Origin of the sequence: Azorhizobium sp. AG788, from assembly GCF_943371865.1 — a bacterium.
GTDB lineage: Bacteria > Pseudomonadota > Alphaproteobacteria > Rhizobiales > Xanthobacteraceae > Azorhizobium.
In genome coordinates this window covers 53,738-107,591 of sequence record NZ_CALRWL010000016.1, presented here as the reverse complement: position 1 = coordinate 107,591, position 53,854 = coordinate 53,738, and the positions used below count along the sequence as shown (strand labels likewise).

Here is a 53,854-nt window from a genome sequence, read left to right as displayed (position 1 = left end):
GCGCGTGCTCTCCGATTTCACCCTCTCCCGCTTGCGGGGGAGGGCAGGGTGGGGGCCGCGCGGCAGCGCGGAATGTCCGGGCACAACCATAAGGAGCAGGGCCTGACGCCTGGCATTGCCATATAAAGTCATACCCTCTCCCGCATGCGGGGGAGGGTCGTTGCGTTCAAGGACCGCGTTGCACGGGAGGCGCGTTGATGGGCCATGAGGACAAGCCGCGCGCCTCGCCGGAGGCGCTGCTGGCCAAGGCCGAGCGGGAAGGTAAGGGCAAGCTGCGCGTGTTTCTCGGCGCCGCCCCCGGCGTGGGCAAGACCTACGCCATGCTCCAGGCCGCCCAGGCGGCCAAAGCCGGCGGCACCGACGTGGTGGTGGGCATCGTCGAGACCCATGGCCGCCGGGAGACCGAGGCCATGGTGGAGGGGCTGGATGTGCTGCCCCGGCGCCCGATCCATTATCGCGGCCATCTGGTGCCGGAATTCGATCTGGAGGGCGCTTTGGCGCGGCGGCCGAAGCTGCTGCTGGTGGATGAATATGCCCATTCCAACGTGCCCGGCAGCCGCCATCCCAAGCGCTGGCAGGATGTGGAAGACCTGCTGGAGGCCGGCATCGATGTCTGGACCACGCTCAACATCCAGCATCTGGAGAGCCTGAACGAGGTGGTGCAGCGCATCTCCGGCGTGCGGGTGCGCGAGACCGTGCCGGACACCGCCGTGCAGGAGGCGGACGAGGTGGTCATGGTGGACCTGCCGCCGGATGAGCTGCTCAAACGGCTCGCCGAAGGCAAGGTCTATGTGCAGGACACCGCCGCCCGGGCGATCGAGCGCTTCTTCAAGCCCACCAATCTGACCGCCTTGCGCGAACTGGCGCTGCGGCGGGTGGCGGCGCGGGTGGACGACGACCTGGTGGAGCACATGCAAGGCGGCGCCATCGAGGGGCCATGGGCGGCGGGCGAGCGCATCCTGGTCTGCGTCGGGCCGGACGCCTCGGCCCAACGGGTGGTGCGCGAGGCCAAACGGCTGGCGGACATGGCCGATGCGCCATGGTTCGCGGTCACGGTGGAGCGTCCCGGCACGGTGATGGATCTGGCCGCCCGCCAGAAGGTGGATGCGGCGCTGCGCCTGGCCGAGAGCCTCGGCGCCGAGACCCGCTCGCTGGTGGGCAGCGACATCGTCGACGAGGTGCTGCGGGTCGCGAAATTCGAGAATGTGACGCAGATCGTGGTGGCGCGCGCCCGTCCGGCGCGGCTGTCGCGCCCGTTCGTGCGCACCCTGGCGGATGCCTTGGTGCGCGAGGCCAGCGGCATTGCGGTGCATGTGGTGACCTTCGGCAGCGAGACCGACGAGGGGGCGACCACGCGCCGGCTGCCGCCGGTGGGCCATCTGGACGGCTATGTGGCGGCGGTGATGGCGGTGTCCGTCGCCACCCTCCTCGGCGAAGTGCTGACCCAGCATGTGGCCCTGCCCAATGTCTCCATGATCTTCCTGCTGGCGGTGCTGATCCCGGCGCTGCTGTTCGGGGTCTGGCCGGCGGTGTTCGCCTCGCTGCTGTCGGCGGTGGCTTATAATTTCTTCTTCATCGACCCGATCTACACCTTCACCATCGCCCGCCCCCATGAATTGCTGGCGCTGTTTATCTTCCTGGTGATCGCGGTGCTGATCTCGGCGGTGGCCGGGCGGGCGCGGGAGCAGGCCAAGGCCTCCTCCCAGCGGGTGCGGGCGGGGCGACGGCTCTATGAATTCACCCGCAAGCTCTCCTCTCTCGCCGGTCCCGGCGATATTGCCGATGGGGCCGCCTCCGAAATCCACGCCATCCTGGCGCGGGCGGCGGTGGTGCTGGTGGCGCCCAATGGCGAACTGAACCTGGCCGCCGCCTGGCCGCCGGAGGACCGGCTCGACACCGCCTCGCTCAGCGCCGCGCGCTGGGCCTATGAACGCAATGAGCCGGCTGGCGCCCGCACCGGGACGCTGCCCAGCGTGCCGTGGCTGTTTCTGCCGCTGCGGGCGCGGCAGGGCTGCATCGGCGTCATAGGCCTGGAATCCTCAGCCAGCCAGGGCGCGCTCGACCCCGAGGCGCGGGTGCTGCTGGATGCGCTGGCGGACCAGACCGCCTCGGCCCTGGAGCGCGCCGCGCTGTCGGGGGAAATGGCCAATGTGCGCAGTGCGGCGGAAGCGGAGCGGGTGCGCAACATCCTGCTGGCCTCCATCAGCCATGATTTCCGCACCCCCTTGTCCTCCATTCTCGGGGCCGCCAGCAGCCTGATGGAATATGGCGAGCGCATCGATCCCGAGCAGCGGCGGGATCTCCTGTCCCAGATCCGCGAGGAGGCGGACCATCTGGACGGCATGGTGCGCAACCTGCTGTCCATGACCCGCCTGGAGGCGGGCGCCCTGGACCTGCGCCGCGACTGGGTGGATCTGGGCGAGGTGCTCAACCAGGCGGTGGCCGCGGCCCGGCGGCGCGGCGCCATCCAGCATATGGTGGTGACGCTGGAAGACGACCTGCCTTTGGTGCAGGCGGACCAGATCCTGCTCAATCAGGTGCTGGCCAATGTGGTGGGCAATGCGGTGCGCTATGCGGGCGCCGCCGCCAAGATCGAGGTGGCGGCGCATCGCATCCCTGGCGCCATCGAGGTGTCGGTGACCGACACCGGCCCCGGCATTCCCCCCGCTTTGCTGGACCATGTGTTCGAGAAGTTCGTCCGCGCCGCCTCGGATCGGGCCGATGGCGGGGAGGGGGCCGGGCTCGGCCTTGCCATCGCCAAGGGGATCGTGGAAGCCCATGGCGGCACCATCCGCGCCCAGAGCCCGGTTCCGGGGCACGGCACCGGCGTGCGCATTTCCTTCGATCTGCCCGTCAGCTTAGAGCGCGACCCGATCAGATTGACGCGATCCGATCGGGGAATCGCGCTCTAATATATTGAGAGAGAACGCGTTATCCGATCAGCTTGCGGTGCAAGCTGATCGGCGCGTGCTCTAGGAGATATCGCATGATGGATCAACGCATCCTGGTGGTGGACGACGAGCCGGCCATCCATCGCTTTCTCCAGCCGGCGCTGGCGGCGGCGGGCTATGCGGTGGCCAAGGCGGAGGACGGCGCCAGCGCCCTGCGCGAGATCGCCACCTATCCCCCCGATGCGGTGGTGCTGGATCTCGGCCTGCCGGACATGGACGGCAAGGAGGTGATCCGGCGGCTGCGGCAATTCTCCAAGGTGCCGGTCATCGTCCTGTCCGCCCGCGACCGGGAAGCGGAGAAGATCGAGGCGCTGGACCTGGGCGCGGATGATTTCGTCAACAAGCCGTTCGGGGTGGGCGAACTCATGGCCCGCATCCGTGCCGCTCTGCGCCAGCGGGCGCCGGAGAGCAATGTCGAGGCGGTGCTGCGGGTGGGGCCGGTGGAGATCGACCGTCCCCGCCATCGGGTGACGCGGGACGGGGTGGAGGTGAAGCTCACCCCGAAGGAGTTCGACCTCCTGGTCTATCTCGCCCGCCATTCCGGCAAGGTGCTGACCCATCGCCAGATCCTCGGCGCGGTGTGGGGGCCGGCACATCTGCACGACACCCAATATCTGCGGGTCTATGTGGGCCAGCTGCGCCAGCGCCTGGAGGCCGAGCCCACCGCGCCGGCCCTGATCCTGACCGAGGCCGGCATCGGCTATCGCATGGCGGAGTAGGGGGCGGGAGCGGGAAGAGGCGCCTCAATTCCTGCGTGATTATGTGTATAGTCGCGCCATGATCTGCGCTGAATGCCCGCGTTGCCGCCGCCGTTCCATTCTTGGAAAGCCCTCGGCCGAACTCACCATGGAACCGGATGCCGAAGTGACGCCCGCCGCGCGCCTGCGCTGCGATGTCTGCGGCAGCAAGGACGTGCGCATCATCACCTTCACCTCGCCCATCGAAGCGGTGCGGTTCGTGAACCAGCGTCCGGGCTGAACGTCCGGGGCGAGGGGCCGGTATCCGGCTGTCCGTCCGGCGGGAGTGAGGTGGGCGTGTGTCCGTTTGGGCGCCCTGGACCTTTTCTAGCGTGACCTCGGCAACTCAATGACGTTTGTGACGTTGTTCCATCGTGTATCATACGACTGGAACCCCAATGGCTTTGTCCGAGAAATCCTCTTCCGACGTGACCCCTCCGTTCGGCTCCCACGGTGCTGCCCAGCTCCCGGGCGTCGAGGTCACCAGCTATAATCTCGAGGTCAAGGACAAGGACGGCTTCGTCGGCGACAAGGCCAACGGCAAGGCTTTCCGGGCGTCCATCCGCGATTGGCGGGTCCATCTGCGGGACATGGGCAAGGACCCGTTCGAGGAGGATCTCGACGCCCACATCAGCAAGAAGAAGCTCGACAAGTTCCTCGCGGAGGGCGACGCGGATGCGGCGGCGGTGGTGCAAGGTGCCATCGAGGATTTTGCGGGGAACTTCGCGCATGTGGTGAAGACATTTACGTCACAAAAGGCCTGGCGCGAGGTCACCCACATCGTCGTTGGCGGCGGCCTCATGGAGGCGCGGGTGGGTGAACTGGCCATCGCCCGCGCCGGCGCTTTGCTCCGCGCGGCAGATAAAAAGCTGGAAATCCAGCCCCTGCGCCACCACCCCGACGAGGGCGGCCTGATCGGCTGCCTGCATCTGGCGCCGTCCTGGATCTTCTCCGGCTATGACGGCATCATCGCCGTGGACATCGGCGGCTCCAACATCCGCTGCGGCATGGTGCGCCACAACGCCAAGAAAGACGCCAATCTCAAGAAGGCCGATGTCTGCGAGCTCGACCTGTGGCGCCATGCGGATGAAGACCGTCTGGGGCGCGAAGAGGCGGTGGACCGCCTGGTCAAGATGATCCGCGGCCTCATCGCCAAGGCCGAGGCGGACAAGATGGCGGTGGCTCCCTTCATCGGCATCGCCTGTCCCGGCATCATCAATGCCGACGGCAGCATCGAACGGGGCGTGCAAAACCTGCCCGGCAAATGGGACAGCGACCATTTCCACCTGCCCGAGCGCATCCGGGAGGCCATCCCCAGCATCAGCGGCCACGACACCATGGTGGTCATGCACAATGACGCCGTCATTCAGGGCTTGAGCGAGCGGCCGTGGATGGCCGACGTGCCAAACTGGGCGGTGCTGACCATCGGCACCGGCCTGGGCAACGCCAGCTTTCACACCCGAGACTGAAGGCAGACCGAGCGCGGGCATGGTCCCGCGCCGGCTTTCGCGCTAGGAGAGGCCGCCGCTTCCCGCCGGACCGAGGGGGCAGCGGTCTGGCTTTGGCTGCGGGGATCTGCGCGACATGGTGAATATCAACCCGAATGGCCTGCTGCCCAAGCGCATCGCCGTCACCGGCGGCGCCGGCTTCGTCGGCTCGCATCTGTGCGAGGCGCTGCTGGCGCGCGGCCACGAAGTGTTGTGCATCGACAATTTCTACACCGGCGCCCGCAGCAATGTTCAGAATTTGCTGACCCATCCGCGGTTCGAACTGATGCGCCACGACATCACCTTCCCGCTCTACATCGAGGTGGATGAGATCTACAATCTGGCGTGCCCGGCCTCGCCGGTGCATTACCAGTTCGATCCGGTGCAGACGCTGAAGACCAGCGTCATCGGGGCCATCAATACGCTGGGACTGGCCAAACGGTTGCGGGTGCCCATCCTCCAGGCCTCCACCTCCGAGGTCTATGGCGACCCGGAAGTCCATCCGCAGACCGAGGACTATTGGGGCAACGTCAATCCCATCGGCCCGCGCTCCTGCTATGATGAAGGCAAAAGGTGCGCCGAGACGCTGTTTTTCGACTACCATCGCCAACACCAATTAGCGATCAAAGTGGTACGGATTTTCAATACCTACGGCCCTCGGATGCACCCCAATGACGGGCGCGTGGTCTCCAATTTCATTGTCCAGGCGCTGCGGGGCGAGGACATCACCATTTTCGGCGATGGCTCGCAGACCCGGTCGTTCTGCTATGTGGATGACCTTGTGCGCGGCCTGATCGCCATGATGGAAAGCCCGCGCGAGGTGGTGGGGCCCATCAACATCGGCAACCCGTCCGAATTCACCATCCGCCAACTGGCTGAAATGGTGATTGAACTCATTGGCGGATCGTCCCGGATCGTGCAGCGACCTTTGCCGCAGGATGATCCCAAGCAGCGCCAGCCGGACATCACCCAGGCCCGCGACACCCTGGGGTGGCTCCCCACCATCGCTTTGCGCGAGGGGCTGGTGCGGACCATCAGCTATTTCGACACCCTTCTGGGGACGGGAGCCATGCCCATTCCTGCGCCTTCTGCCTAGGCTGGCGGTAAGAATAACCGCTTGATATGAACCGCGCAGGGAGCGGACATGGAGCAACTCGTTCTCGAATGGTCACTGCCCATTGGCTTCGGGCTGTTCGGGCTGTTTTTCCTGTATCTGCAACGGATCGGCATCGAGGCCGGCCACTGGGGCGCGGCCTTCATTCTGCTGGGAATCGGCTACGGCATCACCATCTGCCGTATCGAGAACCTGTCGGTGATCAAGCCGGTGGTCGAAGATAGCTTCCTCCTGCTCGGCACCTATGTCATGGCCAGCGGTGTCGCCCGCCATTTTCACGCGCCGGGGCATCGCAGGCTGCGTGCCGCGATCGTCGGCGCGGGGGTCGTGGCCGCGGCCGTCTCGGTGGGTATCTTCGCGAGCGTGCGCGTGGAGACGACGCTGGTGCAAGCCGCTTGCGGTTTGCAATTGGTGGTGGCCCTTGGCGCCTCCTACGGTCGCTGGCGACATGCCGGCGATCGTCTGCTCTATGGCGCCTTCCTCACCGTGGCCGCTGCGCTTTTGATCCAGAGCGGGATCTTCTTCGTCTTCAGCATTGAGGGGGGAGCGCCCAACGAATGGCAAGAATCGATCTGGGGCTTCATCTTCAAGGTGACCGGGGCGGCGCTCGGAGTCCTTCTCAGCTTCGCCATCCTGCTTGCCGTGTGCATGAACATCATTGAACGGCTAAGGTCGGTGTCGCACCTCGACCCGCTCACGGGCGTCCTCAACCGGCGCGGCTTCGACGAAGCCTGCGCCCGCCTCGTTGCTCAGATGCCCACCCATGGAATGGCGACCGTCACCATTGTCGACATCGATCACTTCAAGACAGTGAACGACAATTTCGGCCATCAGTTCGGCGATGAGGTGCTGCAAGCGATTGCACGTGCGCTGCTTGCGCAGTGCGGTGTGACAAGCTGCGTCGGCCGATTGGGTGGCGATGAATTCGCGTTTTTTTCCGCCACCCGCAATGTGGCTGCCGCAACGTCCATGGCCGAGGCGGTCCGCGGCGCTTTCCAGGAAACGGTCGCCCATATGGTGGCTGGGCTGGATGGCGCCGACGCGGGGCAGCGGGTCAAGATCGCGCCACTGCCGACCGCGAGCCTTGGCATTGCCACGATCGTGCCGGGTCAGGCGATCGCCTCGGCCATCGCCCAGGCGGACCGGCTATTGTACGACGCCAAGCGCGAGGGGCGCGACCGCGTCGTCGCCACACCGGCGCGAGCGGCCGGTCACGATCTGCCATCGCGCAGGGAACCGCGTTCCGAGCGTCACAATTGATGGCGCGTTTCCCGGCGACTCACGCTGCGCGGAAACGATTGAACTTCTGAGTTTGTGTCATTCCAATCGCGCAAACCGCTTGGCAGCGCGCGCGAAGATCCGTTGTACCCGCGCACATGCGTTGATAACCGCCCGCGAGAAGTCCTGGGGCGGATGCCAACGGCCACTCACCGCCGCACGGAACCCGCGGGTTCCTACAGCCGTTCAAGGCGACACCGATCAATGTCGGGAGCGAAGTTGTCAGGCTGCGAAATGGGCCAGCTTGGTGTTCATCACCGGGACCATCTGCGGGGGCACCACCATCCCGTGGCTCACCAACGGGAAATCGCCCAGCAGCAGGCCGTCTTCATCCAAGGCATAAACCGCAAGACCCGCAGCGTAATGTTGATCGCAGTCGGCGATCTCCATCGCAAGGTCAAGATCGAAGCAAACGGTATCTGGCTCAGCAATGACGGCGCCGGATGAGGTGCGCAAGTAAGCCTTTACCAGGTAAGCATGGGCAGCGTAACCAAGAGGCATGGTACTGTTCCCTGACCTGGGACGTCGCGTTCCCCCGAACGCAAGAGACAACCCAGGATTTCGAAACCATAGCCGCGGTGGAACGATTGGGCTACTGCGGATCCATATCAGAACGGATGCAAATCGCGCCTCGAAAGGGACCGGATGGGTAATGTCTTCCTCTCCGACCTGATCCTGCTGGTCGGGTCCGCCCTTGTCCTGCTGGGTACGGTTTCAAGTCTGCTCGCGGCGCGGTTCGGCGCGCCGATCCTGCTGGTGTTCCTGCTCGTCGGCGTGCTCGCGGGCGAATCGGGGCCAGGGCAGATCCACTTCGCCGATTATTGGGCCACGTATCTGGTCGGGTCGGCGGCCCTCTCCGTCATCCTGTTCGACGGCGGCCTGCGCATGCGGGCCTCGACCATGCGCGGCGCCCTGGCGCCGGCGGTTCTTCTGTCCACCGTGGGGGTGATCTTCACCGCCGGTCTGGTCGCGCTGGCAGCGGTGCCGCTGCTGGGACTGGGAGTGTGGGAAAGTCTTCTGGTGGGCTCGATCGTCGCTTCTACCGACGCGGCGGCGGTGCTGTTTTTGGTGCGCGCGCAAGGGTTGCGGCTCGGGCGCAGGATGGGTGCGGTCATCGAGATCGAGTCGGCGACCAATGATCCGGCTGCCGTCTTCCTGACCGTGACGTTGGTGGAACTGATCGCCTCGGGGGCGGGAAGTCCCGGCTGGGCACTTTCTGCGGGAATGCTGCAGCAGGTCGTGCTTGGCGCAGCCATGGGCGTTGCCGGCGGTTTCGCCATTGCGTTCGTGCTGAACCGGCTCGATCTGCCCAGTGGGCTGCACCCCGCCATGGTGGTGGCATCGGCGATCCTGATCTACGCCGCAACCGCGCTGGTGCACGGGTCCGGTTTCCTGGCGGTCTATCTCGCCGGGCTGGTGCTGGGAAACCGTCCTGTGCGGGCCATTGCGGCCATTACCAGCTTTCATGACACCGTGACGTGGCTGTGCCAGATCGTGATGTTCGTGATGCTGGGGCTGCTGGTATCGCCTGCGCACATGGTGCAATTTCTCCCGCCCGCGCTGGGCATCGCGGCCTTCCTGATGCTGGTGGCGCGTCCCGCGGCGGTCTTCCTCTGCCTATGGCCTTTCAGCTTTTCCTGGCGGGAGAAGACCTTCGTGTCCTGGGCGGGGCTGCGCGGGGCGGTCTCCATCTTCCTCGCCACAATTCCCATGCTGGCGCAACTGCCGGGCGCGGAGGTTTATTTCAACGTGGCCTTCGTCGTCGTGCTGGTGTCCTTAATCCTGCACGGCTGGAGCCTCGTGTTCGCCGCCCGCAAGCTTGATGTGGCCTTGGCCGAGCCGCTGCGCGAGACGCGGCGCTTTGAAATCGATCTGCCGGGCCAGAGCGAGCACGAACTGGTCGCCTATCCGGTGACCGGCGACACCCTGGCGATCAGCTCCGGCCTGCTCCCACCCTGGGCACGCCTGGTGCTGGTGGTACGCAAGGGGCAGGTGCTGACGCCGGAGGAAGCGGGCGTGCTGCACAATGGCGACTATGCCTATCTGCTGGCGCCACCCCAGCGGGTGCATCGCCTCGACCCGCTGTTCATGGTGGAGGAGCGTACCCGGAGCGACATTGTCGCCGGCTTCCCGTTTGGCGGGGACGTGCGGGTGGGCGATGTCGCCGAACTCTATGGCCTGGCGGTGCGGGACGAGGATCGTCTGCTGACCATTGCGGACGCCTTCGCCGACCGCACCGACGAACGGCCGCTGCCGGGCATGCGCTTTCCCCTTGGGAATGCGGCCATGGAGGCGCTGACGGTGACCGAAGGGCGGGTCAGCCACGCGGCGCTGCGGTTCGAGACCGTCGGCGGCACGCGGGCGCAGGGGTGGGTGCGCCGCATGCGCCGGAAACTGCGCCGCCTCCCGCACGAGGAGGGGGAGGACGGCGGGCCCGCGGTATGACCTTCGGGTTTTGCCGCCGTGCTGACGTTTTCCCGGTGTGGCATACGCGCCGGTTTTGAATCGGTGCTGTGACGTCTCCGGCAGCCGAGGGAAAGAGGAAGGACGGACTTCATGGTGCGCCTGTTCATGCGCAGCCGCGGTGCCGGGGCTGGTCCCGAGCAGCGGGACGCCACCCGCGCCCTTGCCGAAATGACGCGCCGCCTCCTCGACTTGGAGGAGGAGGCCACCGTCTCGGTGAGCGAGATCGCATGCGGGGATCCGGCCTGCGGTGGCGCGGAGACGGTGGTGCTGGTGATGCGGCCGGGACAGCGAACCCAGGCCGCGAAGGTGCTGATGCCAGTTGCGAACGTGACCGAAGCGGATCTCCTGGCGGCCCTGAAGCCGCTGGTGGAACTGGCGCGCGGAGAGCTGTAGCGCTGGAATCTTCGCTGCGCGGCATCGGCTTTTGCATGCGGGGACTTCACCTGCGGCGCAACTTGATCTAGTCGATAGCCGCATGTCTGCGACCCTTGCTTCCCTGGCGGCGGCACCCGCTGCCCGCCCGCTGAATTCCATCTATGCGGCCCTGCCCACCACCATCTTCGAGGTGATGTCGGGGCTGGCGCGTGCGCACGATGCGGTCAATCTCGGCCAAGGCTTCCCTGACGACCCAGGCCCGCTGGACGTGCGGCAACGGGCCGCCGACGCAGTGATCACCGGCTGGAACCAGTATCCGCCGATGATGGGCCTTGCCGATCTGCGCACGGCCGCGGCAGCGCATTACCATCACTGGCAAGGGCTGGACCTGGACCCCGAGCAGGAAGTCATGGTCACCTCCGGCGCGACCGAAGCACTGGCGGGGGCGCTGCTGGCGCTGATCGAGCCAGGCGACGAGGTGGTGCTGTTCCAGCCCCTGTATGACGCGTATCTGCCCCTGGTCCGGCGGGCCGGGGGTATTCCCCGCCTGGTGCGCCTGGAGCCGCCAAGCTGGTCGATCACCGCGGAGAAGCTCGCGGCTGTGTTCTCGCCCCGCACCAAGCTGGTGTTGTTCAACAATCCGCAGAACCCGACCGGCGTCGTGCATTCCCGGGCCGAGATGCAATTGGTGGCGGACTTCTGCCTGCGCTTCGACGCCATCGCCCTGTGCGACGAGGTGTGGGAGCATGTGATGTTCGATGGCCGGCGCCACCTGTCGATGATGGCTCTGCCCGGCATGCGTGAGCGCACGGTGAAAATCTCGTCCGCCGGCAAGATCTTCGGCATGACCGGTTGGAAGGTGGGGCTGGTGTTCGCGCCCCCCGAACTGATGCGGGTTCTGGGCAAGGCACACCAATTCCTGACCTTCACCACGCCGCCGAACCTGCAGGTGGCGGTTGCCTACGGACTGGGGAAGGACGACGCCTATTTCGAGGCGATGCGGGCCGGTCTCGAACGGTCGCGCGATCGGTTGGCCAAGGGCCTGTCGGACCTTGGCTTTCCCGTGCTGCCAAGCGCAGGCACCTATTTTCTGTCGGTGGATCTGGCCGCCATCGACCCGAGCCTGGATGACGAGGCCTTTTGTCTCGACCTTGTGAAGACCCATGGCGTGGCTGCGATTCCAGTGTCGGCTTTCTATGCGGAGGATGCGGTCCGCTCAGTGGTGCGCTTTTGTTTCGCAAAGCATGATGCGACCTTGGATTGCGCCCTTGAACGGCTCGCCCGGGCGTTACCTAACGGCATTTAAGCGGCTACCGTTAAATAGAGGCGATTTGCCTAACGAGTGGGCGTTTTTGTGCCCCACATGGCGCTAAAAACCACCGCTAACCATATAAAACCTGTTCGCGACACGCCTAGGCAAGGTGTAGCCTCGCCGATGTGACGTAGGGTGCGAACAGCGCGCCTTGGGGCGGTGCTGTCGGGCGAGGTACTTCATGGCCGAAGTGAGGCGCACAGGGCGCTGGCGGATCTTTGCGATGTTCTTCGTCCTGGCGGTGATCGTCGGGGCAGGGTGGACGTGGACCCAAGGCCTGTGGGGCGCGCGCGCTGGCAGCGCTGCCAATGCTCGGGTCGCGCAGGAACGCCGTTCCCCGGTGATGGTGGCCACCGTTCAGGAAAAGCCGATGCCCCTGCGGGTGGAGGCCCTGGGCACCGTGGAGCCCATGGTCACGGTCACCATCCGCTCGCGTGTGGCCAGCCAAGTGGTCAAAGTGGCCTTCGAAGACGGTTCGCCGGTGAACAAGGGCGACGTCCTGTTCGTCCTGGATGCCCGCGAGGTGGACGCACAGATCCTCCAGGCCCAGGCTACGCTGGCCAAGGACAAGACCCAGCTTGAGAAGGCCGTGCGGGACATGGACCGCTATATCGGTCTTGCGTCACGCAATGCGGTCTCGCAGGTGCAGGTAGACGATGCTCGCACCACCGTGGATGCGCAAAAGGCCACCGTCGAGCAGGACGAAGCCAATGTGCAGGCGCTGAAGGTTCAGCGCAGCCATTATGAGATCCGCTCTCCGGTCAGTGGCCGGATCGGCGTCGCTGCGGTGCGTCCGGGCGCTGTCATTCGCATGGACGACACGCTGGCCACGGTGCGCCAGATCAAGCCCATTTATGTCGCCTTCGGGGTGCCCGAGCACTATCTGACCGAGGTCCGCGCCGCAGAGGCCGGCGCGCAGGTCCAGATCACCCTCCAGGGCCGCAATGAGACCATCACCGGCGGCAAGATCGCGGTGATCGACAACACCATCGACCCCCAGACCGGCACCTTGATGGTACGGGCGCTGTTCGACAATGCGGACGAACGCTTGTGGCCGGGCACCTTGGGCAGCGTCTCGGTGACGTTGCGCATGGAGAGCGGGGTTGCCTCCGTTCCCGCCGAAGCGGTCCAGAGCGGGCAGAACGGGACGTTCGTGTTCGTGGTCGACAAGGATGTGGTTCACGTTCGCCCGGTCACCGTAGCCCGCAACGTGGACGGAATGGCGGTCATTACCGCTGGGCTGAAGGGCGGCGAGGTTGTGGTCACTGACGGTCAGCTGTCCCTGCGTGATAACGGGAAGGTCAATATCAAGGGCAATGCCCCCACCGCCGCCGCCGGGAGTTGAGCCATGTTCCCGGAGCTGTGCATCCGCCGACCGGTCATGACCACGCTGATGATGCTGTCGCTCATCATTGGCGGGTTGTTTGCGTACCGGCTGCTGCCGGTGGCGGCGCTGCCCCGGGTGGATTTTCCCACCATCAACATCAGCGCCAGCCTGCCGGGCGCCAGTCCCGAGACCATGGCGACGGCGGTGGCGACCCCCATTGAGCGGCAGTTGGCGACCATTTCCGGCATCACCTCGCTGACGTCGTCGAGCACCCAGGGCTCCACCTCCATCACCATCCAGTTCGATCTGTCGCGCAACATCGACGATGCGGCCCTGGACGTGCAGTCGGCGCTGTCGGTGGCCCAGCGGCAGTTGCCGGACGAGATGACCACGCCGCCCAGCTTCCGTAAGGTCAATCCCGCCGATGCGCCGGTGATCCTGCTGGCGGTGTCGTCGGCCACCTTGCCGCTGTCCACGGTCAATGAGTATGCGGACACCATCATCGGCCAGCAGATCTCGCAATTGCCCGGCGTCGCCCAGGTGCAGATCTATGGCACGCAGAAATATGCGGTGCGCATCCGGGTCGACCCCGCCGCCGCCGCCGCCCGCAACATTTCAGCGGCGGATATCCAGACCGCCATCCAGGCGCGGGCCTCAAACACGCCCATCGGTCAATTGTCCGGACCCAAGCAGAGCCTGACCATCGACATGGGCATCGCCAAGGCCGATGCGGATGTCTATCGCCGCATGGTGATCGCCTTCCGCAACGGCGCGCCGGTGCGGCTGGACGAGATCGCCAGCGTGACCAATGGCGTGGAGAATGAGCGCGTCGCCTCCTGGTTCAACGACGAGCGCTCCATCGTGCTCGCGGTGGTGCGTCAGCCCGATGCCAATACGGTGGCGGTGGTGGATCAGGTGCGCGCCCACCTGCCGCAATATCGCGCCCAGGTGCCCGGTTCGGTCAATATCGAAGTGCTCAACGATCGCTCCTTCTCCATTAGGGAAGCGGTGGGCGATGTCCAGAAGACCTTGATGGAAGCCATCGTGCTGGTGGTGCTGGTGATCTTCCTGTTCCTCCGCAACGTGCGGGCCACCATCATTCCCTCGCTGGCGCTGCCCATTTCGATCATCGCCACCTTCGGCGTCATGTGGGTGCTGAATTTCTCCATCAACAATATGACGCTGCTGGCCCTCACCTTGTGCGTGGGCTTCGTGGTGGACGATGCCATCGTGGTGCTGGAGAATATCTACCGGCACATCGAACTGGGCGAAAAGCCCTTCGCGGCAGCCATCCGCGGCTCGCGCGAAATCGGCTTCACCATCATTTCCATGACGCTATCGCTGGTGGCGGTGTTCATCCCGGTTCTGTTCATGGGCGGCGTGGTGGGGCGGGTGTTCCGCGAATTCGCGGTGACCATTTCCATCGCCATCCTGGTGTCCGGCTTCGTGTCGCTGACGCTGACCCCCATGCTGTGCGCCCGCGTGCTGAAGGAGGTCGACCACAGCAAGCGGCCGAACATCGTGTTCCGCTTCACCGAGCGGATGTTCGAGGCCTGGCTGGCCGGCTACCGGCACTCGCTGGATTTCGTGCTGCGTCACCGCTTCATGATGCTGGTGGTCACGCTGGCCACCGTGGTGATTTCCGGCGCCCTCTATGTGGTGATCCCGAAGGGGTTCTTCCCGGTGGAGGATACCGGCTTCATCACCGCGACAGTGGAGGCAGCCACCGACACCTCCTTCGACGCCATGGTGGATCGCCAGAAGCTGGCCACCGACGCCGTGCGCGGCGACCCGAACGTCGCCTATCTGATCTCCACCGCCGGGGCGACCGGCGTCAGCCGCACCACCAACACCGGGCGCATGTTCATTGCCCTGAAGCCGCGCGGCGATCGCCAGCTCAGCGCCTTCCAGGTGATCCAGCAACTGCGCCGCCGCACCGCCCAGATCCCCGGCGTGAACGTGTTCTTCCAGCCGGTGCAGAACATCAATATCGGCGGCGTGTCGTCCAAGAGCCAATATCAGTACACGCTGCAAAGCTCCGACACGGCAGCGCTCTATGCCGCCGCGCCCGATATGGAGCGGCGCATCGCCGAACTGCCGGGCCTGCGCGACGTGACCTCGGACCTGCAGATCTCCAATCCGCAGCTGACCATCGATGTGCAGAAGGACAAGGCGGCGGCGCTCGGCATCACCGAGGAGCAGATCCGCAACGCCCTCTATACCCAGTTCGGCACCCGTCAGGTGGCGACGCTCTACACCAGCTCCAACCAGTATGCGATCATCGCCGAGGCGCAGTCGCGGTTCCAGAAGGAAGCCTCGGACCTCAGCCGGGTCTATCTGCGCACCACCAGCGGTACGGTCGTTCCGTTGGAGACGGTGGCCACCATCCGCCGCACGGTGGGCCCGCTTCAGGTGGCGCACCAGCAACAGCAGCCGGCGGTGACCATCTCCTTCAACCTGGCGCCGGGCACGTCGCTGGGCCAGGCGGTGGAACAGATCTATGCCGCCGAACGGGCGGCGAGCCTGCCGGCAACGGTCACCACCGGCTTCCAGGGCACCGCCCAGGTGTTCCAGGATTCGCTGAGCAACCAGCCGCTGCTGATCGTGGCGGCGGTGCTGGTGATCTATATCGTGCTGGGTGTGCTCTATGAGAGCTTCATCCATCCCGTCACCATCCTGTCCGGCCTGCCGTCCGCGGGCATCGGCGCCCTGCTGACGCTGATGGCGTTCGACATCGAACTGTCGGTGATCGCGCTGATCGGCATCGTCATGCTGGTGGGCATCGTGAAGAAGAACGCGATCATGATGATCGACGTGGCCCTGGAGCGCCGTCGCCAGGGCGTGGAGGCGCTGGATGCCATCCGCGAGGCGGCCTTGCTGCGTTTCCGCCCGATCATGATGACCACTTTGGCCGCCATCTTCGGCGTGTTGCCCATCGCCATCGGCGCTGGCGCCGGATCGGAACTGCGCCAGCCGCTGGGTGTGGCGGTGGTGGGCGGACTGCTGCTGTCGCAACTGCTCACGCTCTACATTACCCCGGTGATCTACCTGTATCTGGATCGCCTCGACCGCATCGTCAGCGGAGCCATCGCCGGCGACGAGACGCCCGCCACGCCGCACGAGCGTCCCGCGCCCGCGGAATAAGCGCGGCGCGGCGTCGCGCCGGCCGACCCCCCATCCCCTTTGTCCATGCCGGAGGCCGGCGGCGTCCGCATGCGTTGCGTGCCCGTGTCACTTGCACGGACGCGCTTCGCATTGATTTGTCGAATTGCATGTATTACTCAGAATATAATGAGGGAAGTTCAGTATTGAATCGCTCTAAAGTGAGGGCGGAGCTTGAGTATCGTGTGAAGTCGCACGATGATGATTTGGAGTCGTTCAAATGACCAAGCATGACCATGACTCTACCGCTTGGGAGCCTGAGCAGAAGACGCGGGCGGTCCCGGTTCTGGACGAGAAGATGGACAGTCGGGATCTGTTTTCGGACACCCGCGTCATCACCATCGCGCACGGATCGCAGACCTACCAATTGCGGCTGACCTCGCAGAACAAGCTGATCCTGACCAAATAGCGCGTGGGCGTGGGCTGCGGGGTGTGGGCGCTACGATCAACGTCCTCGATCTCAGGATCACTCCTTCCTGAACGCCGATGGCGATGGCATGCATCGCTCGGCCGAGGGCGGAAGGACCCATGCGGGCAGGAGGAGGCGTAAGCGGAAGAGCGTAAACCGGTGCAGGGGCCGTATTCTCCCGGCGTGAGTCGGCGAGTCCAGGCTTGGCCGGGTTCGAACGATAGGCCGCTAGCCGGTGGAAACCCGCGCGGGGCAAGGCCTTCGCGCATCGCGGCAGCGCCATGGCGGTGGGCCATCTTTGCGCCACCTTTCCCCTGCCTTTGCCGCGCGGGCGTTTCTGCTATTGTCCGCGCCAAAATCGACCGGATCCGCATCGCACATGGCCATATCCGCACCGGCGTCTCACCCGCGTCGGTCCTTCGCAGTTGAACTCGCCCGCCGGCTTTCAAGCGGCCTCGACATGGCGGCGGCAAGCCATGTGCGCGCCTGCGCACTTCTGGTGCTGGTGTCCCTGGTCGCCTTTTTGCCGGGCTTTGCCTCGATCTCGCCCATCGACCGGGATGAGGCGCGCTTTGCCCAGGCCAGCAAGCAGATGCTGGAGAGCGGCAATTTCATCGATATCCGCTTCAAGGAGGACGTGCGCTACAAGAAGCCGGTGGGGATCCACTGGCTCCAGGTGGCCAGCGTCTCCCTCGGCGAGGCGATTGTGGGCCCCTCTGCGCGGACCACAATTGCATTCTACCGCCTGCCGTCGCTGCTGGGCGCCATCGGCGCCGTGCTCCTGACCTATTGGGCGGCGCTGCCGTTCGTGTCCCGCCGCGGTGCGCTGCTGGCTGGAGGCATGATGGCCACCTGCGTGCTGCTCGGGATCGAGGCGCGGCTGGCCAAGACCGACGCCATGCTGCTGTTCACCATCCTGGCCTCCATGGGCGCCCTGGCGCGCGCCTATCTGGCGCGGGAGCGCGGGCGACCGGTGTCGCGGTTGGACGCGGCGATTTTCTGGACCGGCCTCGCCGTGGGCATCCTTATCAAGGGGCCCATGGCGCCCCTGTTCCTGGGCCTCACCATCCTGCCCCTGGTGGTGGTGGAGCGCTCCGGGCGCTTCCTGCTGGGCCTGCGGCCACTTCCTGGTATCCTTTGGTGCCTGCTGCTGGTGCTGCCTTGGTTCGTGGCGATCTATTTCGTCACCAATGGCGCCTTCTACAAACTGGCCGTCGGCGTCGACATGCTGGGGAAGGTGACGGAAGGGCAGGAGGGCCATTGGGCACCGCCCGGCACCTACCTGCTGCTGATCTGGGGCACCTTCTGGCCATCGGTGGCGCTGGCGGTGATGGCGCTGCCGTTCGCCTGGCGGGCCCGGCGCGAGCGGGCCGTCACCTTCCTGATCGCCTGGGTGGTGCCGACCTGGATCGTGTTCGAGATCACCGCCACCAAGCTGCCGCACTACGTGCTGCCGCTCTACCCGGCGCTGGCCATTCTCACCGCCTTGGCGGCAGAGCGGGGCGAACTGGACAAGGTGGGGCGCCGGCTGCGGGACTTCGTGTGGTTCTGGCCGACCCTCGGCGTGGCGCTGTCCATCGGGCTGGCGGTCGGCTTCTATTATTTCGGCCAAGGTTTGGCGGCAGCGGCGTGGCCGGTGCTGGTGCTGGCGGTTCTGCTTCTGGTGCTGGCGGCGCAGTCGGCAGCGTCTGTGGGGCCTGTGGCCGCGTTCCTGGTGGCGGGGCTGGGGGCTCTGGTCCTTTATACCGGCGTCTATCATGCCATCGTGCCGCATCTGCGGTCGCTGTGGATCTCCGAGCAACTGGCCGCCATCGCCCGCGACAGCGGATGCCCGGCGGATCGCATTGCGACCGTGCCCTACCAGGAGCCAAGCTTGGCGTTCCTGGCCGGCACGCAGATCCGCTTCACCGATCCGTCCCAAGCCGCCGACCTGCTGAAGGAGGGCGGCTGCGCTTTGGCCTTTATCGGCAAGCCGATGCTGCCGCTGTTCGCGGCGCGGGCGCAGGCCGTTGGGCTCAACGCCCAACTGGTGGGGCAGGTGGATGGCTTCGCCTATAATGGCGGGCGCCGGCAGGAGATCTCCGTGTTCCGCAGCCAGGAGCCGGCCCGTTGAGCGCGGGGGAGGCCAAGGCGCTTGCCCAGGGGCAGGGGCTGGTCCACCGGCTGGTACGCGACGCGTGGGGGGCCGTGACCGGATTGTTTGCGGCGCTTGAGGTGCTGCGTCGACGTCCGCGGCGGGGTGTCGTGCCGCGCATTCGTCTCGACGGCATCGTGGAACTTGTCGCGCTGTCTATTCTGGTGTGCGGGGTGGCTGCGGCGTCCATGATTCTGGTGGACCCGCTTATTCCCGGCCTGCGGGCGCGGGTGCCATTGGAAGTGGTGCGTTTTTTTGAGCGGGTCACCGATCTCGGTTTGGGCTCGGTGGTGCTCTGGCCGCTGGGGCTGGCGCTGCTGGTGACGCTGGGGGCGATGCCATATCTGGATCCGATCCGCCGCCGGGTGGCCGCGGCCGTGGCGGCGCGCCTTGGCTTTGTCTTCACCTGCGTGGTGGGGATCTCCCTGCCGGTGCTGGTGATCAAATATGTGCTCGGCCGGGCTCGTCCCAGCGCGGCTTTGGCTCTGGCGGGACCACATGCACAGCTGACATTTGACTGGTTCGCCATGCGACCCAGCTATGCCAGCTTTCCCTCCGGGCATAGCACCGTCGTGTTTGCGGTCGCGGTGGCGCTGGCGGCACTGTATCCCCGCGCGCGCTGGCCCCTCATGGCGCTGGCGGTGCTGGTGGCCTCCTCGCGGGTGGTGCTGGGGTCGCACTATCCCAGCGATGTCCTGGCCGGGGCGGCGCTGGCCACGGCCTTCACCTTGTGGATGGTGAAGGTCTTTGCCGCCAAGCGCCTGGTCTTTGCGGTCGCCGCCGACGGCACCATTGTTCCGAAGGCGGGGCCGTCCATGCGGCGCATCCTCGCTTTGTTTTCCTCCTCCCACCGGGACCTGGGTCTCGAAGAGGCACGATCTTGACCTCCACCTCTGCCGGTCCTACCGGAACGCCACGCTTGTCCGTGATCATCGCCGTCAAGAATGAGGCGGGGAACATCCTGCCCCTGATCGGCGAACTTGATGCCGTCCTCACCGAGCCGTTCGAACTGATTTACGTGAACGACGGCTCCACCGACACCACCGCCGCGGAACTGGTGGAGGCGGCGCGCACGCGCCCCTACATGCGCATCATCACCCATGCGACGTCCTGCGGGAAATCCGCAGGGGTGGATACGGGCGCGCGGGCCGCGCGCGGTGATATTCTGCTGCTGCTGGACGGCGACGGGCAGAACAATCCGGTCTATTTGCCTGCCATGGTGCGGCTGCTGGACGAGGGGGGCCCGAGCATCGGCATGGTCCAGGGAGAGCGCCAGGGGCGCAAGGACACCGCATTCAAGCGGTTCCAGTCCCGGACCGCAAATCGCGTCCGCCGCGGCTTGCTCAATGACGATACCCGCGATACGGGATGCGGCCTGAAGGCGGTGCGGCGCGCGGTCTATCTCGCCTTGCCGCTGTTCGACGGCCTGCACCGCTTCACACCAGCCCTGGTGAAGCGGGACGGATATGAGATCCGCACGTTGCCAGTGGTGGACCGCGCCCGCTGGAACGGCGTGTCCAACTACGGGTTTTTCAATCGCCTGTGGGTCGGCATTGCCGATCTCCTGGGCGTGTGGTGGCTGATCCGCCGGCGGCGGGTGCCCCACGTGGTGGAGTGAGAACCTAATGCTCGTGGAATTGGTCCGCGCGGTCGGGGACTATCTGCACGACGTCTTTGTCACCCAGCTGGACTGGTGGGTGGTACTGGGCTTCGTGGCACAGTTCCTGTTCACCATGCGGTTTGTGGTGCAGTGGGTGGCCAGCGAACGGGCGGGACGCTCGGTCCTGCCGTTCGCCTTCTGGACCTTCTCGCTCGGCGGCGGAACGCTGCTGCTGATCTATGCCCTGTATCGCCGCGATCCGGTGTTCATCGCCGGGCAGGCGCTCTCCACCTTCATCTATATCCGCAACCTGCAGTTTGCCCTGCGGGAGCGGCGCGCCGATCGCGCCGCCACCTGAGGGAGATCATCCCGTGTGGCGGCCTCAGGCCGCCGCACGCATCTTGGTGAGAGCCTGATCGAGATCGGTGATCAGGTCGGACGGCTCCTCCAGGCCGATATGCAGCCGTACCGCGGGACCTTCGCTCGTCCATTGGGTCGCGGTGCGGTAGTCGCTGCAATCGAAGGGAATGGCGAGGCTTTCGAAGCCGCCCCAGGAATAACCCATCCCGAACAGCCGCAGCGAATCGAAGAAAGTGGCCACTGCCGCTTCCGGCACCGGCTTCAGAATCAGGCTGAACAGACCGCAGGCGCCGGTGAAATCGCGCTTCCAGATGGCATGGCCAGGGTCGCTTTCCAGCGCCGGATGCAGCACCCGCGACACGTGGGGCGACGCGGCCAGCCAGCGGGCCACTTCCAGGCCCGAGCGCTGATGCCGCTCCAGCCGCACCGCCAGGGTACGAAGCCCGCGGGAACCGAGCGCGGCATCGTCGGGGCTGACGCAGATGCCCATGTCGCCATGGGTGGCGTGGATCGCTTTCCGCGCCTCGCCCACCGCCGAAATCGTGCCAAGGTTCAGATCCGCATGGCCGCCGAGATATTTGGTGCCGGCTTGGATCGACACGTCGACGCCAAAGGCATGCGGCTTGAAGAACAGCGGCGTCGCCCAGGTGTTATCGATCAGGGTGAAAATGCCCCGCTCCCGCGCCACGGCGGTGATGGCGGGAATATCCTGCATCTCAAAGCTCTGTGATCCCGGCGCCTCCAGGAAGATGGCACGGGTGTTGGGCCGGATCAGGTCGGCGATGCCGGCGCCCACCAGGGGGTCATAATAAGTGGTCTCCACGCCCAGCCGGCTGAGGATGGTGTCGCAGAGCCGGCGGGTGGGCCGGTAGGCGGTGTCCACCATCAGCAGGTGATCGCCGGCGCCCACAAGCGAGACCAGGGCAATGGAGATGGCCGACAGGCCGGAGGGCGTCAAAAGCGTGCCGTCACTGCCTTCCAGCGCCGTAATCGCGTTCTGAAGGGCTTCCGTGGTGGGGTTGCCGCGCCGTCCGTAGCTGTAGCGTCCGCTGTGATCCACCAGTTCCTTGTAGGTGCGCGACAGCACGGTGGAGCCGCGCACCACGGGCGGATTGACGAAGCCGTCGAAGCGAAACGGGTCCAGCCCCAGATGGGCCACGCGGGTGGCCGGGGCGAGGGTCGCATCGTCATCGGCGGACTGGGTCATAGGGAATTCTCCAAATTGCCTAGAACGGCATCGTGCGCAACGCGTCGGCAGCTATTGACCATGGGTGCACAACGGATTGAGATGCTCCCATACGACGTCCGGGTGAAGGACGTCTATTCTCACGTGCCGGGCGGGACGTCGCGCCGGGCATCATAACCCCCGATGGGGGACCATAAGAGAAGGGACGACCTGTGAAACGCATCCTGATCGCAGCGTTAAGTATACTCGCGCTCGGCGCCGGCGCGGCGAAAGCCACCACGCTGGACGACGTGAAGGCCCGGGGGGCCCTCAATTGCGGCGTGACCCAGGGCCTGCCCGGATTTTCCAGCCCCGACGACAAGGGCAACTGGACCGGCCTCGATGTGGACTTCTGCCGCGCCGTGGCGGCAGCCATCTTCAATGACGCGACCAAGGTGCGGTTTACCCCGCTGAGCGCCAAGGATCGCTTCACCGCGCTGCAGTCCGGCGCCATCGATGTGCTGTCGCGCAACACCACCTGGACCATGTCGCGCGACACCACGCTGGGCTTCAACTTCGCCGGCGTGATGTATTATGACGGCCAGGGCTTCATGGTCCGCAAGTCGCTCAACATCAAGTCGGCCAAGGAGCTGAACGGCGCTTCGGTCTGCGTGCAGACCGGCACCACCCACGAGCTGAATCTGGGCGATTACTTCCGCGCCAACAACATGAAGTATGAGGTCATCGCCTTCTCCACCATCGACGAGACGGTGAAGGCCTATGATTCCGGCCGCTGCGACGTGTTCACCTCCGACCAGTCGCAGATCTACGCCATCAAGCTGAAGCTCACCAACGCCGCCGACCATGTGGTTCTGGCGGACGTGATCTCCAAGGAGCCCCTCGGCCCGCTGGTGCGCCATGGCGATGACCAGTGGTTCGATCTGGTGAAGTGGACCTATTACGCGTTGCTGAACGCGGAAGAGCTGGGCGTGACCCAGAAGAATGCCGAGCAGCAGGTCAATTCGGCCAACCCCGAGGTCAAGCGCCTGCTCGGCTCCGACGGAAAGTTCGGCGAGGGCATCGGCCTCAGCAATGACTGGGCGCTGCGGGCCGTGAAGCTGGTGGGCAATTACGGCGAGATCTTCGACCGTAACGTCGGCCCCGGCTCGCCGCTGGGCATTCAGCGCGGCTACAACAAGCTGTGGAACGACGGCGGCCTGCAATACGGCATGCCGATTCGCTGACGAGACCGACGGCGCCCGGATCATCCGGGCGCCGTTTTCAGTGCAGGCCACCCGCTCCGGTGGCGTGAAGGTGTACGGCCGGCAACGGGGGGATCCGCGGCCGCGTTCGGCGCCATGTCCGGCGGTTTCCGCCCTTTTCCGTCATCTCGCCGCCACATCATCGCGCGCAACCGCCGCGCGAGGTCGCAATGGACCGTAGAGTCCCAGGCCTCACTTCATCGAGGGGTAACATGAGCGACGCTAGTCTGCCTGGGGGGCACGAGCCCCGCCGCTGGTCGTGGACCGATCCGAAGCTCCGCTCACTGGTCCTGCAGGGGTTGCTGGCCGTCATCCTGATCTGGATGGCTTGGTCGATCCTGGCCAATGCGCAGGCCAATCTGGCCCGCCGCGGCATCGCATCCGGCTTCGGCTTTCTGGAGAATTCCGCCGGTTTCGGCATTTCCCAGACGCTCATTCCCTATAACGAATCCATGAGCTACGGCCGCGCCTTCCTGGTGGGCCTGCTCAACACTTTGCTGGTGGCTTTCCTCGGCATCATCATCGCCACCATCATCGGCTTTCTCATGGGCGTGGCGCGCCTGTCCAGCAATGTGGTGATCAAGGCGCTGGCGTCCGCTTATGTGGAAGTCACCCGCAACCTGCCGCCCCTGTTCCAGATCATGTTCTGGTATCTGGCAGTGCTCGCGGCACTGCCGAATCCGCGCCAAAGCCTGAGCTTCGGCATCCAGCCGATCCTGAACGGATTGGCCAGCGGCGCGGCGGGCATCGGTCTGACGCCGGTGGCGGCCTTCTTCAGCAATCTGGCGGGAATGGTCGCGGCGCCGGGCATCTTCGTGAACAATCGTGGCCTTGTGGTGCCTCGGCCGCTGTTTGAGCCGGGCTCCGAATGGGTCGGGTGGGGCATCGTTGCCGGCCTTGTGCTCACCTTCGTGCTGGCGCGCTGGGCCAAGCGGCGGCGTGAGGCAACCGGCCAGCAATTCCCGGTGTTCTGGAGCGGTGTCGCCCTCATCGTCGGACTGCCCCTGGTGCTAGCGTTCGCGACCGGAATGCCGGTGGCATTCGAACGGCCGGAACTGAAGGGCTTCAACTTCGTCGGTGGCGTCCGGGTGATCCCGGAATTCGTGGCCCTGTTGCTGGCCTTGTCCATCTACACCGCCGGCTTCATCGCCGAGATCGTGCGGGCGGGCATTTCCTCGGTCTCGCGCGGGCAGTCGGAAGCGGCCTATTCGCTGGGCCTCAAACCGGGACTGACCATGCGCCTGGTGGTGATCCCCCAGGCCATGCGGGTGATCATTCCGCCGCTGACCAGCCAGTATTTGAACCTGACCAAGAATTCATCGCTGGGGGTGGCTGTAGGCTATCCGGATCTGGTGGCGATCTTCGCCGGCACCACCCTGAACCAGACTGGTCAGGCGATCGAAATCATCGCCATCACCATGGCGGTCTATCTGACCATCTCCGTGCTCACGACGCTGGTGATGAATTGGTACAATCGGCGCGTTGCGCTGATTGAACGCTGAGGGGGCCGCCATGGACGTTTCCACGCCTCCCGCCGTCGCCGGCGCACCCGCCGGCTCTTTCGTCGCCGCGGGCATGATCGCGCCCGAAACCCCGCCCGTCAGCACCCGCGGCGTGTGGGGCTGGGCGCGCGCCCATCTGTTGGGCTCGCCCACGCAGGTCATCCTCACCCTGTTCGGCTGCTGGGTGTTCTATATCGTCGTGCCGCCGCTGCTGAACTTCTTCATCTTCGATGCGGTGTTCACCGGCACCGGCCGCAACGCCTGCCTGCCCGAAGTGGTGGGGCGCCCGGTGGGGGCCTGCTGGCCCTTCATCGGCGCCAAGTTCAACCAGATCGTCTACGGCTTTTACCCCGAGCCGGAGCGCTGGCGGGTGGATCTGGTCTATGCGCTGGGCATCATCCTCCTGGCGCCGCTGATGATCCCGAAGCTGCCCTATAAGCGGCTCAACGCCCTGTTGTTTTTCGGCGTCTATCCGGTCGCTTCGTTTGTGCTGCTCACCGGCGGCAATCTGGGTCTCCAGCGCTTCCTGCTGAGTGCGGCGGGCCTGGGGCCGGTGTTCTCCAGCATCGGACAGGCGCTTGGGCTTCGGTCCGGCTTCTGGCCGGACTATGTGGCATCCACCTTGGTCATTGCGGCGATCGCTGCCGCGGCGGCGCCGGTTTTTGCCGGCGAGTGCCGGAGCTTTGCCAAGGCGGTGCTGGTCACGTTCATCAGCCTGGGTCTGGTGCTGGCGGCAGTGGACATCAATTTCGGCCTTCCGCCGGTGGAAACCCGGGTGTGGGGCGGCATGCTGGTGACGCTGGTCATCGCCGTCACGGGCATCGTGGCTTCGCTGCCGCTGGGCATTCTGCTGGCGCTGGGGCGGCGCTCCGACATGCCGTTGGTGCGCATCAGCTGCGTGCTGTTCATCGAGTTCTGGCGCGGCGTGCCGCTGATCACGGTGCTGTTCTTCGCCACCTACATGCTGCCCTTGTTCCTGCCCGGCCAGTTCAATATCGACGGGCTGTTGCGGGCGCTGGTGGGCGTTGCCTTGTTCGCGTCCGCTTACATGGCGGAAGTGGTACGCGGCGGGCTGCAAGCCATTTCCAAGGGCCAGTATGAAGGCGCCATGGCGCTGGGGCTGCGCTCCAGCCTGATGATGCGTCTGGTGGTGCTGCCGCAGGCCCTGAAGCTGGTGATCCCGGGGATCGTCAACAACTTCATCGGCCTGTTCAAGGACACCACTTTGGTGCTGATCGTGTCGATCTTCGATCTGCTCGGCGTGTTGCGGGCGGCGTTTACCGATCCGAACTGGGCCACCCCCACCACGGTCGTCACCGGCTTCGGCTTTGCCGGGCTGTTCTACTTCGTGTTCTGCTTCGGCATGTCCCGCTATTCGCTGGCGCTTGAACGGCGCCTCGATCGCAACCACCGCAATTGAGGGCGAAACCCATGAGCGCCGACACCACCGCCCTGAGCGCGGACCCCATCATTGCTGCCACCACCGCCAGCGCCCCGGCCACCGCCGTGGAACTGATCGGGGTCAACAAATGGTACGGGGACTTCCACGTCCTGCGGGACATTAACCTCACCGTGAAGCGCGGCGAGCGCATCGTGGTGTGCGGGCCGTCCGGCTCGGGCAAGTCCACCATGATCCGCTGCATCAACCGCCTGGAGGAGCACCAGCGCGGCAAGATCGTGGTGGACGGCATCGAACTCACCAACGACCTCAAGCGCATCGACGAGGTGCGCCGCGAGGTCGGGATGGTGTTCCAGCACTTCAACCTGTTCCCGCACCTCACCATCCTGGAGAACTGCATCCTCGCCCCCACCTGGGTGCGCAAGATGCCGCGCAAGGAGGCGGAGGACCTGGCCATGCACTTTCTGGCCAAGGTGAAGATCCCGGAGCAGGCGGGGAAATATCCTGGCCAGCTCTCCGGCGGCCAGCAGCAACGCGTGGCCATTGCCCGGGCCTTGTGCATGCGCCCGCGCATCATGCTGTTCGACGAGCCCACCTCCGCGCTGGACCCGGAGATGGTCAAGGAAGTGCTGGAGACCATGGTCAGTCTCGCTGAAGACGGCATGACCATGCTGTGCGTCACCCACGAAATGGGTTTTGCCCGTCAGGTGGCGGACCGGGTGATCTTCATGGATGCCGGGCAGATCATCGAGATGAACGAGCCGGAGGCCTTCTTCTCGAACCCGCAGCACGAGCGCACCCGGCTGTTCCTGTCGCAGATCCTGCACTGACCAGCAGCGGAGCCCCCAGCCGGGCTCCGCTGCGGGTCCCATGGCGCCCGCAACGGGCGCCATGGATCCGAACCTGGGCCGGGGGCGTTTCATCTCCAAGCAACCATGGAGATGAACGATGCAGGATGCCAGCGAGCGACAGCAGGAGCGCGAGTTCCGGGCCGCAGACGGCCGCGGCTCCGCGGGCGAGCCCGTCAAGGAAGCGGTGCAGGCCCGCCAGGGGGTGGGGTCCGGGCGAATCCTGACCGTGTTGACGGTCGGGATCGTCCTCGTGGCTATTGGCTTGGCCGCCACCTATATGGGCGTCGTCTAGCCACCCCCGTCACACCCCGATGTTGTCGATCAGGCGGGTGGATCCCAGCCAGGCTGCGACCAGCAGGCGGATCGGCTCCTGGTGCGAGGTGAGATCGGCCAGGGTGTCTGCATTGCGGGCGGCCACATAGTCCACCCGCAACCCGGCTTCGGCGATGGTTGTCGAGGCTGCGAGCACGGCGGTGGTCGGGGGGGTGCCGGCGCGGATGGCGGCAGCCGCCACGGTCAGGGCCTTATAGATCACAGGGGCAACGGCGCGATCTTCCGGGCTCAGGTAGCGGTTACGCGACGACAAAGCGAGGCCGTCCGCCTCACGGACCGTTGGGCCGGGGACGATCTGGACCGCCAGGTCCAGATCGCGCGCCATCTGGGTCACCACGCGGAGTTGCTGGTAATCCTTCTCGCCGAAGACGGCAAAGTCCGCGCCGCTCTGGGTCAGAAGCTTGGCCACCACGATGGCGACGCCGGAAAAGAAGTGGGACCGGAAGTCCGTCTCCAGTCCAAGTGCCGGGCCGGACAGGGATATCTGGGTGCAGAAGCCGGGCGGGTACATATCCGCTGGACCGGGGGCATAGACCAGGTCGACACCCGCCTGACGCAGCTTTTCCACGTCTGTATCAAACGTGCGCGGATAGCGTGAAAAGTCCTCGTTCGGTGCAAATTGCGTGGGATTCACAAAGATGGACACCGCGACCCGCTGGGCCAGGGCCTGGGCCTGCCGCACCAGCGCAATATGTCCCTCATGCAGCGCTCCCATGGTCGGGACCAGGGCCAGGGTTTCGCCCGCGCCGCGAAACTGCCGCACCGCCGCGCGCAGTTCGCTGACGCTCCCGGCCACCTGCGGCCCCTGCAACACATCCACCTGACCCATCACGTCCTCCCGAGGGCCGTTCCGCCCTTTGCGGAAGCGGAACCTAAAGCCCTCGGCCGGAGGAGGGAAGCGGCATGCGGGATTTCGCCTCCTCGACACGGGCTCTTGGTGCTTGGACCGGGACACCCTATTTTCAGGTCATGTCTGATTTGCCCGCCGCATCCTCCCGCAACGCCATGCCCTGCCATGGCCTCCGATAAGCCGGACCTCCCGGCGGGGGTGTCATCGCCGGCCAGCTCTATCGACAGCTTTCTGGATGCCGCCCGATCCCTCGGCCCCCTGCGGGCGGGGGAGGGCGGTGGGCGGCTGGCGTTCGCGCTGGATGCCACCGCCTCGCGCCAACCCACGTGGGATCTGGCCTGCGCCCTGCAGGCGGAGATGTTCGATGTCACCGCGGGCCTGGGGGGCCTCAAGGTTCAACTGGTCTATTACCGCGGCGCCGATGAATGCCGCAGCTCGCCCTATGTGGCGGACACCCGCGCCCTGGGCCGCCTGATGGGGCAGATCGCCTGCCAGGGCGGCCGGACCCAGATCGGCCGGGTGCTGCGGCATTTGCAGGGAGAGGCGGAGCGTTCCGGCCTCAAGGCGGCGGTGTTCGTGGGCGATGCCATGGAAGAGGATGCCGAAGCCCTGCTGCTGGACGCCGGGCGCCTGGGCGTGCATGGGGTGCGGCTGTTCGTGTTCCAGGAAGGCAACGACCCGCACGTGGAGCGCACGTTCCGGGAGATGGCGCGCCTCACCGGCGGGGCGTGGTGCCGGTTCGACGCGGGCGCGGCGAACGAATTGCGCACCTTGCTGCGGGCGGTGGCGACCTATGCCGCCGGCGGCCAGAGCGCCTTGCTGACATCGCGCGATGCGGGCGCGAAGCGGTTGATTGCGGCCATGGGCCGTTAGGAGAGGTTCATATGGTAAGCGTTCTGGCGGGGCTGCTGCTTCTGGCAGTGGGTCTTTATGCCCTCAAGCTCTGGAGCGGCATGGATGCCAAGACCCTGACGCGCTTCGTCACCCGGGCCGGTGCCTATCTGTCCCTCTCCGCGGCGCTCGGGGCGCTGTTGACGGGGCGGTTCGGTGCCGCGATCCCGTTGGCGGTGCTCGGTTTCGCCTTGCTCGGACGGGTCAGTCCGGGCGGATTGGGCCGATGGGCGGGTCCGTTCCGATCGATGTTCGGCGGCGTGTTCGGCGGGCAGGGGACACCGCGCGTCTCTCGGGTCCGCTCGCCGCTGCTGGAGATGGAACTGGATCACGGCACCGGGGCGCTGAGCGGCAGGATCATTGCCGGGCCGCAGGCCGGGGTGATGCTGGACACCTTGGATCTGCCGGCGCTGCTGGCCCTGCGTACCAGCCTGGATCCGCAGTCGCTGAGCCTAATCGAAGCTTATCTCGACCGCCGGGCGCCCGCTTGGCGAGAACACGTTCAAGGTGATGCGGGTCGGGGGAATATGGGCGGTGGCGGAGCGCGACCGGCCGATTCCGCGATGACCGAAGAGGAGGCTCATCAGGTTCTTGGTGTTGAGCCGGGGGCCGACGAGGCGACGGTAAGGGCGGCGCACCGGAATCTGATGAAAAAACTCCACCCCGACCACGGCGGCTCCGGCTACCTCGCCGCGCGGGTCAATCAGGCCAAGGATGTGATCCTGCGCCGCCATGGATGATGTTCCTCAATCGACTTTTCAGTGCCGTAGAGTCATGCAGGCAAAGTCGTTGCGCTGCAGTAAACGACAGGCTTCCTTGGCGTCTTTTTCGGTGAGGCCGGCGAACCGGGCGCGGTAGATGTCGGACGCGCCCTTCTCCACCTTCTCGGTGTAGGGATCGGCCCCGCCGAGCACGCGGCCCGCCTTGCTCTTGGCCACGTCCAGCTTGGCGCGGGCTTCCTTCTCGGCGCCGAAAGCGCCGATCTGGATGATCCAGCCGGAGCGGGACGGCGCCGCGGCCTGCGGCGCCATGGGGGCGGCGGACGCCACCTTCACCGGCTTTGGCGCGGGCTGGGCGGCGGCAACCGCCGCGGCGGGGAGGGCCACCGGCCCTGCGGCTGCGGTGCGCACGCTCGGCGCCTGCGGCGGGGCGGATTGTGCGACCAGCTGAATATCGGCGGGAGGGGCGAGGTTGGACGGCTGCGGTGCCACATAGCCGAGCACCTGTCCCTCGGGAGTGGTGAAGGTCTGGGCCGGCACCGGATTGGTGATGGGGCGGCTGATGGTCACCGTCTTCACCGCCACCGGCTTGATCGGTTCGGCGGAACCAGGCGCCGGCGTGCGCGTTGTGATGCCAGAGGTGGTCACAGGGTCGGCGCTGACATAGGCCACACGCTGGGGCGCAGGGAGCGGCGCCGGGGCGGTCTGCATCTCCGCCTGGCGCACCGGCGCGGCGGCGGGGACCGGGGCTGGCTCGCGGGCGGAGGCTTCCACCACCTTCGGGGCGGTGCGATTGCCCGCATAGGCCCGGGGCAGGGCGTCAGTCACGAGATTGGCCATGCGATTGTCACGGGAACTGCCGCTCGCACCGCCGAGCACCACGCCGATGACGAACCGGTTGTCGCGATGCACCGAGGTGACTAGGTTGAAGCCGGAGGCGTTGGTATAGCCGGTCTTGATGCCATCCACGCCTTCGATGCGACCCAGCAGGCGGTTGTGGTTGCCGATGGTCTCGCCGCGATAGACGAAGCTGCGGGTGGAGAAATAGCGATATTCCCGCGGGAACCGATCCTGGATCGCGCGGCCGAGAATGGACAGGTCGCGGGCGGTCGTTACCTGCCCCGGATTGGGCAGGCCGGAGGCATTGCGGAAGGTGGTGTTGTCCATGCCCAGCGCCCGCGCCTTGCGGGTCATCAGGTCGGCAAAGTTGGATTCCGATCCGCCAATGGCTTCCCCGATGACCACAGCCACGTCGTTCGCGGAGCGGGTGACGATGGCCTTGATGGCGTCGTCCACCTCGATGGTGCTGCCGGGCCGCAGATTCAGCTTCGAAGGAGACTGCGAGGCGGCTTTCGATGACACCGGCAATTCGCTGTCCAGCTTCAGCCGGCCCGCTTCCAGCTGCTCGAACAGCATGTAGAGGGTCATGATCTTGGTCAGCGACGCCGGATGGCGCAGGGCGTCGGCATTTTCTTCGTACATCACCCGGCCGGTATTGCCGTCCACCACGATGGCGGCGGTGCCGCGGCGCCATCCGGAGTCGGCGACTGAGACGGGGGTGGCCTTGCGGGCGGATGTCTGCGCGGCGCGCTGCTTCTTGGTGGACTTGGCTTCGGCGTTACTGGCCATCACCGAGATCGCCGCCATGACCGTGACGGCGACAAGTTTCGTGGTGAAGGGGGTGCCGAAGGCAAAGCGCATGTAACTGGTTCCGTCTGTCAGCCCTGGGGGCATTCGTAGGCAGGGGCACCGCGGCGGGCGAATGCATGCCCACCACCGGATGCGGACGACCCGTGCCGGGAAATTGACCGATGGTGCAGCGTAAGAAGGGGCGGTTACTAAGGCGTAAACCGGGCGCGGAAACCCCTTAGCTTGCCATATTGTGCGGTGCACAAAAAATGCTTGACCAAAATGGTGCGCTGCATGATATTGAGACTCGAGCGGGGGGAAAACTCGCTCAGCGGTTTCCTGTGGGGACCGTTGGTCGGCAAAAGGATGGAGACACTCATGGTTCAGGGACCTGAGCAATTTCAGAAGATTGGCAAGGAAAACGTGGATCTGGCGATGAGCAGCTTCGGCGCGCTGTCGAAGGGTGCGCAGGCGATCGCGATCGAAGTGGCGGACTACACCAAGTCGTCCTTCGAGCAGAGCACTGCCACCCTGGAAAAGCTGCTCGGCGCCAAGACCCTTGAGCAGGCTGTCGAGATCCAGCAGAGCTACCTGAAGAGCGCCTATGAGGCGCTGGTGGCCGAGAACGCCAAGCTGGGCGAACTGTATTCGGCCCTGGCCAAGGAAGCCTACAAGCCCTACGAGGCGGCCTTTTCCAAGGTTCGCGGCTGATCTCGTTTCGAGGTGATGGCGAAAGGCCCGGTGCTGCCGGGCCTTTCGCAAAGCTGTGCGTGCAGTGCAGCGCAGATAGCTTTTCAGCATTTCTGCCCCAGGTTGGTCTGGCGCTTACGAGCTCCGCTTCCTATTATTCGGCTAGCGCCATGGCGGCGGACCCTGTGTGGTCGCAGCAACCGGACAAGGCGCAGATGCCGATGATGACAGTGCTAGACATGGTTTCAGATTGGTCCCGATCCCCCCTGGAGTGGCCGCGCGCCGCCGGGGACGAGGACAAGCCGCGTCGCGGCGGGAACAACGGCGGTCCCGGAACCGCGGTGATCACGCGCACCAAGACGCAGGTCAAGCGACCGAGCCTCTATCGCGTGCTGCTGCTGAACGACGACTACACCCCTATGGAATTTGTGGTGCATGTGCTCGAGCGGTTCTTCAGCAAGAACCGCGAGGAAGCCAACACCATCATGCTGCACGTTCACCACCACGGTGTGGGGGAGTGCGGGGTGTTCACCTATGAAGTGGCGGAACCCAAAGTGACGCAGGTCATGGCTTTCGCCCGCAAGCACCAGCATCCCCTGCAATGCGTGATGGAGAAAAAGTGAGCGCCACGCAACCATAGTTTGCCACCTATGTTCTCACGTCCGAGCGTACGATCATCGGATGAGGGTCTTGCGCCGGGGGGATGCCGGTACAAAGTTTGTTGGAGCGCGTGCACGATCGAGATCCACGGACCGGCCGGGATCTTGAGCGCGGCACGAGATAGAGGTGTCGATGCCCACATTTTCCCGCAGCCTCGAACAGTCGCTCCATCGCGCCCTGGCGCTCGCCAATGAACGCCACCACGAATATGCGACGCTCGAGCATCTGCTGCTGTCCTTGGTCGATGACCAGGATGCCGCGGCGGTCATGCGCGCCTGCAATGTCGATCTCGATAAACTGCGCCGCAATCTGATCGAATACGTGGACACCGAACTGGAAAATCTGGTCCAGACCGGTGGCGACGATTCCAAGCCCACGGCCGGCTTCCAGCGCGTCATCCAGCGCGCCGTCATCCACGTACAGTCCTCGGGACGCGAAGAAGTGACCGGCGCCAACGTGCTGGTGGCCATCTTCGCCGAGCGCGAGAGCCATGCCGCCTATTTCCTGCAGGAGCAGGACATGACGCGGTATGATGCGGTCAATTACATTTCCCACGGCATCGCCAAGCGGGCGGGCATGTCCGAAAGCCGGCCGGTACGCGGCGCCGAGGAGGAGACCGAAACGAAATCCGGCGAGGACACCAAAAAGAAGGCGGATGCCTTGGACGCTTATTGCGTCAACCTCAACAAGAAGGCCCATGAGGGGAAGATCGATCCCCTGATCGGCCGCCATGCGGAAATCCAGCGCACGATTCAGGTGCTGTGCCGCCGCCAGAAGAACAACCCGCTGTTCGTGGGTGATCCGGGCGTGGGCAAGACCGCGATCGCCGAAGGCCTCGCGCGCCGCATCATCAATGGCGACGTGCCCGAGGTGCTGGCCACCGCCACCATCTTCTCCCTGGACATGGGCGCGCTGCTGGCCGGTACCCGCTATCGCGGCGATTTCGAAGAGCGCCTCAAGCAGGTGGTCAAGGAGATAGAGGCCTATCCCAACGCCATCATGTTCATCGACGAGATCCACACGGTGATCGGCGCCGGTGCGACCTCGGGCGGGGCGATGGATGCCTCGAACTTGCTGAAGCCGGCCCTGGCGTCGGGCACCCTGCGCTGCATGGGCTCCACCACCTACAAGGAATACCGGCAGTATTTCGAGAAGGACCGCGCCTTGGTGCGCCGGTTCCAGAAGATCGACGTGGCCGAGCCCACCGTGCCGGATACCATCGAGATCCTGAAGGGCCTCAAGCCCTATTTCGAGGACTATCACAAGCTGCGCTACACCAACGAGGCCATCAAGGCCGCGGTGGAACTCTCGGCCCGCTACATCCATGACCGCAAATTGCCGGACAAGGCGATCGACGTGATCGACGAGAGCGGCGCGGCGCAGATGCTGGTGCCGGAAGCCCGGCGCAAGAAGACCATCGGCCTGAAGGAGATCGAGGCGACCGTGGCCACCATGGCCCGCATCCCGCCGAAGTCCGTCTCCAAGGACGATACCGAGATGCTGTCCAACCTGGAGACGACCCTGAAGCGGGTGGTCTACGGGCAGGACAAGGCCATCGAGGCTTTGGCCTCCTCCATCAAGCTGGCCCGTGCCGGCCTCCGGGAACCGGAGAAGCCCATCGGCTCCTATCTGTTCTCCGGCCCCACCGGCGTTGGCAAGACGGAAGTGGCCAAGCAGCTCGCCTCCATTCTGGGCGTGAACCTGCTGCGCTTCGACATGTCGGAATATATGGAGCGCCACACGGTCTCCCGGCTCATCGGCGCCCCTCCGGGCTATGTGGGCTTCGACCAGGGCGGCCTTTTGACCGACGGCGTCGACCAGACCCCGCATTGCGTGCTGCTGCTGGATGAAATCGAAAAGGCCCATCCGGACCTGTTCAATATCCTGCTGCAGGTGATGGACCACGGGAAGCTCACCGACCACAACGGCAAGTCGGTGGATTTCCGCAACGTGATCCTGATCATGACCACCAATGCGGGCGCGGCGGACTTGTCCAAGGCGGCCTACGGCTTCACTCGCAACAAGCGGGAAGGCGACGACATCGAGGCGATCAACCGCACGTTCGCCCCGGAATTCCGCAACCGGCTCGATTCGGTGATCACCTTCGCCCATCTCCCGCCGGAAGTGATCGGCCTGGTGGTGGAGAAGTTCGTGCTCCAGCTGGAAGCCCAGCTGGCGGACCGCAACGTCACCATCGCGCTGTCCGACGAAGCCACGCAGTGGCTGGTGGAGAAGGGCTATGACGAGCAGATGGGCGCCCGCCCCATGGGTCGGGTGATTCAGGAGTTCATCAAGACGCCGCTGGCCGATCAGGTGCTGTTCGGACGTCTCAAGCACGGCGGCCATGTGCGGGTGGTGGTGGAAGGCGAAGGGGCGACGTCCAAGCTGGCGTTCGAATTCCCCGAAGGCCCGATCACCCCGAAGCCCGACAAGATCGCCCCGGCGGTGGTCAAGCGGGCCCCGCGCAAGCGCGCTGCCGCCGCGAGCGCCTCCAAGGCCGGCACCAAGCCCGGCCCCAAGGGCGGGCCGAAGTCCGGCAGCGGGGGGCCTTCGGGCAGCCCGCGTCGGGGCAGCCATGTGCCGAAGGTGCCTTTGGTCAAGGCGTGACCTGAGGCTCGGGTATCTGCAATCGAACGCAAGAGGCGGCGCGAGCCGCCTCTTTTGCGTCTGCACCGGTGCCGCAGGCCTCCGCCTCGCGGGCCTACGCAGTCCCGAAATCGGCGCGATCGAGCCGATAGAGCACATGCCGCCGCAGCGGGTGGCCCTCCGGCACATTGGGATGGTCGAAATCCTCCGCCGGATCGTGCCGCATGCCCAGGCGGGTCATGACCGCACGGGAGCGTCGGTTGGCGGGGACGGTGAGGGCGATCACCTGCTCTAAGCCGATGCGTTCAAAACCGTCGACCAGACTGAGGCGCGCGGCTTCCGTCACATATCCATGCCCCCAATAGGCCCGCTGGATCCGCCAGCCGATTTCCACCGCGGGGGTGAAGGCCGCCTCATAGGGCACATGGACGAGGCCGGTATAGCCGATGAAGGGCGCGACGCCGGGCACCTCGATCACCCAGAGGCCGAAGCCGTGGTCCTCGAAATGCCGCTGGATCCGCGCGCCGACCGCATCGCTGGCGGCGCGGCCGTCGATGGGCATCAAATGCTCCATCACCTGCGGATCGCTGTGCATGCTGGCCAGCCCCTCCAGGTCGTCCGGACGCCAGCGGCGCAACCGCAGGCGTTGGCCGGTGAGGACGTGGGGCATACCGGTGCCGTTCATGGCGTGATGTCCCGGCGCAGGGCGTCCGCCGCCGCCTGGGAGGACAAAGCGCGGCCGGCGAGTTCGTGCACGGAGCGCACCCCCAGGCTGGAGGTGAGGAAGATTTCCGACGCCGCTTGCAGGTCTGCGACACTGACCGGACGCTCCACGGCGCCATGGGCCAGAACCTCCGCCCGCATCACGCCTGGCAGAGCCCCCTCGCCGAGCGGCGGCGTCACCAGCGTGCCGTCCAGCACCAGGAAGACGTTGGCAATGGTGCTCTCCGCCAGCCGCCCCTGGGTGTTCAGCAGCAGGGCGTCATCGGCGCCAAGGGTGTGGGCCTCCTGGCGGGCGAGGATGTTGTCGAGATAGTTCAGCGACTTGATGCGGCTGAGCGGCGAGTGTTCGTTGCGCCGGGTGACGGTGGCGGTCACCAACCGCGCCGGGCCGCCGGGGGCAGCCATGGGGGCTGCGGTGACCAGCACCGTGGGCGATGGCTGGTCCGGCGGCAGCACGCCGCGCGGCCCGACGCCCCGCGTCACCGTCAGTCGCAGCACCGCATCGCTCCAGCCATTGGCTTGCAACAGAGCGGCGGCGATCTGGGGCAGGTCAAATGCGGGCAGGGGCAGGCCCAGCACCTGCGCGCCGGCGGCGAGGCGGGCCAGATGCGCCGGCAGCCGGGAGATGGTTCCCGCCCGCACCGCCAAGGTCTCGAACAGGCCGTCGCCGAGGGTGAAGCCGCGGTCTCCCGGGGCGATGCGGGCGTCGTCGGCGTCCAGCAGCGCGCCATTGAGCCACACCCTCATGGCGCACCGCCGGTGACGGCGCGGAGCAAGGGCTGAAGCTTCACCAGGCTCTCCTCATATTCGTCCACCGGATCGCTGTCGGAGACAATGCCGCCGCCCGCCTGCGCCACCAGCGTCTCGCCCACGCGGGTCAGCGTGCGGATGACGATGTTGCTGTCCATGGCTCCGTCGAAGCCGATCCAGGCGATGGCGCCGCAATAGGCGCCGCGCGGCGCCGGCTCCAGTTCGTGGATGATTTCCATGGCCCGCACCTTCGGCGCGCCGGTGATGGAGCCGCCGGGGAAGCAGGCCCGCAGCAGGTCCACCGGGCCAAGTCCGGGGCGCAACTGGCTGCGGACTTCCGAGACCAGATGATGCACCGAGGCGAACGTTTCCAGCGCGCACAGGCGCGGCACGCGCACGCTGCCCAGGGTGGACACGCGGCCGAGGTCATTGCGCATCAGGTCCACGATCATGAGGTTTTCCGCCCGGTCCTTGGCACTGGCCACCAGCGCGGCGGCGAGCGCCGCATCCTGCGCCGGGTCGGGACTGCGGGGGCGGGTGCCCTTGATGGGCCGGGTCTCCACCTGCCCTTGCGGATCCAGGCGCAGGAAGCGCTCCGGCGAGGCGCTGAGGATCGACAGGTCCGGCCCACAGCGCAGCAGCGCCGAGAACGGCGCCGGGCTCAGCGCGCACAGGCGGCGGTAAAGATCGTAATCCGAGAGGCCCTGAGGCCGGGGCGCCAGCATGCGCTGGGTGATATTGGCCTGGAAGATGTCGCCCGCCTCGATATAGGCGATGGTCCGGGCGATCCGGGCCTCCACCTCCGCCCGCGACAGGTCCGGCATCCAGGGGGCCGTAAGGCTCCAATCCAGCTCGGGTGCCGCCATGGCATCACAGGCGGCGAGGCGCGCCATGAACGCTTCGGCCCGCGCCTGTGCCCGCCGCGCCCGCGCCGCCGGCTCCCGCTCCGGCGCGCCGGAGCTGATGAGATAGGCGCGCTGGTCCAGATGGTCGAAGGCCAGCACCACGTCATAAAAGCCCATCACCATGTCCGGCACGGCCAAGCCGGGGCGCGGTGGCGGCAGGCGCTCCACATGCCGTCCCAATTCATAGGACAGGAAACCCACCGCACCGCCCATGAACGGCACCACGCCCGCCTCCTTCAGCGGGGGATGGGTGGCCAGGACTTCGGAAAGCGCGGTGAACGGGTCGCCGGGCACCGGGCGGCCATCGATGGTCACGCCGCCGGCATCGGCCACCAGCACCTGAAACGGCTCTGCGGCGATATAGGAATAGCGGCCCCGCGCGCCATCGCTGGCCGCGCTGTGCAGCAGCGCCGCCATAGGGTCACCGGCAAAGCCCCGGAACAACGCCACCGGGTCACGAAAGGCGATCGGCATGACGGGCACGGTGCGGGGTCATCTCCCATGGCTGGCCGAGGCGTGGCCGGAATCGCTGCGGTCCCGCTCCATTGCCCCAGGGAAACATTCACTGATCCGCACGGGATGCAAGGCGTGACACACGGCGCTGACCGGTGCGGGGGAACGGCGAGAGCTGTATCAGGAATGCATAGGTCGACGCCTTTCGTCAGGGCATCGGGCGCCTTAGCCTAGCGCGACGATCCAGGCCCTGGATTCCCCTCCCGAAAGATGTCGCTTGTCCGCGCTTCCCGCATCGACCTCGCCCGATCCTGCGCCGCTTGATGCCCCCCATGGGGCGCTGTACTGGGTGCTTTCGGGTGCTCGCGCCGCGCTGTCCGTTCCCGGATTGGTGCTGTTTGCCTCCTACCTCGGCTTCGGCGGCCTGCTCTTCGGGATGGGCTTTCCCCTGCTTCCCGGCCTGCTGTCTACCCTGCTGATCTGGGCGCTGCCGGCCCAGGTGATCCTGGTGGGTGGCCTGGCATCGGGAACCGCCTTGCCGGCCATCGCTTTGGCGGTGGGCCTGTCCTCCATTCGCCTGCTGCCCATGGTGGTGGCCATCGCGCCCTATGTGCGGGGCCGCAGGCGCAACACCTGGGCCGAACTGCTGTGCGCCCACTATGTGGCGATGACCGTGTGGGTGGAAGGCAGTCGCCTGTTGCCGCATTTGCCCGCGGAAGGTCGGCTGGCCTTCACCTTGGGCCTCGGCAATGGCCTGATCGGTATTAGCCTGTGCGGGACGCTGGTGGGTTATCTCCTGGCGGGCGAACTGCCGCTGCCGCTGGCGGCGGCTTTGCTGTTCCTCACCCCGGCCTCTTTCACCATCCTCATGGTGCGCGGCTCGCGCACGGCCCTGGATTGGTTGGCGCTGGGCTTCGGCCTGGCCAGCGCGCCCTTGGTGGCCGGGCTTGGGGGCGGCATGGACCTGATGATCGGCGGCGTGGGCGGCGGGACGCTGGCCTATCTCATCGCCCGCTGGCTGCGCAGGCGGGCGGCATGATCTACGACAATGCCTGGGTCGCTGCGGCCATCGTCATCTTTGTGGGCTTCCTGCCGACCGAAATCTGGCGCTGGCTGGCGGTGCTGGCCGGGCGGCGGGTGGAGGAGGGCAGCGAGCTGTTCCTCTGGATCAAGGGCGTGGCCACGGCGCTGCTGGCGGCGGTGGTCGGCCGGCTGGTGTTCGTGCCCACGGGGCCGCTGGTGGATCTGCCTCTGAGCATTCGCCTGGGCGCCATCGCCGCCGGTGTGGTGGCCTTCCTGCTGGTGCGGCGCTCGGTGCTGGCGGGCGTGGTGATGGCCGAACTGGTGCTGCTGGCCGGCATCTGGTGGGGATAGCAGGCGGTTCCGCTGCCTGATCCCAGGCCCCCATAAACAAAAGGGGCGCCCGAAGGCGCCCCAGTCTGGGAGAAACTCAAGATCAGAAGGCGATGCGCGCCGGCCGCTGACGGCCAACGCAGACGGCCTCAGACCGAGTAGTACATCTCGAACTCGACCGGATGCGGGGTCATCTCGAAGCGAGCGACTTCCGTCATCTTGAGGTCGATATAGGACTCGATGAAGTCCTTCTGGAACACGTCGCCCTTCAGCAGGTAGTCGTGATCGGCAGCCAGGGACTCCAGCGCTTCGCGGAGCGAGCCGCACACGGTGGGGATCTGCTTCAGCTCGGCCGGGGGCAGATCGTACAGATCCTTGTCCATGGCCGCGCCGGGATCGATCTTGTTCAGGATGCCGTCGATGCCGGCCATGAACAGAGCGGCGAACGCCAGATAGGGGTTCGCGCCCGGATCGGGGAAGCGAACCTCGACCCGCTTGGCCTTCGGGTTGCTGGTGAAGGGGATGCGGCAGGAGGCCGAACGGTTGCGGGCCGAATAGGCCAGCAGCACGGGGGCTTCATAGCCCGGGACCAGACGCTTGTAGGAGTTGGTCAGCGGGTTGGTGAAGGCGTTCAGCGACTTGGCATGCTTGATGATGCCGCCGATGTACCACAGGCATTCCTGGCTGAGGTCGGCATACTTGTCGCCGGCGAACACCGGCTTGCCGTCCTTCCAGATGGACTGGTGGACGTGCATGCCCGAGCCATTGTCGCCATAGACGGGCTTCGGCATGAAAGTGGCGGTCTTGCCATAGATGTTGGCGACCTGATGGATGCAGTACTTATAGATCTGCAGATGGTCGGCCATGGTGACCAGCGGGCCGAACTTCAGGCCCAGCTCGTGCTGCGCGGACGCCACTTCGTGGTGATGCTTCTCGACGCGGGCGCCCATCTTGGCCATGGAGGCGAGCATCTCGGAGCGCATGTCCTGGGCGCTGTCGAGCGGGGGCACGGGGAAGTAGCCGCCCTTGGTCTTGATGCGGTGGCCGAGGTTGCCGCCTTCATAATCGGTGTCGCCGTTGGTCGGCAGCTCCATGGAGTCCAGCTTGAAGCCCGTGTTGTACGGGTCGGCCTTGAACTTCACGTCGTCGAAGATGAAGAATTCGGCCTCGGGGCCGAAGAACACGGTGTCACCGATGCCGGTGGACTGCAGATAGGCTTCGGCCTTGCGGGCGATGCCGCGCGGGTCGCGACCGTAGGGCTCGTTGGTGGTGGGCTCGAGCACGTCGCAGACGATGGACAGCGTGGTCTCGGAGAAGAAGGGGTCGACGCAGGAGGTCGAGGGATCCGGCATGAGCAGCATGTCGGACTCGTTGATGGCCTTCCAGCCGGCGATGGACGAGCCGTCGAAGGCCTGGCCTTCGGCGAAGAAGTCCTCGTCGACCATGGTGATGTCGAAGGTCACGTGCTGCCACTTGCCGCGCGGGTCGGTGAAGCGCAGATCAACATATTTGACGTCGTTCGACTTGATGAAGTCGAGGACTTCCTTGGCCGTTTTCATTTGGATAAGCGCCTTTCCTGAAATTTATTGCTTCTGGGTCGACGGACACTAGATGGCGTCGAGGCCGGTCTCTCCGGTGCGAATACGGATCGCTTCCTCGATGCTCGACACGAAGATCTTCCCATCGCCGATCCGCCCCGTCTGGGCGGCGCGAAGGAGGGCCTCCACGGCCTTTTCTACCATGTCGTCCGCGAGTACGACCTCGATCTTCACCTTCGGGAGAAAATCCACCACATACTCGGCACCGCGGTACAATTCCGTATGCCCCTTCTGACGCCCGAAACCCTTGGCTTCGGTGACAGTGATACCCTGCAGGCCGACTTCCTGAAGGGCTTCCTTCACTTCATCGAGCTTGAAGGGCTTGATGATCGCCTCGATCTTCTTCATGCGCTCCGTCTCCCGTGACTCGCCCTCTCCGCCGATCGGACGAGCCGCCCTGTTGTAAGCACGATATATGCCACCCGTGCCATTGCCGCATCGCCGCAGGCGAGGATGCTTTTTGATGCCAAAAAAATATGCATATCGCCTTTAAAATAGGCGGAAAATTTTCGTGCGGCGCACAAGATTTGGATGCGTTTTAGGCAGCCCTCGGAGCACACCCCATGAAAGAGCTTCTCGATCCCGGTGAAATGGCGCAGGCCGATGGCCTCGCCATCGCGGGAGGTACCCCCGGATCGGTGCTCATGGACCGGGCCGGCGCGGCGGTCGCAGACGTGGTGGCCCGGCGTCCTTTATCCACACGAATCACCATTCTATGCGGCCCCGGCAACAATGGAGGTGACGGTTTTGTGGCGGCGCGGGTGCTCACGCAGCGCGGCTATCGGGTGCGCCTGGGCCTGCTCGGTCAGGTTGAGCGATTGGGCGGGGATGCCGCAGGAGCCGCAGCGCGCTGGAGGGGGGCGGTGGAGGACCCATCTGCCCTTGATTTAAGCGATACCGACCTCCTCATCGACGCCCTGTTCGGCGCCGGGCTGGCCCGCGACCTCGACGGGGCGGCCCTCGCCCTGTTGGAGCGCATGGCCGCCAGCGGCACCCCGATCATCGCCGTGGACCTGCCCTCGGGCCTGGATGGGGCCACCGGGCAGGTGCGCGGGGCGGCGGCCGCGGCGGTGGAGACGGTCACCTTCTTCCGCCGCAAGCCGGGCCATCTGCTGCTGCCGGGCCGCGCCTTGTGCGGCAAGGTGCGGGTGGCGGATATCGGCATCCCCGATGGGGTGCTGGGGCAGATCCGCCCGCTCACCAGCGTCAACGGCCCGGAGCTGTGGCGGGCGGCGTTCCCGGTGCCGGCGGCGCTGGGGCACAAATATGCTCGCGGGCATGCGGTGGTGGTTAGCGGCGGGCGCTGGACAACGGGGGCGGCGCGGCTGTCGGCGCGGGCCTGCCTGCGGGCCGGGGCGGGGCTGGTCACGGTGGCCATGCCGGAGGAGGCCCTGCCGCTGCATGCGGCCTCCTATGCGGCGCTGATGGCCAAGCCGGTGGCGAGCGCCGCCGATCTGGTGGCGCTGCTGGCGGATCGCCGGCTCTGCGCCGTGGTGCTGGGGCCGGGGCTCGGGGTGGGGGAGGAGACCCGCGCGCTGGTGGCGGCGGCCGCCGGAGCCGGGCGCAGCGTCGTGCTGGATGCGGACGCGCTCACCAGTTTTGCCAGTGATGCCAGTGCATTGGCGGCGCTTTTGGCCTGCGCCCACGGGGCCATCGTCACCCCCCACGAAGGCGAATTCGCCCGCCTGTTCGCGGGTGCGGACGCGGTTCCGCCCACGGCGGACAAGCTGGTCCGGGCGCGGGCGGCGGCGCGGGTGCTGGGGGCGGTGGTGGTGCTGAAGGGGGCGGATACGGTGGTGGCGGCGCCCGATGGGCGGGCGAGCATTGCCGAGAATGCCCCGCCGTTCCTGGCCACCGCCGGGGCGGGGGATGTGCTGGCCGGCATGTGCGGTGGCCTGCTGGCTCAGGGCATGGCGCCGTTCGAGGCGGCGGCGGCGGCGGTGTGGCTGCATGGGGAGGCGGCCACGGTCGCCGGGCCGGGGATGATCGCCGACGATTTGCCGGAGGCGCTGCCGCAGGTCTATCGCCGGCTGTTTGCCGATCTGGCGGGCGGCTAAGGTCTGGGAGTAAAAGCGGAAAACGCCAAAACGGCCAGACATCCGGGCGCCCTAGGGGCGCCCGGATTCAGGGGCTATTTCACCTCATAGCTGGCGGCGGCCAGCACTTCGCCGGAGCCGCCGCGCTGGGCGATGATGGCCCATTTGCCGGGGGCGTCCGCCTTCAGCGCGACCCGCACCGTGGCGCGGGCGGGGACGGGAACGGTGTCGTGCCACCAGGGTTTCCAGCCGTCGTCCATGCCGTCCAGCACCCGCACCGGCATGCCGTGGAAATGCACCGCGACGGGTGACTCCACTTTGTTCGATAGGGTGATGACCACGGACTTCCCCGTTTGCACCACCCCGAGTGAGACAAAATCCTTCAGATGTGTCGCATTCGGCCCCAAGGGCAGTTCGAACCGGGCGGCCCCCTCCAGGGGGATCTTCTCGGGCAGGTCGTTGGTCGGCAGCGGCGCCGGGGTGGCCGGCGGCGCCGGCAGATTGCTGGCTCCCACCGGGGCTATCAGGGCCAGCTGCACCGGGGCGCGGGTGGTCTCGATCTCCAGCACGATGGGATCGCCGCTGCCGCCGTTGAGGTTCACATCCAGCGCCAGATCGATACGCCCGCCGGGCACCAATTGCACCCGGCCGTCCTTGAGGGCGAACGGGGTGGTGGGCTGGCCGTCGATGGCGATCACCCAGCTCTGGGCATCCACCACATGCAGCCGCAGGAATTCCAGCGAACCATTGATCAGGCGCAGCCGGGCGCGGGCGGCGGCGGGGGCCTGGAGGGTGGGGGAGACCGCGCCGTTCACGGTGATGAGCGGCACCGTCATGCTGGGGTCCGGCGCCCAGGTCTGGATGAACATCACATGGTCGGCGCCGAACGGCGAGGGGCCGGGCTCGTCCACGATCAGTGCGCCGGACAGCGCGCGATTGGCCTGGGCCGGGTCGAAGGCGTGATACCAGAAGGTGCCGGCATCCGGGGGCGTGAAGCTCAGGGGCCGGTTCTGACCGGGGGCGATGGCCGGGCCGGTGAGGCCGGGCACCCCGTCCAGGGCATTGGGCACCCGCACCCCGTGCCAGGTGAGGTCGAACGGGGTCTTGAGATCGTTGGCGGCGACCACCGACAGGGGCGCGCCCTTCTTCACCCGCAAGGTGGGGCCGGGCAGGGCGTCCGCGAACAGGTCCAGCGGCTTGCTGCCGGCCAGCTCGATGCGGCTCGCCGCGGCGGCCTTGAGCGAGACCGGGGAGGCCGGGGCGGCCGTCTGGGCGGAGGCCAAGCGCGGCAGGGCGCCGCTCAGGGTCAAAGCTGCGGCGCCGGTCAAAGCGGCGCGGCGGGAAAACAGCGGTACGCGCAAGGCATCTCTCCGCGACTTGAGAAGCAGGCGGGGCGACCTTCTCTTGTCGGCGGGCAAAGGGCAAGGGGCGATTGGCGGCACCATTGTCCCGCCAATCGCGACCTCAGGCGGCGGTCTGAGTGGCGATGCCGTCCAGCGCGGCCAAGTCCGCAGGAGAGAGAGCAAGCGCTGCGGCGGCGAGATTCTCGGTGAGATGCGCCACCGACGCGGTGCCGGGAATCAACAGGATGTTAGGCGAGCGGTGCAGCAGCCAAGCCAGAGCTACCTGCATGGGCGTGGCCCCAAGGCCGTCGGCCACCTGGGACAGAACGGTGGATTGCAGCGGGCTGAAGCCGCCAAGGGGGAAGAAAGGCACATAAGCGATGCCGGCACGGGCCAGATCGTCGATCAGGGCATCGTCGGCCCGGTGGGCGAGATTGTAGTGGTTCTGCACGCACACGATGTCGCAGAGGCCCCGCGCGGCGGCCACTTGGGCTGAGGTGGCATTGCTGAGGCCGATGTGGCGGATCAGCCCCCGGCGCTGCAGCGCCACCAGCGGCTCCAGCAGCGGCGCCACGTCCCCTTCGGCGGGGACGTGAACACCGAACATGAGGCGCAAATTCACCACGTCCATCACCTCGCGGCCGAGGTGGCGCAGATTGTCCTCCACCGCCGCCGTCAGTTCCGCCGGTGCGAAGGCGGGGATCCACGCGGCATCGGCACCCCGCCGCGCGCCCACCTTGGTGACGATCACCAGATCCTCGGGATAGGGCGCCAGCGCCTCCCGGATCAGCTGGTTGGTGACGTGCGGCCCGTAGAAATCGCTGGTATCGATATGGTTGACGCCGGCGGCCACGGCGGCGCGCAGCACGGCACGGGCGGCATCGGGATCCTTGGGCGGGCCGAACACGCCGGGGCCGGCCAGTTGCATGGCGCCATAGCCGAGCCGCCGCACCGGGCGGGTGCCGAGGGTAAAGGTGTCGGAGAGATCGAGAGGCATTTGGGGGGCTCCTGAGGGTGCCGCAAGCTACTCCCGCGCCATCCACACGATAATCCGCTATAATCCGCACGGGCTGTGCAGGAAGGCGAACAATGCAGGTGCGGCTGGACGATCTGAACGCCTTTCTTGCGGTGGCGCGGGCCAAAGGGTTCCGCGATGGCGCCCGCGCCAGCGGCGTCAGCGCGTCGAGCCTGAGCGAGGCGGTGCGCCGCATGGAAACCCAGCTTGGGGTGCGCCTCCTGCACCGGACCACCCGCAGCGTGGTGCCCACGGAAGCCGGGGCCCGCCTGCTGGAACGCCTGGCGCCGGCGCTGACCGAGGTGGAAGCGGCCCTCGACGTGGTGAACGGCTTCCGCGACCAGCCCAAGGGGACATTAAAGCTGAACGTGCCCATCAGCGTCGCCCGGCTGGTGCTGCCGGCGCTGGTGCCGGGGTTTTTGGCGGCCCATCCGGATATTCAGCTGGAGGTGACCGCCGAGGACGGATTTGTCGATCTGGTGGCCTCCGGCTGCGATGCGGGCATTCGCTATGACGAGCGGCTGGAGCAGGACATGATCGCCGTGCCCATCGGCCCGCCGCTGCAGCGCTTCGCCACTGCCGCCGCGCCCGCCTATCTGGATCGGCGCGGTCGGCCCGCCCATCCCAGGGATCTGCTCGCCCATGCCTGCCTGCGCGGCCGCTTCGGCTCCGGGGCGACGGTGCCATGGGAATTTGAGCAGGCCGGCGCGGTGGTGCGGATCGAGCCGGCGGGGCCGCTGATGGTGGTGGGGGGCGCCACGGTGGACCTGGCGGTGGCGGCGGCCCTGGCGGGCGCCGGCATCATCCATCTGTTCGAGGACTGGCTGCGTCCGCATCTGGACAGCGGCGCCCTGGAGCCGGTGCTGGAGCCGTGGTGGCAGAGCTTTTCCGGTCCGTTCCTCTATTATCCCGGCCGGCGGCTGGTGCCGGCGCCGCTGCGGGCGTTCATCGACCATGTGAAGGCGGCGGGCCGGTGAGGGGCGGTGCGGGGCGCGGGCGGGCGCGACGGCGCGGAAGATCCCGCAGGATCGCCGTTCACAGGCCCGCTTTTTCTTGCTGCACCGGGAACGCAGCGTGATATAAGCCGCAACCCGGCCGGACCCGAGTCATTGGTCGAGCGGGCGATGATCTGTGTGCGCGCGGTCTGCGCGGGCGTATCGGAAAGTCGACTGCATGCGGGCGTGGCGGAACTGGTAGACGCGCGGGATTTAGGTTCCCGTGGCGAAAGTCGTGGGGGTTCGAGTCCCTCCGCCCGCACCACGTCTCCCACTCGTTTCCGTTGGGATGTATCGGCTCCTCGGTACCGGGGAGACCGCACGAGTTTCGATTGAATCTGCCGCGCGCGGCACTGGAATGAAGGCAAGACGATGCAGGTGACCGAAACCCAGGCCGAGGGCCTCAAGCGCGCCTATACCGTGGTGCTCCCCGCGGCCGAACTCGATGCCAAGGCCAAGGACCGCCTCATCGAGCTGAAGGACAAGGTGAAGATCAACGGCTTCCGTCCCGGCAAGGTGCCCGTCGCGCACATCAAGGCGCTGTACGGCAAGTCGGTGATGGCCGAGGTGATCGACCAGGCCGTGACCGAAGCCAATGGCAAGATCGTCGAGGACAACGGCCTGCGCCTGGCGCTGCCGCCCAAGGTCGAGCTGCCCCAGTCCGAAGACGAAGTGAAGAGTGTGATCGAAGGTCTCACCGACCTCACCTACACCGTCGAGCTGGAAGTGCTGCCCAAGATCGAGCTGGGCAACTTCAAGGACATCGCCATCGAGAAGCCGGTGGCCATCGTCACCGACGCCGAAGTGGACGAGACCGTGACCCGTCTCGCCGAGGGCAACCGCCCCTACACCCCGAAGGACGGCGCCGCCGCCTCCGGCGACCGCATCACCGTGGACTTCGTGGGCTCCATCGACGGCGTGCCGTTCGATGGCGGCGCCGGCGAGGCCGTGCCGGTGGTGATCGGCTCCAACAGCTTCATCCCCGGCTTCGAAGAGCAGCTGATCGGGCTCTCCGCCGGTGAGGAGCGCACCGTGAACGTGACGTTCCCGGTCAACTATCTCTCCGACACCCTGGCCGGCAAGGATGCCTCGTTCGCGGTGAAGGCCTCGGCCGTGGAAGCCCCGGGCGAGATGGCCATCGACGACGCCTTCGCCACCTCGCTGGGCCAGGAAAGCCTGGAGAAGCTCAAGGAGCAGGTGCGCGAGCGCATCGTCAAGGAGCATGACGGCGCCACCCGCCAGAAGGTGAAGCGCGCGCTGCTCGATGCCCTGGACGCCACCCACAAATTCGACGTGCCCCCGACCCTGGTGAGCCAGGAGTTCGACGGCGTGTGGGGTCAGGTCCAGCAGGATCTGGCGCAGCAGAAGCGCACCTTCGCCGACGAGGGCACCACGGAAGAGGACGCCCGCGTCGAGTATCAGCGCATTGCCGAGCGTCGCGTGCGCCTCGGGCTGGTTCTTGCGGAGATCGGTGAGCGCAACAATATACAGGTCACCGACGACGAGGTGACGCGCGCGGTGGTGGAGCGGGCGCGTCAGTTCCCCGGCCAGGAACAGCAGGTATGGGATTATTATCGCCGCACGCCGCAGGCGATGGCGTCCCTTCGTGCACCCCTGTTCGAGGAGAAGGTCGTCGACTTCCTGCTGGAGCTTGCGAACGTGACCGAAAAGCCGGTCTCGCGCGAGGAGCTCTATAAGGAAGATGAGGAGAAGGCGGCCTGATCAGGCCTCCTTTTTTCAGTCCCTCTTCGCCTGCGACGAAATCGCGCGCCATTCCCGCGCCGAGGACCGAAAATGCGTGATCCTGTTGATACCTACATGAATTACCTGGTCCCCATGGTGGTCGAGCAGACCAACCGTGGGGAGCGGTCCTACGACATCTATTCGCGCCTTCTGAAGGAGCGGATCATCTTCCTCACCGGTCCGGTGGAAGACGGGATGTCGACCCTGACGGTGGCGCAGCTGCTGTTTCTTGAGGCGGAAAACCCCAAGAAAGAGATTTCGATGTACATCAATTCCCCCGGTGGAATTGTGACCTCGGGCCTCGCCATCTACGACACCATGCAGTTCATCCGCCCGGCGGTGTCCACGCTCTGCATCGGCCAGGCCGCCTCCATGGGCTCCCTGCTGCTCACCGCCGGCGAAAAAGGCCTGCGGTTCGCGCTGCCGAATGCTCGAATCATGGTCCACCAGCCTTCGGGCGGGTTCCAGGGCCAGGTGACGGACATCATGCTCCACGCCAAGGAAATCATGAGCCTCAAGCAGCGGCTCAATGAAATCTATGTGAAGCATACCGGCCAGGAGCTGAAGGCCATCGAGGACGCCCTCGAGCGCGACAACTTCATGACCGCCGCCGCCGCTGCCGAGTTCGGACTGATCGATTCCGTGCTCGACAAGCGGCCCGCCGATGAGGCCGCCAAGGCCTGATCGGGTCCGTTTTCAGGGGGCAGCGCACGCGTCGCACTTGCGTGCGCTGCCATATCGCGCTTGCATGCTCCGGTAGCCGGCATTGGATCGGCTGCGTCGGGGTATCGCCGTAAGGCGTTTCGCCGGGGAGGTGACACCCGCCTCGGTCGCTCCGACGCAGCCATCGCATCCGATGGCGGCGCACGATCCGGCGTGCGCGATGGATCTTCCTTCGTTCAAACTGGATCGATCTGGCAGAACAGATCAGGCACATTATATGCATGTGCCTTGATTGCGTCCTCCAGGGATGCTTCGGTGACGTCCTGCCGCAAGGTTGCGGCGTTAGGGTGAGAGAACGGGCACTGTCCAGGGTGTCCGGGATGTGACAGCCGCGAGGCTGGAGGTCCCCAGGCAGCCGCAAGGTCGTGAGGGGTAGCTGAGGTGCGGTCGCAAGGCCGCAAGGGGAGCGGGGCGCATTAGCGCATCGCCCCCGCAAGGGTTCCGTCTCGCGACGGCGGGAGGCCCCTCCAAAGGGCATCGCGTCTTGCGTGGGTCGGACCGCACGGAGATGAAGATGAGCAAGACCGGCGGCAGCGACAGCAAGAACACGCTTTACTGCTCGTTCTGCGGCAAAAGCCAGCACGAGGTCCGCAAGCTCATCGCAGGGCCTACGGTCTTCATTTGCGACGAGTGTGTCGAGCTGTGCATGGACATCATTCGCGAGGAGAGCAAGTCCTCCCTCGTGAAGTCGCGGGACGGCATCCCGACCCCGAAGGAAATCCGCAAGGTCCTGGATGACTATGTCATCGGCCAGGAGCATGCGAAGAAGGTCCTCTCGGTGGCGGTGCACAACCACTACAAGCGCCTAAACCACGCCTCCAAGCATGGCGATGTGGAACTGGCCAAGTCGAACATCATGCTGATCGGCCCCACGGGCTCCGGCAAGACGCTGCTGGCCCAGACGCTGGCGCGCATCCTCGACGTGCCGTTCACCATGGCCGACGCCACCACGCTGACCGAGGCCGGCTATGTGGGCGAGGATGTGGAGAACATCATCCTCAAGCTGCTCCAGGCCGCCGACTACAATGTGGAGCGGGCCCAGCGCGGCATCGTCTATATCGACGAAATCGACAAGATCAGTCGCAAGTCCGACAATCCGTCCATCACCCGCGACGTGTCGGGCGAGGGCGTGCAGCAGGCGCTGCTGAAGATCATGGAGGGCACTGTGGCCTCCGTGCCGCCCCAGGGCGGCCGCAAGCATCCCCAGCAGGAATTCCTGCAGGTGGACACCACCAACATCCTGTTCATCTGCGGCGGCGCGTTCGCCGGGCTGGACAAGATCATCGCCACCCGGGGCAAGGGCGGCACCTCCATCGGCTTCGGCGCCAAGGTCGCCTCGGTGGAAGACCGTCGCCCCGGCGAAGTGTTCCGCGAAGTGGAGCCCGAGGATCTGCTGAAGTACGGCCTGATCCCGGAATTCATCGGCCGCCTGCCCGTGCTGGCGACCCTGGGCGATCTGGACGAGGCCGCCCTCAAGCAGATCCTGTCCGAGCCCAAGAACGCGCTGGTGAAGCAGTATCAGCGCCTGTTCGAGATGGAGAACGTGGATCTCACCATCCATGAGGAGGCCCTCGGCGCCATCGCCCGCAAGGCGATCGAACGCAAGACCGGCGCCCGCGGCCTGCGCTCCATCATGGAAGGCATCCTGCTGGACACCATGTTCGATCTTCCGGGCCTGGAAGGCGTGGAAGAGGTGGTGATCAGCAAGGAAGTGGTCGAGCAGGGCGCCCGCCCGCTCTACATCTACGCGGACCGTGTCGGCGACGCCGGCGCCAGTGCGTGAGGGGCTCTGCCCCCTGTTCTTCCCCCGCCGGTGAAAGGCGGGGGAAGTGCCTGATATCGCCCTGGGAAAGACGCTGGACCATCCCGCGTTGGGAATGTTTCCGGCGACCTTGAAAGCCTATGGCGCGCTCTCCATTTCTGTAGAGAAGATTCCGGTCAACGGGTCTCGGTTCCTGTGCCTCCCGCGGCAGTTCCGCCGCATCAGCATTGAAATCCCGATCCCGTCCCGGCTGCGCGATGCAGGCGGATCATCTTCCGTTTGCATGAGCGCCTTATGAAAGGATTGGGTCATGACGAGCCCGAAGCCGCGCCCCCCTCTCGTTCCCGGCGTCGCCCAGACGTACCCGGTGCTCCCCCTGCGGGACATCGTGGTGTTTCCCCATATGATCGTCCCCCTGTTCGTGGGTCGCGAGAAGTCGATCCGCGCCCTTGAAGAGGTCATGCGCGGAGACGGCTACATTCTGCTGGCCACCCAGGAGAATGCCTCCGACGACGATCCGGCCACCGATGCCATCTATCGCGTCGGCACGCTGGCCACCGTGCTGCAACTGCTGAAGCTGCCCGACAACACCGTCAAGGTGCTGGTGGAAGGCGTCACCCGGGCGCAGGTGGTCCAGTATACGGACCGCACCGACCTCTATGAGGCCGAAGCCATCACCCTCGACGGCGATGCCGGCGACCCGGTGGAGGCCGAGGCGCTCGCGCGCTCGGTGGTCAACGAGTTCGAAAACTATGTGAAGCTCAACAAGAAGGTGTCGCCGGAAGTGGTGGGCGTCGTCGGCCAGATCGACGACCATGCCAAGCTGGCCGATACCATCGCCTCGCATCTCGCGGTGAAGATCCCCGAGAAGCAGGCCGTGCTGGAGACCATCAAGGTCGCCGACCGGCTGGAGAAGGTGCTGGGCCTGATGGAGAATGAAATCTCCGTGCTCCAGGTGGAGAAGCGCATCCGCACGCGGGTGAAGCGCCAGATGGAGAAGACCCAGCGCGAATACTATCTCAACGAGCAGATGAAGGCGATCCAGAAGGAACTGGGCGACGAAGACGGTCGCGACGACCTTCAGGAACTGGAAGACCGCATCAAGAGCACCAAGCTCACCAAGGAAGCCCGTGAAAAGGCCACCCATGAGCTGAAGAAGCTGCGCCAGATGTCGCCCATGTCGGCGGAAGCCACCGTGGTGCGCAATTATCTGGATTGGCTGCTGTCGATCCCGTGGAGCGTGAAGAGCAAGATCAAGAAGGATCTGCCCTTCGCCCAGTCGGTGCTGGATGCCGATCACCATGGCCTGGACAAGGTCAAGGAGCGGATCATCGAGTATCTGGCGGTCCAAAGCCGCGCCAACAAGCTGACCGGCCCGATCCTGTGCCTGGTCGGACCGCCGGGCGTGGGCAAGACCTCGCTGGGCAAGTCCATCGCCAAGGCGACGGGCCGTGAGTTCGTGCGCGTCTCCCTGGGCGGCGTGCGCGACGAAGCGGAGATCCGTGGCCACCGGCGGACCTATATCGGCTCCATGCCGGGCAAGATCATCCAGTCCATGCGGAAGGCCAAGAAGTCCAATCCGCTGTTCCTGCTGGATGAGATCGACAAGATGGGCGCCGATTTCCGCGGCGATCCGTCCTCGGCTCTGCTCGAGGTGCTGGATCCGGCGCAGAACGGCACCTTTGCCGATCACTATCTGGAAGTGGACTACGACCTCTCGAACGTGATGTTCGTGACCACCGCCAACACCCTCAACATCCCGCCGGCACTGCTGGACCGGATGGAGGTGATCCGCATCGCCGGATACACCGAGGATGAGAAGCTGGAGATCGCGCGCAAGCACCTGATCCCCAACACCATGCAGAAGCATGGTCTGCAGCCCAAGGAATGGTCCATCGACGATGGCGCCTTGATGCAGGTGATCCGGCGCTACACACGGGAGGCGGGCGTCCGCAACCTGGAGCGTGAGATGTCCACCCTTGCCCGCAAGGCGGTCAAGGAACTGATCATGTCCAAGAAGAAGTCGGTGAAGGTCACCGCCAAGAACCTCGAGGACTTCCTCGGCGTGCCGCGTTACCGGTATGGCGAGATCGAGCGCGAGGATCAGGTGGGTGTGGTCACCGGTCTGGCCTGGACCGAGGTGGGCGGCGAGTTGCTGACCATTGAAGGCGTCATGATGCCCGGCAAGGGCCGCATGACCGTGACCGGCAATCTGAAGGAAGTGATGAAGGAATCCATCTCCGCGGCCGCATCCTATGTGCGCTCGCGGGCCGTGGACTTCGGCATCGAGCCGCCTTTGTTCGAGCGTCGCGACATCCACGTCCATGTGCCGGAGGGGGCCACCCCGAAGGACGGGCCGTCGGCGGGCGTGGCCATGGTCACAACCATCGTTTCGGTGCTCACGGGCATTCCCGTGCGCCGCGACGTGGCGATGACCGGCGAGATCACCTTGCGCGGCCGCGTGCTGCCCATCGGCGGCCTCAAGGAGAAGCTGCTGGCGGCGCTGCGCGGCGGTATCAAGCGGGTGCTCATCCCCGAGGAGAACGCCAAGGATCTGGCGGACATCCCGGACAATGTGAAGAACGCACTGGAAATCATTCCGGTGACGCACATGGACGAGGTGCTCACTCATGCCCTGGTGCGCCGTCCCGAGCCGATTTCCTGGACCGAACGTCCGGTGAGCGGCGCGGAAGCGGTTGTCGCGGATGACGATGCGGCCGGTGTGGTTGCGCACTAAGCGATTTCAACGGGTTAGCTAATTACAACGGGCGGCGCGAACCTCGCGCCGCCCGTTTTCTTTTGTCTGCGAAACGGTGGGAAATCCTGCATTTATGCGGGTTTGTGGCGCTTGCCGCTTGCAAAAGCCACATTTTCCGTAAAGCTTCCCGCGCATCGTGATGGCCCAGGCCCCGCGATTCGAAGAGAGACAATGGAAGGAACGGTCACATGACCACCAAGAACGAACTGATCGCCGCGGTGGCCGAAGAGGCCAAGCTCACCAAGGCGGCTGCGGCGGCTGCTGTGGACGCAACGTTCGACATCATCGCCAAGGCGCTGCAGGACGGCGAAGAAGTGAAGCTGATCGGCTTCGGCTCCTTCTCGGTCGTCACCCGCGCTGCCCGCGAGGGTCGCAACCCCCGCACCGGCAAGCCGGTGAAGATCAATGCGTCCAAGGCTCCCAAGTTCACGCCCGGCAAGGGCCTGAA

47 protein-coding genes and 1 tRNA gene (1 of these 48 only partly in view) are annotated in these 53,854 nt (G+C 65.9%); 37 read left to right on the top strand and 11 right to left on the bottom strand.

Going from position 1 to position 53,854, the window contains the following annotated elements; translation table 11 throughout:
• Positions 1-197 precede the first annotated feature (197 nt).
• The 6 genes from AAG816_RS11960 (at position 198) to AAG816_RS11935 (ending at position 7,549) form a co-directional block, all read left to right on the top strand.
• The gene (locus AAG816_RS11960; protein WP_341989848.1) at positions 198-2,912 is read left to right on the top strand and encodes a sensor histidine kinase KdpD; all 2,715 of its coding nucleotides are present in this window, start codon (positions 198-200) and stop codon (positions 2,910-2,912) included.
• A 74-nt stretch (positions 2,913-2,986) separates the two neighbouring features.
• Complete coding sequence (locus AAG816_RS11955; RefSeq protein WP_341989847.1) at positions 2,987-3,670, top strand: response regulator; 684 nt, start codon at positions 2,987-2,989, stop codon at positions 3,668-3,670.
• Between the two features lie 127 nt (positions 3,671-3,797).
• Positions 3,798-3,929, top strand: a complete 132-nt coding sequence (locus AAG816_RS11950) for a hypothetical protein (RefSeq protein WP_341989846.1) — start codon at positions 3,798-3,800, stop codon at positions 3,927-3,929.
• A gap of 157 nt (positions 3,930-4,086) precedes the next feature.
• Positions 4,087-5,157 (top strand): ROK family protein, encoded by a 1,071-nt coding sequence (locus AAG816_RS11945; RefSeq protein WP_341989845.1) that lies wholly within the window; start codon positions 4,087-4,089, stop codon positions 5,155-5,157.
• A 115-nt stretch (positions 5,158-5,272) separates the two neighbouring features.
• Entirely contained in the window at positions 5,273-6,271 is a 999-nt protein-coding gene (locus AAG816_RS11940; protein ID WP_341989844.1) for a UDP-glucuronic acid decarboxylase family protein, read from the top strand.
• A 48-nt stretch (positions 6,272-6,319) separates the two neighbouring features.
• Positions 6,320-7,549 carry a GGDEF domain-containing protein gene (locus AAG816_RS11935; RefSeq protein WP_341989843.1) on the top strand — a complete coding sequence of 410 codons (1,230 nt, stop codon included), beginning with the start codon at positions 6,320-6,322 and terminating at the stop codon, positions 7,547-7,549.
• 240 nt (positions 7,550-7,789) lie between these two features.
• On the opposite strand, the gene AAG816_RS11930 is transcribed toward AAG816_RS11935, so the two are convergent.
• A complete protein-coding gene (locus AAG816_RS11930) occupies positions 7,790-8,068 on the bottom strand; it encodes a hypothetical protein (protein ID WP_341989842.1) in 279 nt (92 codons plus the stop codon).
• A gap of 144 nt (positions 8,069-8,212) precedes the next feature.
• Between AAG816_RS11930 and AAG816_RS11925 the strand changes: the two genes are divergently transcribed.
• The 10 genes from AAG816_RS11925 (at position 8,213) to AAG816_RS11880 (ending at position 20,710) form a co-directional block, all read left to right on the top strand.
• Positions 8,213-10,012 (top strand): potassium/proton antiporter, encoded by a 1,800-nt coding sequence (locus tag AAG816_RS11925; protein ID WP_341989841.1) that lies wholly within the window; start codon positions 8,213-8,215, stop codon positions 10,010-10,012.
• 111 nt (positions 10,013-10,123) lie between these two features.
• On the top strand, positions 10,124-10,426 hold the full coding sequence (locus AAG816_RS11920) for a hypothetical protein (RefSeq protein WP_341989840.1): 303 nt from the start codon (positions 10,124-10,126) through the stop codon (positions 10,424-10,426).
• A 130-nt stretch (positions 10,427-10,556) separates the two neighbouring features.
• Entirely contained in the window at positions 10,557-11,714 is a 1,158-nt protein-coding gene (locus tag AAG816_RS11915; protein WP_341989853.1) for an aminotransferase, read from the top strand.
• Between the two features lie 187 nt (positions 11,715-11,901).
• Positions 11,902-13,065, top strand: coding sequence for an efflux RND transporter periplasmic adaptor subunit (locus tag AAG816_RS11910; RefSeq protein WP_341989839.1), 1,164 nt, complete (start codon positions 11,902-11,904; stop codon positions 13,063-13,065).
• Positions 13,066-13,068: 3 nt separating this feature from the next.
• Positions 13,069-16,191 carry an efflux RND transporter permease subunit gene (locus AAG816_RS11905; RefSeq protein ID WP_341989838.1) on the top strand — a complete coding sequence of 1,041 codons (3,123 nt, stop codon included), beginning with the start codon at positions 13,069-13,071 and terminating at the stop codon, positions 16,189-16,191.
• A gap of 238 nt (positions 16,192-16,429) precedes the next feature.
• Positions 16,430-16,618, top strand: coding sequence for a hemin uptake protein HemP (locus AAG816_RS11900; protein WP_341989837.1), 189 nt, complete (start codon positions 16,430-16,432; stop codon positions 16,616-16,618).
• Positions 16,619-17,078: 460 nt separating this feature from the next.
• The gene (locus tag AAG816_RS11895) at positions 17,079-18,731 is read left to right on the top strand and encodes a glycosyltransferase family 39 protein (protein WP_341989836.1); all 1,653 of its coding nucleotides are present in this window, start codon (positions 17,079-17,081) and stop codon (positions 18,729-18,731) included.
• Positions 18,728-19,636 (top strand): phosphatase PAP2 family protein, encoded by a 909-nt coding sequence (locus AAG816_RS11890; protein WP_341989835.1) that lies wholly within the window; start codon positions 18,728-18,730, stop codon positions 19,634-19,636. Before AAG816_RS11895 ends, AAG816_RS11890 begins: the two co-directional genes overlap by 4 nt.
• A gap of 35 nt (positions 19,637-19,671) precedes the next feature.
• A complete protein-coding gene (locus tag AAG816_RS11885) occupies positions 19,672-20,370 on the top strand; it encodes a glycosyltransferase (RefSeq protein WP_341989834.1) in 699 nt (232 codons plus the stop codon).
• 7 nt (positions 20,371-20,377) lie between these two features.
• Complete coding sequence (locus tag AAG816_RS11880; RefSeq protein ID WP_341989833.1) at positions 20,378-20,710, top strand: lipid-A-disaccharide synthase N-terminal domain-containing protein; 333 nt, start codon at positions 20,378-20,380, stop codon at positions 20,708-20,710.
• Positions 20,711-20,734: 24 nt separating this feature from the next.
• Here AAG816_RS11880 and metC read toward each other — a convergent pair whose 3' ends face one another.
• On the bottom strand, positions 20,735-21,919 hold the full coding sequence (gene metC, locus AAG816_RS11875; RefSeq protein WP_341989831.1) for a cystathionine beta-lyase: 1,185 nt from the start codon (positions 21,917-21,919) through the stop codon (positions 20,735-20,737).
• A gap of 191 nt (positions 21,920-22,110) precedes the next feature.
• Between metC and AAG816_RS11870 the strand changes: the two genes are divergently transcribed.
• From AAG816_RS11870 to AAG816_RS11850, 5 genes are all read left to right on the top strand, one after another.
• A complete protein-coding gene (locus tag AAG816_RS11870; RefSeq protein ID WP_341989830.1) occupies positions 22,111-23,121 on the top strand; it encodes an amino acid ABC transporter substrate-binding protein in 1,011 nt (336 codons plus the stop codon).
• A gap of 230 nt (positions 23,122-23,351) precedes the next feature.
• On the top strand, positions 23,352-24,641 hold the full coding sequence (locus AAG816_RS11865; protein ID WP_341989829.1) for an amino acid ABC transporter permease: 1,290 nt from the start codon (positions 23,352-23,354) through the stop codon (positions 24,639-24,641).
• Between the two features lie 73 nt (positions 24,642-24,714).
• Entirely contained in the window at positions 24,715-26,061 is a 1,347-nt protein-coding gene (locus AAG816_RS11860; protein ID WP_341989852.1) for an amino acid ABC transporter permease, read from the top strand.
• Positions 26,062-26,072: 11 nt separating this feature from the next.
• The gene (locus AAG816_RS11855; protein WP_341989827.1) at positions 26,073-26,870 is read left to right on the top strand and encodes an amino acid ABC transporter ATP-binding protein; all 798 of its coding nucleotides are present in this window, start codon (positions 26,073-26,075) and stop codon (positions 26,868-26,870) included.
• A gap of 118 nt (positions 26,871-26,988) precedes the next feature.
• Positions 26,989-27,183, top strand: a complete 195-nt coding sequence (locus AAG816_RS11850) for a hypothetical protein (protein WP_341989826.1) — start codon at positions 26,989-26,991, stop codon at positions 27,181-27,183.
• A gap of 9 nt (positions 27,184-27,192) precedes the next feature.
• On the opposite strand, the gene panC is transcribed toward AAG816_RS11850, so the two are convergent.
• Complete coding sequence (panC, locus tag AAG816_RS11845; protein WP_341989825.1) at positions 27,193-28,053, bottom strand: pantoate--beta-alanine ligase; 861 nt, start codon at positions 28,051-28,053, stop codon at positions 27,193-27,195.
• Positions 28,054-28,239: 186 nt separating this feature from the next.
• On the opposite strand from panC, the gene AAG816_RS11840 reads away from it, so the two are divergent.
• Positions 28,240-28,947, top strand: coding sequence for a VWA domain-containing protein (locus AAG816_RS11840; protein ID WP_341989824.1), 708 nt, complete (start codon positions 28,240-28,242; stop codon positions 28,945-28,947).
• Positions 28,948-28,958: 11 nt separating this feature from the next.
• Positions 28,959-29,705, top strand: a complete 747-nt coding sequence (locus AAG816_RS11835; RefSeq protein ID WP_341989823.1) for a DnaJ domain-containing protein — start codon at positions 28,959-28,961, stop codon at positions 29,703-29,705.
• A gap of 18 nt (positions 29,706-29,723) precedes the next feature.
• Here AAG816_RS11835 and AAG816_RS11830 read toward each other — a convergent pair whose 3' ends face one another.
• Positions 29,724-31,385, bottom strand: a complete 1,662-nt coding sequence (locus AAG816_RS11830) for a serine hydrolase (RefSeq protein ID WP_341989822.1) — start codon at positions 31,383-31,385, stop codon at positions 29,724-29,726.
• A gap of 306 nt (positions 31,386-31,691) precedes the next feature.
• Between AAG816_RS11830 and AAG816_RS11825 the strand changes: the two genes are divergently transcribed.
• The 3 genes from AAG816_RS11825 to clpA all read left to right on the top strand — a co-directional run bounded on the left by AAG816_RS11825 (position 31,692) and on the right by clpA (position 35,270).
• On the top strand, positions 31,692-32,024 hold the full coding sequence (locus AAG816_RS11825; RefSeq protein WP_341989821.1) for a phasin family protein: 333 nt from the start codon (positions 31,692-31,694) through the stop codon (positions 32,022-32,024).
• 218 nt (positions 32,025-32,242) lie between these two features.
• Positions 32,243-32,626, top strand: coding sequence for an ATP-dependent Clp protease adapter ClpS (gene clpS, locus AAG816_RS11820; protein WP_341989851.1), 384 nt, complete (start codon positions 32,243-32,245; stop codon positions 32,624-32,626).
• A gap of 169 nt (positions 32,627-32,795) precedes the next feature.
• Positions 32,796-35,270, top strand: a complete 2,475-nt coding sequence (gene clpA / locus AAG816_RS11815; protein ID WP_341989820.1) for an ATP-dependent Clp protease ATP-binding subunit ClpA — start codon at positions 32,796-32,798, stop codon at positions 35,268-35,270.
• Positions 35,271-35,364: 94 nt separating this feature from the next.
• On the opposite strand, the gene AAG816_RS11810 is transcribed toward clpA, so the two are convergent.
• Genes AAG816_RS11810 through pabB form a run of 3 tightly spaced genes read right to left on the bottom strand, consistent with a single transcriptional unit; the run spans position 35,365 to position 38,101 of the window.
• Positions 35,365-35,934: a GNAT family N-acetyltransferase gene (locus AAG816_RS11810; RefSeq protein ID WP_341989819.1), complete on the bottom strand. Its 570-nt coding sequence runs from the start codon at positions 35,932-35,934 to the stop codon at positions 35,365-35,367.
• Positions 35,931-36,719, bottom strand: a complete 789-nt coding sequence (locus tag AAG816_RS11805) for an aminotransferase class IV (RefSeq protein WP_341989818.1) — start codon at positions 36,717-36,719, stop codon at positions 35,931-35,933. Before AAG816_RS11805 ends, AAG816_RS11810 begins: the two co-directional genes overlap by 4 nt.
• Positions 36,716-38,101, bottom strand: coding sequence for an aminodeoxychorismate synthase component I (pabB, locus tag AAG816_RS11800; RefSeq protein ID WP_341989850.1), 1,386 nt, complete (start codon positions 38,099-38,101; stop codon positions 36,716-36,718). The genes AAG816_RS11805 and pabB overlap by 4 nt, the downstream gene beginning before the upstream one ends.
• A 256-nt stretch (positions 38,102-38,357) precedes the next feature.
• Here pabB and AAG816_RS11795 point away from each other — a divergent pair, with 256 nt between their 5' ends.
• The gene (locus AAG816_RS11795) at positions 38,358-39,119 is read left to right on the top strand and encodes an AzlC family ABC transporter permease (protein ID WP_341989817.1); all 762 of its coding nucleotides are present in this window, start codon (positions 38,358-38,360) and stop codon (positions 39,117-39,119) included.
• Positions 39,116-39,454 (top strand): AzlD domain-containing protein, encoded by a 339-nt coding sequence (locus AAG816_RS11790; RefSeq protein ID WP_341989816.1) that lies wholly within the window; start codon positions 39,116-39,118, stop codon positions 39,452-39,454. The genes AAG816_RS11795 and AAG816_RS11790 overlap by 4 nt, the downstream gene beginning before the upstream one ends.
• 128 nt (positions 39,455-39,582) lie before the next feature.
• Here AAG816_RS11790 and glnA read toward each other — a convergent pair whose 3' ends face one another.
• Both glnA and AAG816_RS11780 read right to left on the bottom strand, forming a co-directional pair.
• On the bottom strand, positions 39,583-40,992 hold the full coding sequence (glnA, locus tag AAG816_RS11785; protein ID WP_341989815.1) for a type I glutamate--ammonia ligase: 1,410 nt from the start codon (positions 40,990-40,992) through the stop codon (positions 39,583-39,585).
• A gap of 48 nt (positions 40,993-41,040) precedes the next feature.
• Entirely contained in the window at positions 41,041-41,379 is a 339-nt protein-coding gene (locus tag AAG816_RS11780) for a P-II family nitrogen regulator (protein WP_012170130.1), read from the bottom strand.
• Between the two features lie 215 nt (positions 41,380-41,594).
• Here AAG816_RS11780 and AAG816_RS11775 point away from each other — a divergent pair, with 215 nt between their 5' ends.
• Positions 41,595-43,088: an NAD(P)H-hydrate dehydratase gene (locus AAG816_RS11775; RefSeq protein ID WP_341989814.1), complete on the top strand. Its 1,494-nt coding sequence runs from the start codon at positions 41,595-41,597 to the stop codon at positions 43,086-43,088.
• A gap of 74 nt (positions 43,089-43,162) precedes the next feature.
• On the opposite strand, the gene AAG816_RS11770 is transcribed toward AAG816_RS11775, so the two are convergent.
• Both AAG816_RS11770 and AAG816_RS11765 read right to left on the bottom strand, forming a co-directional pair.
• The gene (locus AAG816_RS11770; protein WP_341989813.1) at positions 43,163-44,428 is read right to left on the bottom strand and encodes a multicopper oxidase domain-containing protein; all 1,266 of its coding nucleotides are present in this window, start codon (positions 44,426-44,428) and stop codon (positions 43,163-43,165) included.
• Between the two features lie 103 nt (positions 44,429-44,531).
• Positions 44,532-45,407, bottom strand: coding sequence for an oxidoreductase (locus AAG816_RS11765; protein ID WP_341989812.1), 876 nt, complete (start codon positions 45,405-45,407; stop codon positions 44,532-44,534).
• Positions 45,408-45,499: 92 nt separating this feature from the next.
• Between AAG816_RS11765 and AAG816_RS11760 the strand changes: the two genes are divergently transcribed.
• The 8 genes from AAG816_RS11760 to AAG816_RS11725 form a co-directional block, all read left to right on the top strand.
• Positions 45,500-46,402, top strand: a complete 903-nt coding sequence (locus AAG816_RS11760; RefSeq protein WP_341989810.1) for a LysR family transcriptional regulator — start codon at positions 45,500-45,502, stop codon at positions 46,400-46,402.
• Positions 46,403-46,600: 198 nt separating this feature from the next.
• A tRNA-Leu gene (locus tag AAG816_RS11755) sits at positions 46,601-46,685 on the top strand.
• A 107-nt stretch (positions 46,686-46,792) separates the two neighbouring features.
• Positions 46,793-48,142 carry a trigger factor gene (gene tig / locus AAG816_RS11750; RefSeq protein WP_341989809.1) on the top strand — a complete coding sequence of 450 codons (1,350 nt, stop codon included), beginning with the start codon at positions 46,793-46,795 and terminating at the stop codon, positions 48,140-48,142.
• A gap of 72 nt (positions 48,143-48,214) precedes the next feature.
• Positions 48,215-48,847 (top strand): ATP-dependent Clp protease proteolytic subunit, encoded by a 633-nt coding sequence (locus tag AAG816_RS11745; protein ID WP_341989808.1) that lies wholly within the window; start codon positions 48,215-48,217, stop codon positions 48,845-48,847.
• A gap of 553 nt (positions 48,848-49,400) precedes the next feature.
• The gene (gene clpX / locus AAG816_RS11740) at positions 49,401-50,669 is read left to right on the top strand and encodes an ATP-dependent Clp protease ATP-binding subunit ClpX (RefSeq protein ID WP_341989807.1); all 1,269 of its coding nucleotides are present in this window, start codon (positions 49,401-49,403) and stop codon (positions 50,667-50,669) included.
• A gap of 46 nt (positions 50,670-50,715) precedes the next feature.
• Complete coding sequence (locus tag AAG816_RS11735) at positions 50,716-50,946, top strand: hypothetical protein (RefSeq protein ID WP_341989806.1); 231 nt, start codon at positions 50,716-50,718, stop codon at positions 50,944-50,946.
• Positions 50,947-50,958: 12 nt separating this feature from the next.
• A complete protein-coding gene (gene lon, locus AAG816_RS11730; RefSeq protein ID WP_341989805.1) occupies positions 50,959-53,385 on the top strand; it encodes an endopeptidase La in 2,427 nt (808 codons plus the stop codon).
• A gap of 209 nt (positions 53,386-53,594) precedes the next feature.
• Positions 53,595-53,854, top strand: the 5' portion of a protein-coding gene (locus tag AAG816_RS11725; RefSeq protein WP_341989804.1) for an HU family DNA-binding protein. The gene runs 19 nt beyond the window's last position; only the first 260 of its 279 coding nucleotides appear in the window; the start codon lies at positions 53,595-53,597; the stop codon falls past the right edge of the window.

Coding starts and splice junctions, on each gene's coding strand:
- AAG816_RS11960 (WP_341989848.1), top strand. CDS start 198: ATGGGCCATGAGGACAAGCCGCGCGCCTCGCCGGAGGCGCTGCTGGCC.
- AAG816_RS11955 (WP_341989847.1), top strand. CDS start 2,987: ATGATGGATCAACGCATCCTGGTGGTGGACGACGAGCCGGCCATCCAT.
- AAG816_RS11950 (WP_341989846.1), top strand. CDS start 3,798: ATGGAACCGGATGCCGAAGTGACGCCCGCCGCGCGCCTGCGCTGCGAT.
- AAG816_RS11945 (WP_341989845.1), top strand. CDS start 4,087: ATGGCTTTGTCCGAGAAATCCTCTTCCGACGTGACCCCTCCGTTCGGC.
- AAG816_RS11940 (WP_341989844.1), top strand. CDS start 5,273: ATGGTGAATATCAACCCGAATGGCCTGCTGCCCAAGCGCATCGCCGTC.
- AAG816_RS11935 (WP_341989843.1), top strand. CDS start 6,320: ATGGAGCAACTCGTTCTCGAATGGTCACTGCCCATTGGCTTCGGGCTG.
- AAG816_RS11930 (WP_341989842.1), bottom strand. CDS start 8,068: ATGCCTCTTGGTTACGCTGCCCATGCTTACCTGGTAAAGGCTTACTTG.
- AAG816_RS11925 (WP_341989841.1), top strand. CDS start 8,213: ATGGGTAATGTCTTCCTCTCCGACCTGATCCTGCTGGTCGGGTCCGCC.
- AAG816_RS11920 (WP_341989840.1), top strand. CDS start 10,124: ATGGTGCGCCTGTTCATGCGCAGCCGCGGTGCCGGGGCTGGTCCCGAG.
- AAG816_RS11910 (WP_341989839.1), top strand. CDS start 11,902: ATGGCCGAAGTGAGGCGCACAGGGCGCTGGCGGATCTTTGCGATGTTC.
- AAG816_RS11905 (WP_341989838.1), top strand. CDS start 13,069: ATGTTCCCGGAGCTGTGCATCCGCCGACCGGTCATGACCACGCTGATG.
- AAG816_RS11900 (WP_341989837.1), top strand. CDS start 16,430: ATGACCAAGCATGACCATGACTCTACCGCTTGGGAGCCTGAGCAGAAG.
- AAG816_RS11895 (WP_341989836.1), top strand. CDS start 17,079: ATGGCGGCGGCAAGCCATGTGCGCGCCTGCGCACTTCTGGTGCTGGTG.
- AAG816_RS11880 (WP_341989833.1), top strand. CDS start 20,378: ATGCTCGTGGAATTGGTCCGCGCGGTCGGGGACTATCTGCACGACGTC.
- metC (WP_341989831.1), bottom strand. CDS start 21,919: ATGACCCAGTCCGCCGATGACGATGCGACCCTCGCCCCGGCCACCCGC.
- AAG816_RS11865 (WP_341989829.1), top strand. CDS start 23,352: ATGAGCGACGCTAGTCTGCCTGGGGGGCACGAGCCCCGCCGCTGGTCG.
- AAG816_RS11860 (WP_341989852.1), top strand. CDS start 24,715: ATGATCGCGCCCGAAACCCCGCCCGTCAGCACCCGCGGCGTGTGGGGC.
- AAG816_RS11855 (WP_341989827.1), top strand. CDS start 26,073: ATGAGCGCCGACACCACCGCCCTGAGCGCGGACCCCATCATTGCTGCC.
- AAG816_RS11850 (WP_341989826.1), top strand. CDS start 26,989: ATGCAGGATGCCAGCGAGCGACAGCAGGAGCGCGAGTTCCGGGCCGCA.
- panC (WP_341989825.1), bottom strand. CDS start 28,053: ATGGGTCAGGTGGATGTGTTGCAGGGGCCGCAGGTGGCCGGGAGCGTC.
- AAG816_RS11840 (WP_341989824.1), top strand. CDS start 28,240: ATGGCCTCCGATAAGCCGGACCTCCCGGCGGGGGTGTCATCGCCGGCC.
- AAG816_RS11835 (WP_341989823.1), top strand. CDS start 28,959: ATGGTAAGCGTTCTGGCGGGGCTGCTGCTTCTGGCAGTGGGTCTTTAT.
- AAG816_RS11830 (WP_341989822.1), bottom strand. CDS start 31,385: ATGCGCTTTGCCTTCGGCACCCCCTTCACCACGAAACTTGTCGCCGTC.
- AAG816_RS11825 (WP_341989821.1), top strand. CDS start 31,692: ATGGTTCAGGGACCTGAGCAATTTCAGAAGATTGGCAAGGAAAACGTG.
- clpS (WP_341989851.1), top strand. CDS start 32,243: ATGGTTTCAGATTGGTCCCGATCCCCCCTGGAGTGGCCGCGCGCCGCC.
- clpA (WP_341989820.1), top strand. CDS start 32,796: ATGCCCACATTTTCCCGCAGCCTCGAACAGTCGCTCCATCGCGCCCTG.
- AAG816_RS11810 (WP_341989819.1), bottom strand. CDS start 35,934: ATGAACGGCACCGGTATGCCCCACGTCCTCACCGGCCAACGCCTGCGG.
- AAG816_RS11805 (WP_341989818.1), bottom strand. CDS start 36,719: ATGAGGGTGTGGCTCAATGGCGCGCTGCTGGACGCCGACGACGCCCGC.
- pabB (WP_341989850.1), bottom strand. CDS start 38,101: ATGCCGATCGCCTTTCGTGACCCGGTGGCGTTGTTCCGGGGCTTTGCC.
- AAG816_RS11790 (WP_341989816.1), top strand. CDS start 39,116: ATGATCTACGACAATGCCTGGGTCGCTGCGGCCATCGTCATCTTTGTG.
- glnA (WP_341989815.1), bottom strand. CDS start 40,992: ATGAAAACGGCCAAGGAAGTCCTCGACTTCATCAAGTCGAACGACGTC.
- AAG816_RS11780 (WP_012170130.1), bottom strand. CDS start 41,379: ATGAAGAAGATCGAGGCGATCATCAAGCCCTTCAAGCTCGATGAAGTG.
- AAG816_RS11775 (WP_341989814.1), top strand. CDS start 41,595: ATGAAAGAGCTTCTCGATCCCGGTGAAATGGCGCAGGCCGATGGCCTC.
- AAG816_RS11765 (WP_341989812.1), bottom strand. CDS start 45,407: ATGCCTCTCGATCTCTCCGACACCTTTACCCTCGGCACCCGCCCGGTG.
- AAG816_RS11760 (WP_341989810.1), top strand. CDS start 45,500: ATGCAGGTGCGGCTGGACGATCTGAACGCCTTTCTTGCGGTGGCGCGG.
- tig (WP_341989809.1), top strand. CDS start 46,793: ATGCAGGTGACCGAAACCCAGGCCGAGGGCCTCAAGCGCGCCTATACC.
- AAG816_RS11745 (WP_341989808.1), top strand. CDS start 48,215: ATGCGTGATCCTGTTGATACCTACATGAATTACCTGGTCCCCATGGTG.
- clpX (WP_341989807.1), top strand. CDS start 49,401: ATGAGCAAGACCGGCGGCAGCGACAGCAAGAACACGCTTTACTGCTCG.
- lon (WP_341989805.1), top strand. CDS start 50,959: ATGACGAGCCCGAAGCCGCGCCCCCCTCTCGTTCCCGGCGTCGCCCAG.